49 protein-coding genes and 3 pseudogenes (1 of these 52 only partly in view) are annotated in these 57,671 nt (G+C 61.4%); 16 read left to right on the forward strand and 36 right to left on the reverse strand.

The genetic code is table 11. From position 1 onward, the window contains the following. The first annotated feature begins 268 nt into the window (after positions 1-268). The 3 genes and pseudogenes from ACCD05_RS12195 to ACCD05_RS12205 form a co-directional block, all read left to right on the forward strand. A complete protein-coding gene (locus ACCD05_RS12195; RefSeq protein ID WP_111564548.1) occupies positions 269-523 on the forward strand; it encodes a type II toxin-antitoxin system Phd/YefM family antitoxin in 255 nt (84 codons plus the stop codon). Continuing rightward, positions 523-924, forward strand: a complete 402-nt coding sequence (locus tag ACCD05_RS12200) for a type II toxin-antitoxin system VapC family toxin (RefSeq protein WP_111564547.1) — start codon at positions 523-525, stop codon at positions 922-924. The genes ACCD05_RS12195 and ACCD05_RS12200 overlap by 1 nt, the downstream gene beginning before the upstream one ends. Positions 925-969: 45 nt before the next feature. Further along, positions 970-1,230: pseudogene (locus ACCD05_RS12205) on the forward strand (tyrosine-type recombinase/integrase); the annotation flags it as partial. Between the two features lie 61 nt (positions 1,231-1,291). Here ACCD05_RS12205 and ACCD05_RS12210 read toward each other — a convergent pair. The 7 genes from ACCD05_RS12210 to ACCD05_RS12240 form a co-directional block, all read right to left on the reverse strand. Then, on the reverse strand, positions 1,292-2,026 hold the full coding sequence (locus ACCD05_RS12210) for a hypothetical protein (protein WP_413392904.1): 735 nt from the start codon (positions 2,024-2,026) through the stop codon (positions 1,292-1,294). Positions 2,027-2,467: 441 nt separating this feature from the next. Further along, a complete protein-coding gene (locus ACCD05_RS12215; RefSeq protein WP_413392906.1) occupies positions 2,468-3,412 on the reverse strand; it encodes a 2-hydroxyacid dehydrogenase in 945 nt (314 codons plus the stop codon). A 90-nt stretch (positions 3,413-3,502) separates the two neighbouring features. Then, entirely contained in the window at positions 3,503-4,291 is a 789-nt protein-coding gene (locus tag ACCD05_RS12220) for a transporter substrate-binding domain-containing protein (RefSeq protein WP_413392907.1), read from the reverse strand. 60 nt (positions 4,292-4,351) lie between these two features. Continuing rightward, a complete protein-coding gene (locus ACCD05_RS12225) occupies positions 4,352-5,311 on the reverse strand; it encodes an agmatinase (protein ID WP_413392909.1) in 960 nt (319 codons plus the stop codon). 8 nt (positions 5,312-5,319) lie between these two features. Next, on the reverse strand, positions 5,320-5,976 hold the full coding sequence (locus ACCD05_RS12230) for an amino acid ABC transporter permease (protein WP_413392911.1): 657 nt from the start codon (positions 5,974-5,976) through the stop codon (positions 5,320-5,322). Beyond that, positions 5,976-6,785: an amino acid ABC transporter ATP-binding protein gene (locus ACCD05_RS12235; protein ID WP_111564542.1), complete on the reverse strand. Its 810-nt coding sequence runs from the start codon at positions 6,783-6,785 to the stop codon at positions 5,976-5,978. The genes ACCD05_RS12230 and ACCD05_RS12235 overlap by 1 nt, the downstream gene beginning before the upstream one ends. Further along, positions 6,782-7,408: a DUF1989 domain-containing protein gene (locus tag ACCD05_RS12240; RefSeq protein ID WP_413392914.1), complete on the reverse strand. Its 627-nt coding sequence runs from the start codon at positions 7,406-7,408 to the stop codon at positions 6,782-6,784. Before ACCD05_RS12240 ends, ACCD05_RS12235 begins: the two co-directional genes overlap by 4 nt. Before the next feature lie 290 nt (positions 7,409-7,698). Here ACCD05_RS12240 and ACCD05_RS12245 point away from each other — a divergent pair, with 290 nt between their 5' ends. Further along, positions 7,699-8,874, forward strand: coding sequence for a M24 family metallopeptidase (locus ACCD05_RS12245; protein ID WP_413392916.1), 1,176 nt, complete (start codon positions 7,699-7,701; stop codon positions 8,872-8,874). A 67-nt stretch (positions 8,875-8,941) separates the two neighbouring features. Here ACCD05_RS12245 and ACCD05_RS12250 read toward each other — a convergent pair whose 3' ends face one another. From ACCD05_RS12250 to pxpB, 8 genes are read right to left on the reverse strand one after another with little or no spacing between them, the layout of a single operon-like run. Next, entirely contained in the window at positions 8,942-9,355 is a 414-nt protein-coding gene (locus ACCD05_RS12250; protein ID WP_413392918.1) for a VOC family protein, read from the reverse strand. Positions 9,356-9,389: 34 nt separating this feature from the next. After that, on the reverse strand, positions 9,390-10,580 hold the full coding sequence (locus ACCD05_RS12255; RefSeq protein WP_413392920.1) for a M24 family metallopeptidase: 1,191 nt from the start codon (positions 10,578-10,580) through the stop codon (positions 9,390-9,392). A 4-nt stretch (positions 10,581-10,584) separates the two neighbouring features. Further along, positions 10,585-11,223, reverse strand: coding sequence for a GntR family transcriptional regulator (locus ACCD05_RS12260; RefSeq protein ID WP_413392922.1), 639 nt, complete (start codon positions 11,221-11,223; stop codon positions 10,585-10,587). Further along, on the reverse strand, positions 11,220-12,473 hold the full coding sequence (locus ACCD05_RS12265; protein ID WP_413392924.1) for a hydantoinase/carbamoylase family amidase: 1,254 nt from the start codon (positions 12,471-12,473) through the stop codon (positions 11,220-11,222). The genes ACCD05_RS12260 and ACCD05_RS12265 overlap by 4 nt, the downstream gene beginning before the upstream one ends. Beyond that, a complete protein-coding gene (locus ACCD05_RS12270) occupies positions 12,470-13,417 on the reverse strand; it encodes a hydroxyacid dehydrogenase (RefSeq protein WP_413392926.1) in 948 nt (315 codons plus the stop codon). The genes ACCD05_RS12265 and ACCD05_RS12270 overlap by 4 nt, the downstream gene beginning before the upstream one ends. Further along, the gene (locus ACCD05_RS12275) at positions 13,414-14,058 is read right to left on the reverse strand and encodes a GntR family transcriptional regulator (RefSeq protein WP_413392928.1); all 645 of its coding nucleotides are present in this window, start codon (positions 14,056-14,058) and stop codon (positions 13,414-13,416) included. Before ACCD05_RS12275 ends, ACCD05_RS12270 begins: the two co-directional genes overlap by 4 nt. Next, positions 14,055-15,026, reverse strand: a complete 972-nt coding sequence (locus tag ACCD05_RS12280) for a biotin-dependent carboxyltransferase family protein (protein ID WP_413392930.1) — start codon at positions 15,024-15,026, stop codon at positions 14,055-14,057. Before ACCD05_RS12280 ends, ACCD05_RS12275 begins: the two co-directional genes overlap by 4 nt. After that, on the reverse strand, positions 15,023-15,766 hold the full coding sequence (gene pxpB / locus ACCD05_RS12285) for a 5-oxoprolinase subunit PxpB (protein ID WP_111564533.1): 744 nt from the start codon (positions 15,764-15,766) through the stop codon (positions 15,023-15,025). Before pxpB ends, ACCD05_RS12280 begins: the two co-directional genes overlap by 4 nt. Positions 15,767-16,014: 248 nt before the next feature. Here pxpB and ACCD05_RS12290 point away from each other — a divergent pair, with 248 nt between their 5' ends. Together ACCD05_RS12290 and ACCD05_RS12295 are read left to right on the forward strand one after the other, a co-directional pair. Next, entirely contained in the window at positions 16,015-16,788 is a 774-nt protein-coding gene (locus ACCD05_RS12290; protein ID WP_413392933.1) for a LamB/YcsF family protein, read from the forward strand. A 7-nt stretch (positions 16,789-16,795) separates the two neighbouring features. Then, positions 16,796-17,656: a D-amino-acid transaminase gene (locus ACCD05_RS12295; RefSeq protein WP_111564595.1), complete on the forward strand. Its 861-nt coding sequence runs from the start codon at positions 16,796-16,798 to the stop codon at positions 17,654-17,656. A 34-nt stretch (positions 17,657-17,690) separates the two neighbouring features. Here ACCD05_RS12295 and ACCD05_RS12300 read toward each other — a convergent pair. Together ACCD05_RS12300 and ACCD05_RS12305 are read right to left on the reverse strand one after the other, a co-directional pair. Continuing rightward, positions 17,691-18,296 (reverse strand): annotated as a pseudogene (locus tag ACCD05_RS12300) (alkylhydroperoxidase domain protein). Between the two features lie 65 nt (positions 18,297-18,361). After that, on the reverse strand, positions 18,362-19,726 hold the full coding sequence (locus ACCD05_RS12305; RefSeq protein WP_413392935.1) for an FAD/NAD(P)-binding protein: 1,365 nt from the start codon (positions 19,724-19,726) through the stop codon (positions 18,362-18,364). A gap of 253 nt (positions 19,727-19,979) precedes the next feature. Between ACCD05_RS12305 and ACCD05_RS12310 the strand changes: the two genes are divergently transcribed. Together ACCD05_RS12310 and ACCD05_RS12315 are read left to right on the forward strand one after the other, a co-directional pair. Further along, positions 19,980-20,213 (forward strand): hypothetical protein, encoded by a 234-nt coding sequence (locus ACCD05_RS12310; RefSeq protein WP_413392936.1) that lies wholly within the window; start codon positions 19,980-19,982, stop codon positions 20,211-20,213. A 52-nt stretch (positions 20,214-20,265) separates the two neighbouring features. Next, positions 20,266-22,263, forward strand: a complete 1,998-nt coding sequence (locus tag ACCD05_RS12315) for an ABC transporter ATP-binding protein/permease (protein WP_413392938.1) — start codon at positions 20,266-20,268, stop codon at positions 22,261-22,263. 15 nt (positions 22,264-22,278) lie between these two features. Here the strand turns inward: ACCD05_RS12315 and ACCD05_RS12320 are convergent, their stop codons facing one another. Together ACCD05_RS12320 and ACCD05_RS12325 are read right to left on the reverse strand one after the other, a co-directional pair. Further along, positions 22,279-24,231 (reverse strand): adenylate/guanylate cyclase domain-containing protein, encoded by a 1,953-nt coding sequence (locus ACCD05_RS12320; protein ID WP_413392940.1) that lies wholly within the window; start codon positions 24,229-24,231, stop codon positions 22,279-22,281. A 114-nt stretch (positions 24,232-24,345) separates the two neighbouring features. Beyond that, positions 24,346-25,371: a LacI family DNA-binding transcriptional regulator gene (locus ACCD05_RS12325; protein WP_413392942.1), complete on the reverse strand. Its 1,026-nt coding sequence runs from the start codon at positions 25,369-25,371 to the stop codon at positions 24,346-24,348. Between the two features lie 145 nt (positions 25,372-25,516). Here ACCD05_RS12325 and ACCD05_RS12330 point away from each other — a divergent pair, with 145 nt between their 5' ends. The 5 genes from ACCD05_RS12330 (at position 25,517) to ACCD05_RS12350 (ending at position 31,906) form a co-directional block, all read left to right on the forward strand. Beyond that, the gene (locus ACCD05_RS12330) at positions 25,517-27,829 is read left to right on the forward strand and encodes a family 78 glycoside hydrolase catalytic domain (protein ID WP_413393076.1); all 2,313 of its coding nucleotides are present in this window, start codon (positions 25,517-25,519) and stop codon (positions 27,827-27,829) included. A 79-nt stretch (positions 27,830-27,908) separates the two neighbouring features. Next, on the forward strand, positions 27,909-29,183 hold the full coding sequence (locus ACCD05_RS12335; RefSeq protein WP_413392944.1) for an ABC transporter substrate-binding protein: 1,275 nt from the start codon (positions 27,909-27,911) through the stop codon (positions 29,181-29,183). 54 nt (positions 29,184-29,237) lie between these two features. Then, on the forward strand, positions 29,238-30,101 hold the full coding sequence (locus ACCD05_RS12340; protein ID WP_413392946.1) for a carbohydrate ABC transporter permease: 864 nt from the start codon (positions 29,238-29,240) through the stop codon (positions 30,099-30,101). Then, entirely contained in the window at positions 30,098-30,922 is an 825-nt protein-coding gene (locus tag ACCD05_RS12345; RefSeq protein ID WP_111564526.1) for a carbohydrate ABC transporter permease, read from the forward strand. Before ACCD05_RS12340 ends, ACCD05_RS12345 begins: the two co-directional genes overlap by 4 nt. A gap of 3 nt (positions 30,923-30,925) precedes the next feature. Continuing rightward, the gene (locus tag ACCD05_RS12350) at positions 30,926-31,906 is read left to right on the forward strand and encodes an ABC transporter ATP-binding protein (RefSeq protein ID WP_413392948.1); all 981 of its coding nucleotides are present in this window, start codon (positions 30,926-30,928) and stop codon (positions 31,904-31,906) included. A 64-nt stretch (positions 31,907-31,970) separates the two neighbouring features. Here the strand turns inward: ACCD05_RS12350 and ACCD05_RS12355 are convergent. Beyond that, positions 31,971-32,366, reverse strand: a pseudogene (locus ACCD05_RS12355) (two-component sensor histidine kinase); the annotation flags it as partial. Between the two features lie 497 nt (positions 32,367-32,863). Between ACCD05_RS12355 and ACCD05_RS12360 the strand changes: the two are divergent. Further along, the gene (locus ACCD05_RS12360; RefSeq protein ID WP_413392950.1) at positions 32,864-36,067 is read left to right on the forward strand and encodes an autotransporter domain-containing protein; all 3,204 of its coding nucleotides are present in this window, start codon (positions 32,864-32,866) and stop codon (positions 36,065-36,067) included. 490 nt (positions 36,068-36,557) lie between these two features. Here ACCD05_RS12360 and ACCD05_RS12365 read toward each other — a convergent pair whose 3' ends face one another. From ACCD05_RS12365 to ACCD05_RS12400, 8 genes are all read right to left on the reverse strand, one after another. Next, positions 36,558-36,740, reverse strand: coding sequence for a hypothetical protein (locus tag ACCD05_RS12365; RefSeq protein WP_413393078.1), 183 nt, complete (start codon positions 36,738-36,740; stop codon positions 36,558-36,560). Between the two features lie 233 nt (positions 36,741-36,973). After that, positions 36,974-37,264, reverse strand: a complete 291-nt coding sequence (locus ACCD05_RS12370) for a LysR family transcriptional regulator (protein ID WP_413392952.1) — start codon at positions 37,262-37,264, stop codon at positions 36,974-36,976. Positions 37,265-38,072: 808 nt separating this feature from the next. Beyond that, positions 38,073-39,374, reverse strand: coding sequence for a replication-associated recombination protein A (locus ACCD05_RS12375; RefSeq protein ID WP_413392954.1), 1,302 nt, complete (start codon positions 39,372-39,374; stop codon positions 38,073-38,075). 238 nt (positions 39,375-39,612) lie between these two features. Beyond that, complete coding sequence (locus ACCD05_RS12380; protein WP_413392956.1) at positions 39,613-41,229, reverse strand: FGGY-family carbohydrate kinase; 1,617 nt, start codon at positions 41,227-41,229, stop codon at positions 39,613-39,615. A gap of 61 nt (positions 41,230-41,290) precedes the next feature. Further along, entirely contained in the window at positions 41,291-42,019 is a 729-nt protein-coding gene (locus tag ACCD05_RS12385; RefSeq protein WP_413392958.1) for an SDR family oxidoreductase, read from the reverse strand. Between the two features lie 22 nt (positions 42,020-42,041). Further along, complete coding sequence (locus ACCD05_RS12390; RefSeq protein WP_111564520.1) at positions 42,042-43,304, reverse strand: sugar ABC transporter permease; 1,263 nt, start codon at positions 43,302-43,304, stop codon at positions 42,042-42,044. Beyond that, positions 43,301-44,122, reverse strand: a complete 822-nt coding sequence (locus tag ACCD05_RS12395; protein ID WP_413392960.1) for an ATP-binding cassette domain-containing protein — start codon at positions 44,120-44,122, stop codon at positions 43,301-43,303. The genes ACCD05_RS12390 and ACCD05_RS12395 overlap by 4 nt, the downstream gene beginning before the upstream one ends. 69 nt (positions 44,123-44,191) lie before the next feature. Beyond that, positions 44,192-45,238, reverse strand: a complete 1,047-nt coding sequence (locus ACCD05_RS12400) for a sugar ABC transporter substrate-binding protein (RefSeq protein WP_413392962.1) — start codon at positions 45,236-45,238, stop codon at positions 44,192-44,194. A 264-nt stretch (positions 45,239-45,502) separates the two neighbouring features. On the opposite strand from ACCD05_RS12400, the gene ACCD05_RS12405 reads away from it, so the two are divergent. Next, positions 45,503-46,513 (forward strand): LacI family DNA-binding transcriptional regulator, encoded by a 1,011-nt coding sequence (locus ACCD05_RS12405; protein WP_413392964.1) that lies wholly within the window; start codon positions 45,503-45,505, stop codon positions 46,511-46,513. 3 nt (positions 46,514-46,516) lie between these two features. Here ACCD05_RS12405 and ACCD05_RS12410 read toward each other — a convergent pair whose 3' ends face one another. The 7 genes from ACCD05_RS12410 to ACCD05_RS12440 form a co-directional block, all read right to left on the reverse strand. Beyond that, positions 46,517-47,158, reverse strand: a complete 642-nt coding sequence (locus ACCD05_RS12410; RefSeq protein ID WP_413392966.1) for a ThuA domain-containing protein — start codon at positions 47,156-47,158, stop codon at positions 46,517-46,519. 90 nt (positions 47,159-47,248) lie between these two features. After that, complete coding sequence (locus ACCD05_RS12415; RefSeq protein ID WP_413392968.1) at positions 47,249-49,255, reverse strand: aldo/keto reductase; 2,007 nt, start codon at positions 49,253-49,255, stop codon at positions 47,249-47,251. 50 nt (positions 49,256-49,305) lie between these two features. After that, positions 49,306-51,444: a beta-galactosidase gene (locus tag ACCD05_RS12420; RefSeq protein WP_413392970.1), complete on the reverse strand. Its 2,139-nt coding sequence runs from the start codon at positions 51,442-51,444 to the stop codon at positions 49,306-49,308. Positions 51,445-51,463: 19 nt separating this feature from the next. After that, complete coding sequence (locus tag ACCD05_RS12425; protein ID WP_413392972.1) at positions 51,464-52,609, reverse strand: ABC transporter ATP-binding protein; 1,146 nt, start codon at positions 52,607-52,609, stop codon at positions 51,464-51,466. Positions 52,610-52,661: 52 nt separating this feature from the next. Continuing rightward, a complete protein-coding gene (locus ACCD05_RS12430) occupies positions 52,662-53,513 on the reverse strand; it encodes a carbohydrate ABC transporter permease (protein WP_413392974.1) in 852 nt (283 codons plus the stop codon). Further along, positions 53,513-54,397, reverse strand: coding sequence for a carbohydrate ABC transporter permease (locus ACCD05_RS12435; RefSeq protein WP_413392976.1), 885 nt, complete (start codon positions 54,395-54,397; stop codon positions 53,513-53,515). The genes ACCD05_RS12430 and ACCD05_RS12435 overlap by 1 nt, the downstream gene beginning before the upstream one ends. A gap of 69 nt (positions 54,398-54,466) precedes the next feature. Further along, entirely contained in the window at positions 54,467-55,741 is a 1,275-nt protein-coding gene (locus ACCD05_RS12440) for an ABC transporter substrate-binding protein (RefSeq protein ID WP_413392978.1), read from the reverse strand. A 172-nt stretch (positions 55,742-55,913) separates the two neighbouring features. Between ACCD05_RS12440 and ACCD05_RS12445 the strand changes: the two genes are divergently transcribed. Further along, a complete protein-coding gene (locus ACCD05_RS12445) occupies positions 55,914-57,089 on the forward strand; it encodes an ROK family protein (RefSeq protein ID WP_413392980.1) in 1,176 nt (391 codons plus the stop codon). A 101-nt stretch (positions 57,090-57,190) separates the two neighbouring features. Here the strand turns inward: ACCD05_RS12445 and ACCD05_RS12450 are convergent, their stop codons facing one another. Next, on the reverse strand, positions 57,191-57,671 hold the 3' portion of the coding sequence (locus ACCD05_RS12450; RefSeq protein ID WP_413392982.1) for a LysR substrate-binding domain-containing protein. 398 nt of this gene lie beyond the right edge of the window; only the last 481 of its 879 coding nucleotides appear in the window; its start codon lies beyond the right edge, outside the window; the stop codon is at positions 57,191-57,193.

The raw sequence follows: 57,671 nt of genomic DNA on the forward strand, positions 1-57,671 counted from the left end.
GTCTGCAAAACCTGCGATGCAAAGGTTAGGTGTATCGCATCCCACGTCATCGTCGGCGACACTCCGCCTCTGAACGATCGTGCGCTTCAGCGATATTCGGTCGGATTTAGGAAATCCCTCCCAAAAGCATTCTCGGACGTCGTTGATATGGTTCCCGGATAGGCCACGAACGCCAAGATTTTACTTCTAAACGTGCACTCCGGGCTTTCGGATGATTGAGAACAGTGCTATTTGTGGCTAGACAGCCTAGCTAGATTGGAGCAAATTCATGGATTGGCAGCTGCAGGACGCTAAAAACCAATTTTCAAAAGTAGTGCAAAAAGCCCGCTTTGAAGGCCCGCAAGAGATAACCGTGCGTGGCGAGCGGACGGCGGTTGTCTTGTCCGCAAAAGACTATGACGCTTTGCGCGCAGGGCGACCGACTTTGGTCGATGATCTGCTTGCCGGTCCGCCTTGGGATGACGCCTTCACCGACGCGGTCGACGCGCGGGCTAAAGTCTCAAGCCGCGACGTGGCTTTCTGATGTATCTAGTGGATACGAATATCGTCTCGGAGGCAAGGCGGGGCACCCCGCAGGCAGTGTCCTGGCTGCGCTCGGTCGATCCTCTCAGCGTCCACTTGAGTGCGCTGACGCTTGGTGAGATCATGCGCGGTATTGCCTTGAAACAAAAATCAGATCCCAAGGCTGCGGCACATCTTGCCGAATGGCTGCGCAAGCTGCGCCACGATCATTCTGACCGCATCCTCACGGTGACCGACGAGATCGCAGTCGAATGGGGCCGCATCGCCGCGATCCGTCCGCGCGGAGACATCGACGGGCTGATCGCAGCCACCGCAATCGTCCATGACCTGATCCTCGTCACTCGCAACGTCAAGGACTTTGAGGACACAGGCGCAGCCGTGATCAATCCATGGGAAGCGTGAGATGAGCGACATCCTCGGTGGAGAAGCTGTGGCGGACGAGCCTTCCAACGACTGAATGACAAGGAAGTAGCTCGGCTGGTGAAGCGGGCCGCAATGGCGGCCGGCGTTCGCGGTGATCTTAGCCAGATCGGACGCGCCATCAAATTCTCCGGACATTCCCTTCGCGCGGGCTTGGCCTCCTCCGCCGAAGTCGACGAGCGTTACGTCCAGAAACAGCTCGGTCATGCTTCAGCGGAGATCACACGCAGATATCAGCGCCGGCGGGATCGCTTCCGCGTGAATCTCACCAAGGCATCAGGGCGTTAGTTGGCCCTCCCCTACTCCGCAGCGAAATCGAAAGAGGAGATTTCAGTGCCGAATTCCTCGCTTAGCGCTTCAATTGAAATCGGGAGCTAAAAGCCACAGCCGTATCGCCGCGTGCAAGAGATGTCATGCGCTCGCGCAATCTCGCGATCGGTGCGGTAATCCCGCGCGCGGACACCAGCAGGGCCGCCGCGATACTTGCCGCGAAGATGAGGGTCAGCATCGTGAGGGAGATGAAAATCGTCGAGCGCGTCTGCTGGGTCAGCTCGTTCGCTCGTGCATTGATATTCTTCTTCATCAATGTCGTGAGATCGCGCATATCGGACAGCAGTGGCCTGATCAGGATATCCGCCTGCGCCAGAATCGCTAGCGCTTCGGCTGCACGCCCGCTTCCCAATTTGACGGCGGCATCGGTCTTGGCGATCACGTCATTCGACCTCGCGATGAAGGCATCGATCGCCTCCGCATCCTCTGGACGACCACCCTTGGACTGCTGGAGGCGAGCGATCAGGCTCCCGGCGGTGTCCTTGTAAAAGTCGCTCGCCGCCTTGAAGGCCGGGTCCTGAGCGTCGTAGGCAAGCGTCTGGTAGGCCGCGTAACCGATGGAAACCAGGCTTCGCGTGGAGGCGACGAGGTCGACCTCTGCCTGATAATCTTGCGCGATGAACTCCGAATAGGTGGAATCGACGGCTTTGAATTTATCGGACATGAAGAGCGTGGCGCCGATGCCCACGACGCAGATGGGAATGACGAGAGATAGCATTTTCGTGCGAATGCGCGCGTTTTTCAGAAACGACATGTGACCTCTGTTTGACGGGATCGAGTGTCACGAGGCCGCGAATTCCCATTCGACAGCACAACGGCACATGACGTGCCGAAGCGATGCGTATCGTCACGCCATGCAGGGATAGGTCCATGGTTTCTTGGCCGCCAATCCACTCATCGATCGGGTGGGGATATCGACATGGCAGAGATCTTGGCCATCATGGCGACTTGAGCGGCTTCTACCAGTTACAAATTCGGCTCAAGGCTAAGGTTTCCAGTATGTCTTAGAGGCAAATCGAAAGCACGGCGTAGCATGCGCCATGCCTACGCTTAAATCATCTAAGCAAATGCAATCCAGGACTATTTACTAGTTGTGAGAGCGTGGCCGCGCAATCAGTCTTTACTGGAATCAGTTTTCATAAAAATTGAACCAACATGCATCTTCCCGGCATCTCAAAACGATGCCAGGACGCGGCTAATAGCCCCGATCGAAATCGATCCCGTCGGGCGGGACGCCGGTCGCGCGGTATTCGCCGATCGTGTTGGCGACGATCTTTGCCGCGGTCGACGGGTTGGTGGGCGCCGAGATATGCGGCAGCACGGTCACGCCGGGGTGATCCCATAGAGGGCTCTGCTCATCGAGTGGTTCGGTCTCGAAGACATCAAGCACGGCATGCTTGACAGCGCCTGCATCGAGCGCCGCTATCAGATCGAGCGTCTTCACGATGTGGCCGCGCCCAAAATTGATGAAGCCGGCATTCGCCGGTAGCAGAGCAAATTCACGCGCGCCGAGGAGCCCCGTCGTTTCAGCCGTCAATGGCAGCAGGCAGACCACGATATCCGATGTCCTGAGCATGGCGTCCAAGCCGTCTGCGCCGAAATAGGTCTCGACACCGTCGACCTGCTTTTCGGTCCGGCTCCAGCCGCTGACCGCAAAACCCGCCAACCGCAGTTGTCGCGCGGCCGCGCGGCCGAGCGCCCCGAGGCCCAGCAGGCCGACCCGCGTGTCGGGTGCCGACCGATAGGGAAGCTGCCGCCAAAGGCTTTGGCGTTGCTGCATGTCATAGGCGGGCATGTCGCGGGAGAGATAGAGGGTCCAGGCGAGCACGGCCTCGGCCATGGTGCGCGCGAGATCAGGATCGACGAGGCGTACGATCGGACGTGAGAAGCCCTTGAGTTCCAAGACCAACCGCTCGACACCAGCCCAGAGGCTGTGCACCCATTTCAGGTTCGGCAGCCGCTCGAGATCGGCGGGGTCGGGATTGGCGACGATGGCGATATCGACACGGCCGAGCTCATCCGGCGAAAGCTGACGAATGGAACGGATGGTTTCTTGCGGCATGGCTGCGCTGAGCGCCATGAGCCAGTTGCTTTCGGCTGCTTCGGACAAGCGCGTGACAAGCGCGATGAGAGGCGACATCGATCTGCTCTACATGGATTGCCCGGCGTGAAGCCTGGCGGCATCAAGGAAAAAATGGCCGGGCACTTTCGGTGCCCGGCCATGCGATCATTACTGAATGGTCTTGATCGGCTCCTTCGGCGTCGGATCGAAGCCGACCAGATCGGTCGTCAGCTTGGCGTAGGTGCCGTCGGCAACCATGTCGGCCAGCGCCTTGTTCACGGCCTCGACCAGATGCGGCTTGCCCTTCTTGAAGGCGAAGCCCTTTTGAACGTGGCTGACATAATCGTCGGTCATGGTCAGCGGCATCTTCGCGGACTTGATGGCGTAGGCGGCGGCGATCGCGTCGGTGATGACGGCGTCGACGTTGCCGTTGACGAGGTCCTGCATGGCGTCGGATTCGGCCTTGTAGCCCTTGGCGGTCGCGCCCTTCTCCTCGGCGATCTTCGTCCAGCTCGATGCGACGAGCGCACCGACCGTCTTGCCCTTGAGATCGGCAGCGCTCTTGATCGCGGAATCGTTCGGGATGACCACGCGGCCGCCGGATTCAAGCCAGCCGTTCGAGAAGGTGACCTGCTGCTGACGGGCTTCGGTGATGTCCATGGCGGCGCTGATGACGTCGTACTGGTCAGCCTGGAGGCCGACGAGCAGCGAGTCCCACTTGATCAGGACGGGCGTGTATTCGAGGTTGAGGCGCTTCGCGACTTCGGTCATGACGCGGATTTCGAGACCGTCGAGCTTGCCATCAGGCGCGCGCATGCTGAACGGCGCGTAGGTGCCTTCGGTGGCGACCATCAGCTTGCCCGGCTGAAGCAGCTCGAGGTCGGCGGCGTGGACGATGGAGCTCACGGCCATGCCCGCAAGGGCGGCGGCGGTCATGATGAGAGACTTCAATTTCATGGTCAGTTCCCTTTTATGTTGGTTCGGTGCATTCACGCGGCGTCGCGGCGCCGGTTTTCGTTAACCCTTCGCCTGAGCGCGTTGGGAAGCAAGCAAGGCCATCAGTTCCGCCATCACGGTCGCGGCCATCAAGGCGGTGATCTGTCCCGGCCCATCGTAGAGCGGATTGGCCTCGACCACGTCGCAACCGACGAGGTTGATGCCGTGGAGGGCGCGCAGAATCTGCAAGGTCTCGCGCGCCGTCGGCCCACCCGCCTCTGGTGTCTGGACCGCGGGGGCCGCGGACGGATCGATGAAATCCATGTCGAAGGAAATGAAGGCCGGCCGGCCGTCGACACGATCGGCGATGCGCCGGGCGAGACGATGAGGGCCGAGATCGAGTGCGTCGTCGGTCGTCAGCACGTCGTAGCCGAGATCGATCGACTGGCTGATATCGTCCTTTTGGAACAGCGAGCCCCGCATGCCGATCTGAATAGAGTGCGCGGGATCGATGATGGCTTCCTCCGCGCCGCGGCGGAACGGGGTTCCGGCGCTATACTTCTTGCCGGCGAAATACTTGTCCCAGGTGTCGGTGTGGGAATCGAAGTGAACAAGTGAGATCGGGCCATGGACCTTGGCGAGCGCCCTGATCTCGGCCAGCGTGATCGAGTGATCGCCGCCGATCGCGAAGGGGACGATGCCGGCATTGACCAATGCCGCGACAGATTCCTCGATGCGCTCCAAGGATTCGATCTCGTATCCCGGCACGACGTTGGCGTCGCCGACGTCAGCCACGGCAAGCTCTTCGAAGACATTGATATTGCCGCGATAGGGATTGATCGGACGCAGCATCACCGACATGGCGCGCACCGCGTTCGGCGCGAAGCGCGCGCCGGTGCGGTATGGACCGCCGGAATCGGAGGGAAGTCCGATCACGGCCGCGTCCAGCCCGCTCAATGTCGTTGCCTGCGGTAGGCGCATGAAGGTCGGGACACCGCAAAACCGGGGCGTTTCAAGCGAGTCGATCGGCAGGACACTCATGGCTGACCTCAACCCAGGTTGGCATAGCGTCGCTCAAGCCAGGAAGCGACGAATGTAAGGATCGTGGTCAGGACGAGATAGATGACGGCTACCGCGATATAGAACTCGAAGGGACGGAAGGTTGCCGCGATCAGGGTCTGCGCATAAAGCGTCAGCTCGACGACGGTGATGGTCGAAAGAAGCGAGGTGTTCTTCAGGGTTGAGATCGCCTCGTTGGTGACTGCTGGCAGGATGATGCGAAAGACCTGCGGGAGGATGATCGTGCGCATGGTCTCGCTCGGGCTGAAGCCGAGTGCCAGCGCCGATTCATTCTGGCCGCGCGGGATGGCGTTCAGGCCACCGCGTACGATCTCGGCGATATAGGCGCCGCTGTTGATACCGAGCGCGATGACGCCGGCGGTAAACGGCGAAAGCCGGATGCCGATCTGCGGAAGGCCAAAATAGATGATGAACACCTGGATCAGCGTCGGCGTGCCGCGAATGAACCAGATATAGAAGCCCGCCGCCACGCGCGCGGATTTCCATTTGGAACGCTGCGCCAAGGCAGCCAGCAGCCCGCATGCCCAGCTGACGACGATCGTCAGGATCGTCAGGCCGAAGACCGTCCAGGCGGCTTCAAGAAAACCTGGACCATAAAGCTGAACTTCTTCGATAAAACCGCTCATTACGCCTGCGCTCCCTGACCTTGATCGTTCGAGAAGGAATGACCAACGTCGTCATGCAGGATGCGATGAAGGAACTGCTTCAGGCGGTCGCTTTCGGGGTGCCTCAGAATATCTGGCGGCCCCTCTTCGGCGATCACGCCCTTGTCGAAGAACAGGACACGCGAGGAGACGTCGCGCGCGAAGGCGATCTCGTGGGTAACGAGCAGCATGGTCATGCCCTCGGACGCCAGTGATGCCATCAACACGAGAACTTCGTGGACGAGCTCCGGATCGAGCGCCGAGGTGACCTCGTCAAACAGCATCAGCCGCGGCTTCATGGCGAGCGCACGGGCAATCGCCACGCGCTGCTGCTGGCCGCCCGAAAGTCGCGACGGATAGCTATGGCGCTTTTCGAACAGGCCGATCCGCGACAGTAGAGCCTCGGCCTCCTCGATCGCCCGCGCGCGGGGCAGCTTCAAGAGACGGATCGGCGCATGCGTGACGTTTTCGAGCACCGTCATGTGCGGCCAGAGATTGTAGCTCTGGAACACCATGCCGACGCGCGCTCGCAAGGACTGCAGCTGCGACGGCGTGGGAAAGAAGCGCGAGGCTGGACGGAAATCGAAAGACAGGCCCTCGAACTCCATGAAACCCGATTGCGGCATTTCCAGCGCGTTGATCGAGCGCAGGAAGGTGCTCTTGCCGGAGCCGCTGGCGCCGATGATCGAAACGACCTCGCCCGCCTTGACGTCCAGCGAGACGCCTTTCAGCACCTCGTTCTCGCCAAAGCTCTTGCGGATTTCGCGCAGTTTCAGAAGCTGCTCGCTCATGCTGACACCTCCGACGGATAGGTATCGAGGATATTGACCGCCACATCGCGCGGGGTGCGCGCGGCGCCGTTGATCGGCGTGATGTCCTGCGGACAGGCCGACAGGACCAAGATCAGATCCATCTCGGCGCGCATGACAACATAGTCGCCGGCAGCCGTATCGGGCGGAACGCGATCGACGGTGCCGTCAGCGGTGACGGGCACGTTCATGAAGAGGTTCAACGACGCGGGCGTGAACGGCATTTCGATACCTACGCCAGAAAGCGCCTCGTGGAAGTTGTCGGTGCAACTGCGATGATACTCCTCGCATCCGAGCTGCTGATAGAGCTCGCGATTGCACGGGCAAAGCAACGTGTCGTGCCTGACCTTGGCGCTGTCGGCGACCATTGTCAGCATGGGGCGGCGGCGTGAACTCATCAGCGCCATCCCCTCGGTGAAGAAGATGTTGCTGTTCATCGAACGCGTGTGATCGAGCGAAGACGTCTCGAAGTGATCGCTGTCAGCCAACGCCCAGGCATCGACAACCTGGTTGCCATGGGTGTTCGTCACGAGGGCAAATTGCCCGGCCTTCATCTTGAAGGAGCGCCCCCTGCTGGCGGGCACGATATCTGCGTCTAGGCTCATTTCAAACTCGTCTTTCTTCGATGCGATCGGCATTGAGTGAGGGTCGATCGATCAAGTCCCAGCAACCCTATTCAGTATACCAGTGGAGTTCAAGTAGCAATTTCAACAAATTACAGCCCACATAATCGGCTTCGTGCGTGTAATTTAAGCAGAGTATGATTATATCATGAGCACATTTCGTCGGCTGATGCTTTAATTAGCAGAACCGCGCATCGCTCGATTGACGTTCGGATACTCGTGGTGTACCGAAAATCAAGGCCTTACCGCGAGAGTGCATACGGAGTGACATGATGGATCGCTATTTTCCGCTGGACGAATACGAGGCGCGCTGGGATCGCGTTCAAAACGAGATGAAACGGCGTGGGTTTGCCACGACGGTCGTCTTCGGACGCGGCGGCGGAACGACCGACAATTGCGGCGACATTCTCTACCTCTCCAACCACTATGCCATCAGCAGCGGCATGGACTCGTTGATCTGGACCGCAAGATCCTTCGCGGGCGTCATCTTACAGGAAGGACTTGCGCCGCAGCTGCATATCGACGAGCCGGAAGTTCGTCGCGATCTGGTATCGATCGATGATGTGCTCAGCAGCAATCATCCATTCGAAAGCGTCGCCCGCTCGCTCGTCGAACGCGGCGTGAAGGGCCCCGTCGCGCTTGTTGGCACCAACCTGATCCCGGTGAAATACTACCGCGAGCTGGAAGCCATTGCGCCCGATATCGAATGGCTCCCGGCCGACGATCTTGTCAGATCCGTTCGGCGGATCAAGAGCAAGCGCGAACTCGACTGTTATCGCGTCGCGGGCGAGACCGCGACGGCGGGAATGACGATCCTGATGGAAAGCCTGATCAGCGGCATGTCGGAGCGTGAAGCGGCCGGCGAGGCCGCTCGCGAGGTCGTCCGCCGCGGTGGCCGCATCCAGATGATCGGCACCAACCATGGCGACACGCTAGGCTTCGATCAGCGCTTCCCGCTCACGGGCTACAGCGCCGACGTGCCTGCTGTCGGCGACATCGTCACCGGCACGCTCCATGGCCCGCTGTTTCAGGGATATTACCTTGACCCGGGCCGTACGGCTGTGCGTGGCAAGGCCAACAGCGAACAGCTGCGCCTGATCGAAGCCGCGGGCAACATCGTGCACCGCTTGTCGGATATGCTGAGACCCGGCACGAAGCTGCTTGACGTCGCGGCCGAAGGTGATCGCATGACGGCGGCATTCGGCGGCTCGATCTCGCCGATCATGAAGAACTTCCCCTTCTATGGCCACGGCATCGGTCTCGGCTTCGAGTTGCCGCGCATCTCGACGACCATGTCGATGCCTGAAGATGTCGTGGAAGAGAACATGGCATTCGGCGTCGAGGCGTTTCTATCGCTCGACGGCGTTGGTGCTGCCTTCTTCGAAGACATCATCATCATCGGCAGGGATGGCAACGAGCTCCTGACGAAGTCGCCGAGCGTCTTCTAGACTGAGCGACAACCGCGACCTGCATAAAAAAAGGACCGGGCGAGATGATCGCCCGGTCCTTTTCTTTTTAGTGCGCGAAGACGCTGTCGAAGTCCTTGAAGCCCTTGACTTCGATCGGGTTGCCGCTCGGGTCGAAGAAGAACATCGTCCGCTGCTCGCCCGGCTCACCCTCGAAACGGACGACTGGCGGAATATCGAAGGCGACGTTGCCCTTTTGCAGGCGTTCGGCGAGCGCGAACCAATCATCGAGCGGCAGCACGACGCCGAGATGCGGCATCATCACCATGTGATCGCCGACCTTGCCGGTGCGCGTGACCTCGAACGGCTTGCCGAGGTGCAGCGAGATCTGGTGGCCGAAGAAGTCGAAATCGACCCAGGTATCGGTCGAACGGCCTTCGGCGCAACCGAGGACGTCGCCGTAGAAGCGTCTCGACGCGTCGAGATCGGTGACGTGGTAGGCGAGATGGAAGAGTGAGCGCACGGTGGTCTCCTTTGTGATGGCGATATGATCTTGATCAGCGAATGGTGAGGGTTCTGGGCAGGCTCGATAGCGGCTCGGCGCCGTGTTCGGTAACGATCACCGTCTCCGACGCACCGACCGTCCAATGGCCGTAGCTGCGAAGCGTGGCAGGCAGGTGGAACACCATGCCGGGCTCGATTACGCGCGAGACGCCGGTAAACAGGCTGAGGATCCCCCCCTCGCCCCAGTCGGGCGCGAAGGCGACGCCCATCGAGTAGCCGATACGCTTGCGAAACGCGACGGTGTAGCCGGCCTCGTCGATGACGCTCTGTGCGGCCTCATGCGGCGCCGAACACGGCGCGCCCGGGCGGATCGCCGATAGCGCGGCATCAAGGGCGCGCAGCGAGCAATCCATCATCCGCTGTGCGTCATCCGGCGGGCCGCCGATCCAGACGCTGCGCATGAGCGCGGAATGATAACGGGCATGGCTGCCCGCGAGTTCGAGGAAAACGGGATCGCCCGCTTCCAACAGGCGCCGGCGCCAGGTCATGTGCGGCAGGCCGCTGCGTGGTCCCGACGAGACGAGCGGCTCCATTGCCATGGCCTCGGAACCGGCCTGCGTTGCGGCCCGCAGCATGGCCGCGGCGATGTCGTTTTCGTTGGCGCCACCACGGCAGGCGTCGATGGCCGCGATCATGCCCGCTTCGGCATAACGCGCGGCAGCACGGATCGCGGCGAGTTCATCGGCTGATTTGACCATGCGCAACGGCGGCAGGATGTCCGAGCCATCCGCAAGACGCTGCTGTCCAAGCTCCCTGGCGATCTCATCCGCGAGCCTGGGCGGCAGGAACCAGCCACCGAGCTCGATCGCCGGCCGCGTGATCTCGCGGTCTCGAAGCAGTGCCACCAGCGCCGAGACAGGGCTCTCGCCATCCTGGTAGACGACGATGTCGGAAAGCCAGGTATTGGCCACCGTTCCGTAGAGTTCCAGCTGCCGCACCAGCAGCGTGAGCTCGCCCGATGCCGTGAGGATCAGCGCCTGAAACGCGAAGTATCCGGCGGTTTGGCGCCCTGTCAGCCAATAGATCGTCTCAGGCCCGGTGACGACAAGCGCCTCGTGGCCGCTGGCCACCAGCGCCGACACTGCCCGCGCCTGACGCCTGGCGAATTCGTCTCGCGAGAACGAAGCCTCGCTTCCGCGAAGATCGTCCAGGCCGTCATTGGGTATCTTGGATTGCATTTTCATTGCCTCAGCTCCGCGCCAGCCAGCCCAGGAAGCGGGCGCGCACGCTGTCGAAGTGGGCCTCCATCGCTAGTCTTGCAGCGACGCCGTCTCCGGCTTCGATCGCATCGATGACCGCGATGTGCTCGAGCGCCTGCTGGTCGAAGCGGTCGTGTGTGCGGGTGATCGTGCAGCGGCGGGCGATGCCGCGCATCTCGGTCAGCATGGTCGCGAGCAGAGGAAGCTCGGCGGCATGGGCGACGGCATTGTGAAATGCATCGTCGTCGAGCCAGAAGTGATCGAAAGCGATGTCGCCGCCATTGGCGTAGGCACGCATGCGTTCGCGCGACTGGATGAGATCGGGCGTGAGCGGTCGCGTGGCCGCTGTCTCGGCTGCTGCTCCTTCGAGCAAGCGTCTGAGCTGGACGATCTCCAGCAGCTGCTCCACGGTCACCTGGCGCACCATGAGCGCGCCGTTCGGCAGCCTTGAGATCACGTCCTCTTTTTCCAGCCGGGAAATCGCCGCGCGCAGTGGCGTGCGGGAAATACCGGAGTCCTGCGCGAGCGAACGCTCCGTCAGCATATCGCCGGAGGAAAACTGCCCTTCCAGGATACGCTGCTTCAGATCGCGATAGACCTGTTGTGTCAGGTTTTCCTTTTCACTCATCGTGAACCGCCCGTCTCGCCGGCAATCGCGGCGTACAAGGTTTCGACTGCCGCGGCCAAATCCGCGTTGTCCATGGCTTCATCGGGATTGTGGCTGCCGTTCCAGTTGCGCAGGAACACCATGACGGAGTCCCAGCCCGCCTGCGCGAAGGCTGCCGCATCATGGCCGCCCCCCGACAGCATCCGGCGCGGGGAGTGGCCGAGCCGTTTCGCCGCATCGGCAAGCATGTTGCCGAGATCAGTCGACAGCCGGGTCGGCTGGCTGCGCGACTGTTGCCCGAAGTCGAAGCGCACGCCACGCGAGGCCGCGATCGATGCCGCCTCGGCCCGCAGCAGCGCATCGGCGCGTTCGAGAACCGCGACATCGTCACTGCGCAGATCAACGCAGAAATCGACGCGGCCCGGCACCTTGGCGAAGGCGTGTTCGGAGCTCGCCGCATCGACCCGACCGAAGGTGACGGCGAGATCGTCGCCACCATCGAGGATCTCACCCCAGTGCTTGTCCATTGCGACAATCAGATCGGCCAGCGCGAAGACCGCGTCCGAGCGAGCGGCGCGCGGCGCTCCGCCTGAATGCGCCCATGTTCCGTCGATGCGCGCCTCGCGATATCGCAATCCGCCGCGTACGCCATCGACGATGCCGAACGCTTCCTTCGCGTCGTCGAGCACCGGCCCCTGCTCGATATGCAGCTCGATGAAGCGCGCCGGCAAAAGGCCCGGGCCATTCAAAATCGCATTAGGATCTCCGCCTTCAGCGCGGATATGGTCGCCGAGGGTCCGGCCGTTATCGGCTCGCTTCGCCTGCAGTTCAGGCGCGGTCAGGCGTCCCAGCGCTGCCCGCGAGCCGGCGTAGGAGACAGGAAACCACACGCTTTCCTCCGCGCGCGTCACGGTAACGACAAGATCGACCGGCGGCGCCTGCCCGCTGTCCACGAAGGCAGCCGCAAGCGCAACGGCGCCGGCGACGCCGGCCGCGCCGTCATAAGCGCCGCCCATGGAAACCGTATCGACGTGCGAGCCGATGTAGATCGGCGGGGCGTCGCGATCACGTCCCGACAGGCGCGCGAAGAGATTGAGCGCGGCGTCCCGGGTCACGGTCATGCCCAGGCGCTCTACTTCCTGGGCGACCACTTCATGCGCGCGGCTTTCGAGTGGGCTGTAGGATGGGCGGGTGAAGCCCGGGCCGGGATCGGAGATGGTGTTGATGCGATCGAGCAGTCTATCGATCGTGTCCCTGATGATTTTGCTCACGCGACTACCTCCGGCAGAAATTCAATGGTCGTGGCCGGCTTCTCGCCGGAAAGCGCCAGGAGCACATTGCGGGCGGCGCCGACCGCGACCCGCTGCAACGCCTCGGGCGTCGTGCCGCCGAGATGCGGGGTGAAGATGACGCGCTCGGTGGCGCCCAGTGGACCGCTCGGTGCTTCTGGCGAATAGACGTCCAGCGCGGCAGCGGCGACAATCCCGCTCGCGAGCGCCTCGGCAAGTGCCGGTTCGTCGATCAAGCCGGCACGCGCCGTGTTGACGAGAATGGCGCCCGGCTTCATGGCCGCGAAAGCACTTGTGCCGATCATTCCGCGTGTTTCCTCACGCATGGGGGTGTGGAGCGAGACGACATCGGCCTGTGCGAGGCCCTCGGCAAGCGTGGTTACCCGCTGGAACGAACCGGTATCCGAGCTTCTCGGCGAAAAGACGAGAACCCGCATGCCGAGCGCCGCGTGAAGCATCCGCCCCAATCCGGCGCCCGTCGCGCCCCAGCCGACGACGAGCGCGGTCTTGCCGGACAATTCATGAAACGTATGGGCCTCGCGAAAGCCGCGCTCGCCGGAACGAACAGCGCGATCGGCGGCCGGCACCAGCCGGGCCGCGGCGAGCATAAGCCCCAATCCGAGTTCCGAAACCGATTGCGCGTTGGCGCCGGGTGTATTGCAGACCAGCACGCCCTTCTCATGCGCCGCGCGCTTGTCGACCGCATCGTGGCCGGCGCCGTGGACGACGATAACCTTCAGACGATCGCTCGCGAGAATGGGCGCGGCCGGCAGGCCCGCATCGCGGGTGATGGCGGCGTCGCACCCGACGATCAGTCTCGATACGGTTTCCTCGTCCAGCGATGGGCACGGGATCGGTTCGACGCCGGCTTGCCGCAAGAGGTCAAGGCCATCCTTGTGAATGGGCTGAACGATCAGGCACTTCATCGCGCTGCTTTCCGCTCATTGTGTTCAAGCCGCCCAACGATTGCATCGCGGGCATTGAGAACATGCTGGCTCATCAGCTTTCCAGCCTGCTCGCCATCCTTGGCGCGCAGCGCCGCGATGATTTCGAGGTGCTCCTCGCAGCCCTTCAGATAGCGTGCGGGAACGAGGCTGTGGTCGAACATGCAGGTCCGGCGCCTGAGATCGCTGATGGTGCGCACCATCATCTCGTTGGATGTGGAGCGGGCCAGCGTCAGATGGAAATCGTCGTCGACCCGGCGCTGCTCGTCCTCCTCACCAGGCCCTTCCGTCATCAGGGCGGCCACGCGCCGTTCGAGATTGTCGAGGATAGCGGGCGCGACCGCCGTCGCATGGCGGGCGCAATAGCCTTCGATGACACTTCTGAGAAAGAAGATCTCGTTCACCTCGCCCGGGGTCAGCGTGCGAACCTTGAGAAAGCGCCCGTCCTGAACGGCAAGTCCTTCGGCCTCGATACGCTTGATCGCTTCGCGAACCGGCGTGCGCGACATGGCAAGTTCCTCGCCGAGCTTCGCCTCCTGCAAGACGTCTCCAGGCTTCAGCCCGCCGGCGAGGATCATCTCAATGATTTTCGCATAGGCCTGCTTGGCAAGCGGTTGGCTCATGTTTGTCGGTCCTCCACCTTTGCCGCGTCCCCTGGTTTTTCCTCGAGAGAAGCAAGGATATTCGCGAGCGCGTTATAGCGCGCGATCAGCAAATCTTCCGCCTCTTCCTGGGATATGGATTTGAAGCGAATGGTGCTGCCCGTCGCCGTCTGCGCCAATCTTGGCATGTCGACCGAGGCAACGGTCGCGATCTTCGGGTAGCCGCCCGTGGTCTGGCGCTCCGCCATCAGCACGATCGGCCGCCCGGACGACGGCACCTGGATCGAGCCCGCCACCGTCCCATCAGAGACGATATCGTGACCGGCGAAGGCACGGATGGCGGGACCATCGAGAACCTGCGCCATCCGGTCCCGGCTTGGGGTGACACTAAAGGGTTCCCGCAGGAAATTCTTCCAGGCGGCCGCGTCGAAATGATCCGCCTGCGGCCCCGGAACGACGCGCACCGGACCGTTCGATCGCGAGAAGGGCTTGCGCAATGCGAGGAGCGAAGACTTCTTGGTCTCGCCAAGCGGCAGCGCATCGCCGATCGCAAGACGCCGTCCCTCCATACCGCCGAGACCGGAGCGAAGATGCGTCGAGCGCGCCTCCAAAACCTTCGGCGTGTCGATGCCACCCGAGATGGCGAGATAACCCCAGACGGCCCGCCGCAGGGCGCCGATCTTCAGCACCTCGCCCGGCATGAGCCAGTGGCTTTCCCAACCATGCCTGACCTGACCGTCGACGGTGATATCGACGGCGCCGCCGGTTACCGCGAAACGTACCGGTTTTTCGGCCACGAACGCCCCGCCGACATGCGCGAACTCCAGCGCCGCGTCACTATCCGCGTTGCCGACCAACCGGTTGGCGATCAGCATCGACGTCCGGTCCATCGCACCGGCGCCGGAGACGCCGAGGTGCATGAGCCCGGTGCGTCCGAGATCCTGGACCGTCAGCATGGGGCCGGCTTGCTTGATATGGAGCATGGTCATGGTGCCTCCCACTCCTCCACCGCCTCGCCTCGGCTGATGGCGGCATCGAGGCTTTCGGCCTCGTCGGCGCCGACAGGACGAAAGCGCACGCGATCGCCCGCGCGCAAAAGGAATGGCTGAGGTCGCGAGGGATCGAACAGCTTGAGCGGCGTGCGGCCGATGAAGCGCCAACCGCTTGGTCCGGGAACGGAATTGATGCTGGCCTGCTTGCCTCCAATGCCGATCGCGCTCGCGTCGATCCGCTGGCGCGGAACGGCCAGGCGCGGTGTATGCAATTGCCGAGGCAGGCCGCCGAGATAGGAAAAGCCCGGCGCGAAGCCGATCATATAGACGCGATAATCGGCGGACGCATGCAACGCGATCAGCTCCTCGCGCGACATCTGCTTCATATCCGCGAGTTCATCGAGATCGATCCCGACCTCCTCGCCATAAAGAACGGGTACGGTGATCCGGCGCGCGGTTGCGCCGCCCACCGACAGCTGGCCAAGCAATGTTTGGAGCGAAGAGGAAAGCGTCTTCCCGCGTATGATGACGGGATCATAAGCGACAAGGAGCGAACGGTAGGTTGGAACGGTTTCGATGACGCCTGTTATCGGCCGCGTCGCCAGCATGTCCGCCAAGGCAATGACACGCTCATTCGTATATTCATCGATCTGGTCGGAGAATTCGACCACCAGCGCACTGTCGCCGCACGCGATAATGCGCGGATAGTTGGGATGGACCGACTGCATCATGGCCATGGGCGCGACTTTACCTGCAAGAGGGGCGCGGACGCGGTAACATGCCGCTCCAGATGCCTAGGTGCCGAGCGCAAACGGAAAGCGAGAGATATTTCCACCATCACCATCAAACACGTCTCGACAAGCGAGATCCTCAATCGACAATGCCCTTGTCATTTCAGTACACCAACTGTATGTCAAGCACTATCACACGCTCAGCGGCGATTGACGAATGGCCGGCGGCGCCCTCGCGAACAAGGAGTTCAGCCATGGTATCAGTAGATTTGAACTGCGACATGGGCGAGAGCTTCGGCGCCTACAAGATCGGCGACGACGCGGCCATGATGAAGATCATTACCACGGCGAACGTGGCCTGCGGTTTCCATGCCGGCGATCCTATTGTCATGCGCGACACGATCCTGAACGCCAAGAAGCATGGCGTCGCCGTCGGCGCCCATCCATCCTTCATGGACCTCTACGGTTTCGGCCGACGCAGAATTTCGGGCGAGCGGCCTGAGGATATAGAGGCGCAGATCATCTATCAGATCGCCGCGATCCAGGGGATGGCGTCGGCGCTCGGCTGGCCGATCACCCATGTGAAGACACATGGCTCGCTTGGCAACATGGCGGCCGAGGATGCGGAACTGGCGGCGGTTTGCGTGCGCGCCATCCGCGCCGTCGATCCGAACCTCGTCTTCATCACCCTCCCCTATTCGCGGACCATGCGGGCCGCCGAGGCCGCCGGCCTCAGCGTCGCCTGCGAGGTCTATGCCGATCGCAGTTATCTCGAAAATGGCATGCTGGCGCCACGGCAAATGGAGGGCGCGGTCATTCATGATGTCGACCAAAGCGTCGACCAGGTGCTCTCGATGGTCTGCAACAACAAGATTCCGACGGTCGGTGGCGCAAGCCTCGACGTCACCGCGGCCACCGTCTGCATTCACGGCGATACGCCGGGTGCGGCGGTAACGGCGCGCGCCCTGCGTGACAAACTTATCGCCGCTGGCGTGGATATCGCGCCCTTTTCCAAGCCTGAAATCTGAACGAGGACTGATCTTGACCCGTACCGTATATCTGAATGGCAGCTGGCTCGCCGAAGCTGACGCGAAAGTCTCCATTTTCGACCGCGGCTTCCTGTTCGCCGACGCGATCTACGAAGTCACCGGCGTGATCGGCGGCAAGCTGCTGGAGTATGCCGGTCACGCGGCACGCCTGCAGCGCTCCACGGCCGAACTGGGCATCGCCTGCCCGCTGACGGAAGAGGAACTACTTGAAGTTCATCGCGAGATCGTCCGCAGGAACGATCTTCGGGAGGGGCTTATCTATCTGCAGATTTCCCGCGGCGCCGCCGACCGAGACTTCGCCTTCCCTGAGAACGCAACCCCGACGCTGGTTCTGTTCACCCAGGCCAAGTCCGTGCTCGACAACCCGAAGGTCAAGACGGGGATTTCCGTTGCGCTCGTTCCCGACCAGCGCTGGGCTCGGCGCGACATCAAGACGGTCCAGCTGCTCTATCCCTCGATGGCGAAGATGCAGGCCGCATCCGTCGGCGCCGATGACGCCTGGCTGGTCGAGGACGGCTTCGTAACCGAAGCAAGCGCGGCAACGGCACACATTATCAGCAAGGATGGGACGCTGATCACGCGGGGCCTGTCAAACGCGATCCTGCATGGCATCACGCGCCTGAGCGTTCTCGACATCGCTCGCAACGCCGGCCTTCCCGTCGAGGAACGCGCGTTCACGCCAGAGGAAGCGAAGGATGCCGCCGAAGCCTTCATCACCTCGGCGACCAACTTCGTTCTACCCGTGACCTCGATCGACGGACAGGCGGTCGGCGACGGAAAGCCTGGACCCCAGACGCTGAAGCTCCGCCAGCTCTATATCGAAGACAAGCTGGCAAACGCCATCTGACCCATCGTTGTCGCCCGTTTAAGGGCGACAACCGCTATTTCGCCGGTGTCGGCTCGCCGAGCGAGAGCATGAGGCGGTTCGCCCAGTTGAAGAAGGCGGCGCCGTGAATGACGTCGGCGATTTCGAGATCGTCGAGACCCTCGTCATGCAGCTGGTCGACCTGCTCCGCGCCGAATGCTGGCGGTGTCGCGGTCAAAGCCACCGAGGCCGCGACCACGGCCTTCCAACGGGGGCTGGCGAGATCGGCGCCGGTGCCTTCGTCAAGCAGCCTCTGAACCTCTTCAGTGCGCTTCGAATGATGCGACGCAAAGCGCGAATGTACCGAGGCGCAGAAGATGCACCCGTTGCTGCGCGAAGCGGCCGTGGCGGAAAGCTCACGCTCGGCACGCGGCAAACCTGCCTCGGTATTGTAGAAAATGTCCTTGTCGGTCTTGGTGCGGGCTTCGAGGATCCCCGGATCGCGCGCAAGGAGCATGAAGTACGGAGACTTCGACCGAGAGGCGTCAACGAGGCCGGCCCAGTGCCGTTCGGTGAGCTCCCCCTACGAAAGCGGCTCGAGCCAGGGCGTCCAGCCGATTTCTTCCTGGGTAAAGCTATTCGGGCGATTTTCAATCCGCGGATGAATGACGATATCGGTCATGACGAGCTCCTTATTCCGCGGCCGCGCGTGGAGCTCCGACGCGCTCCACACAAGCCATTGGAATTTTACCCCGCGATGCTATCGCTGATCCGCCGCGCGACAGCGCGCGCCTGTGCCCGGATATCGGGAACAGCCGTGACCTCCCAGAACTGACCGGCCGTCAGCGCGCCTACCGCATGCATCTGTACTGAACCGGGATTACCGCCCAAAACCCTGGAAGCCTCGTCCACTCCAATACCGAGCTGAAGCCGGTCGGCTTTGATCAAATCCTGCCGCATCATCTCCCGCAGCAAGGGTGAATGAGCGATGCCGGCGCGTTCCACGCCCGTACAGTTAACCAGCCAGTCGCAGGCAATCTCGCTTGCATCATGCGTTCCTCGCCCGCGGTAGTGGAGTATCAGCTGATTTCCTGCCTGCTCGACGCTTTGAAGATATCCGGCATGAACCGACACCTGACCGCTCGCCATCATGCCGCGAAACCTGTCGTAAACATCCGGCGCCACGCGATGGCGATGAATGTTCCACCATGCAAGACCGTGACGCAGGAATCTGGAGCGCTCCGACGGCGGCAGCCGCTGCCACAATGCCTGCGTCTTCGGACGCAAGGTGTCCATGACGCTGCGCCAGTCTTCGGAGCGGCGGCTCTCGCGGCGCAATTCGCGCAGAAGCGCGCTCATGCTGCTCGGCAGGCTGGCCGGATCAAAATCCGCCGGTGGTTTTGGTTCTCTTGCGTGCCCGTGCGGCAAAAGGCCCCTTCGCGACAACACGTCGATCTTGCCGCGGAACCCTTGGGCAAACAAGGCAAGGACCTGATCAATCATCGTGAGTCCCGAGCCGAGGATGCAGACACTGTCATGTGCCTCAACCCGACGAAGCCAAGAGAGGCGCCAGGGATTTTCGACAGTCCTGTCGCGCGCCTGCGCGGAAAGTCCGGAGAGCTTAACGGGCATCGGCGCGTTGCCGACGCCGAGACATAGCACCACGTTTCGTCCGACGATCTCGTCGCCATTGTCGAGCAGGAAGCCAAGCGTGGCGCTATAGCGCTCCACGCAGCCGGTGGCCTTTGCGCGGATGAAATCGACCTTGCAGCGTGATCGCTTATCCCGCAGCAGGGCTGCGAGCGTATCTCGAACGTAGAGCCCATAATCTTGGCGCGAGGCGAAATCGCCATCACGCAGCGGACGCTTGCGCTCGGCAAGCCACGTCACGAACGCATCCGGCCTGTCGGGAAAGAGGCTCATCCTGCCGGCCGGCACATTCAATCTGTGCAGATAGAGCTCCGAGCGATAAGCGGTTCCGCGTCCAAAGCCCGGATCATCGCCAACAACGGCAACCTTGGCCGAAGCGGGAAGATGCTCGATCAGATTGCAGACAGTGGCGATTGCCGAAAAGCCCGCCCCTACCACCACCACGTCATAGCTCATGCGCATCTCCCTCGCGGCCCGCATAAAGACGTGGTTTCTCCGGCGGGAGTTTCAAGACCGCTACAGCGAGCGGTTAACGCCACGCCAGTCGGCGACCGCTTCGGACTGTCGTTCCCAACCCAAACGCTGGCCGGGAACAACCGGTCAGAAAATTCGTTGTGTCAGCATCTCGGAATAAACCCCATCCGAGACTCTCCCGTGGCGAAGCGCGTGCAGCGTCGGGTGCTTCGCCATCGGGATCCGTGGAAAGGAGACTAAGATGATGAACCGCGCCAAGCAGACAGCCGACGAGTATCGCCACCTTGGAGGACGGCGGTTGGCGGCCTTTGACGACAACAAGGCCTCAACGCGAGCCTGGGACAAGGATACGCCGGAAGCCGAGCGTTTTTGGCAGACGAGGATTGCGACCCTCCCGGATAAGGAGCGCGCTGAGGTCCAGTCGTTCTTGCCATCAATCGTTGACGAGACCGACGAGCCACGCGGCGCACACTAACATCCTGTCAGCGGTTTTGAAACTTTCTGATTTTCAGAACGTTTGGCTGGTCATGAGGGACGATGATATTGATCCGACCAACGCTGGCGGCACCCAACCGGGTGAAAGAGAAGATCCGGCCCAGGAGAACACGCCAACGCCTGACATCGCCCCTCCACCAGAGGTCCTAAAACCCGAGGAAGACGTGACGCCCGAGGAATTCGAGGCGGCACGAAGGGCTTATCTTCTCAAGCGGTTCTGGATCAGCGCGCGCGGTTACTGGACGCGGCGCGGTGACAAGCTGGCTTGGCCGCTATCCATCGGCCTGCTGGCGCTGATCGGACTGAACGTCTGCTTCCAATACGGCATAAACGTCTGGAACCGCGGCCTTTTCGATGCCATCGAAAAGCGCGATGCGCCCACGGTCTACTTCCTTGGCGCGCTCTTTCCGCCGCTAGTGCTGGGAAGCGTTGCCCTCGTCACCATTCAGGTCTACATGCGCATGAAGATGCAGCGGCGTTGGCGATCATGGCTGACGAAAGCGCTCATCGGGCGCTGGCTGGCAAGCGGTCGCTACTATCAGCTTAATCTCATCGGCGGTGACCACAAGAATCCGGAGGCGCGCATTTCCGAGGATATGCGCATCGCCACCGAATCCCCCGTCGACTTCGTCGCCGGCGTCATCGCGGCCTTCGTTTCGGCTTCGACCTTCATCGTGGTGCTCTGGATGATCGGTGGAGCATTGTCTTTGCCGATCCTTGGAACCGTGATCACCATTCCCGGCTTTCTGGTCGTCACGGCCGTTCTCTACGCCATCATCACATCGACCTCGATCGCCTTCATCGGCCGCCATTTCGTCAAGGTCTCGGAAGCCAAGAACCAGGTGGAGGCCGAATTTCGTTACACGCTGACGCGTGTGCGCGAAAATGGCGAGAGCATCGCCCTGCTCGGTGGCGAGGACGAAGAGCGCAACGACCTGGAAAAGACCTTCGGCAACGTTCTGCATCAATGGGCCCTGCTGGCGCGTCAGTACATGCGAACGACCCTGGTTTCGCACGGTTCAATGCTGATCGCGCCGGTCGTGCCTGTTCTGCTCTGCGCGCCCAAATTCCTCGACGGCAGCATGAGTTTGGGTCAGGTCATGCAGGCCGCATCCGCGTTCACCATTGTCCAAAGCGCGTTCGGATGGCTGGTCGACAACTATCCGCGGCTCGCCGACTGGAACGCATGCGCAAGGCGCGTCGCGTCCCTGATGATGTCGATCGACGGGCTGGAGCGGGCTGAACAGAGCAATGCGCTTGGACGTATCAAACGCGGCGAAACCGAAGGCGATGCGATCCTCAGTTTGAACGATCTCTCTGTCTCGCTGGGCGACGGCACGGCAGTGGTCAAGGAGACGGAGGTGGAGATCCAGCCAGGGGAGCGGGTGCTTGTGGCAGGCGAATCCGGATCTGGCAAGAGCACCTTGGTCCGGGCGATCGCCGGCCTCTGGCCATGGGGCGATGGCGCCGTCAATTTCCGCCCCGACAAACGCCTCTTCATGCTGCCGCAGCGACCTTACATCCCATCGGGGTCGCTCCGCAGGGCGGTGACTTATCCGGCGGGCGCCGACACATGGACGGTCGAGGAGATTGGCGGTGGCCTTGAGCAGGTCGGCCTCGGTCATCTGAAGGACAGGATCGAAGACGAGGCGCCTTGGGACCAGACATTATCAGGTGGCGAAAAGCAGCGGTTGGCGTTTGCAAGGCTGCTGTTGCACGATCCCGATATCATCGTTCTCGATGAGGCGACCTCGGCCCTCGACGAAAAGAGCCAGGATCGGCTGATGGAGATGCTGATCGGCGAATTGCCGAAGGCCACTATCTTGAGCGTCGGGCATCGCGTCGAACTGGAAGCGTTTCATAGCCGCAAGATCACATTGGAAAAGCGCGATGGCGGTGCGAGGCTTGTGAGCGACGTCGACCTTATCCCGAGGAAGATGAAAAAGCGCAACGTCCTGTCACGGCTTGTACGAAATCGGCGCCGGCGCCGTGATGGCGGAACGCCCGTGTCCGGCGGAGCTGAGCAATGAACCACCCAGAGCTCATCAGCCCGGGCCGGTCGAGCGCGCGCCGACAAGCTCCAACACATCCACCTTGCCCGCCCGCCCCTTGAGCCGCGCCAGGCCGAGCGGTCGAAAATCGAACCCACCGCCGACCGCATCCCTCACCGCCGCGCTGACCAGGATCGACGTGTTGAACTCCTTGTTCAGCCCTTCGAGCCGTGACGCCACGTTGATCGTATCACCCATTGCCGTGTACTGCTGTCGCGAAGCGGCACCGAAACTGCCGACAACGGCCGGCCCGGTGTGCAGTCCAAATCGCGTCAACAGCAGCGGACGTCCATCCCTCTCATTGGCATCGTTCAACGCATCCACGGCTGCCTTCATCGCAAGGGCGCACCGGCAGCCCTCTTCGACATGGGTTGCGGTCTCGACGGGCGCGTTCCACATGACGAAGATGGAATCGCCGAGATATTGGACAACCGTCCCGCCATGGCGCTCGGCAATGCTGTTCAGCAGTTCGAAATAGGTGGAGAGCGTTTCGACGACGTCTTCCGGCGAGTGCTGCTCGGAGATGGTGGTGAAGTCGCGGATGTCGGTGAACAGCGCGGTTATTTCCTGCCGCTTGGCGGTGACGATGGCCGGCCCGCCCGGCCCCACGATCCGCCGAACCACCTCACGTGGCACATAGAGCGCGAACTGGCCGATGGCCCGGCGGCTTGCCGCGAGAGCGGTCGCGAGCGTATTGATCTCGGTGATCAAGGAATGCGAGGTGGTCTTTTCGTGAACGTCGAGGTTGCCGATCTCCCGTGCCTCCTCCGCCAGCTGGTTAAGCGAGCGGCTGACCATGCGTGACAGAAGCACCGACGCGACGACACCCGCGATGACAAAGCCAGCAGCGATAATGAGATTGTGCATCAGCGATCGGTTTGCTTGCTCCACGAGGTCCGCCAATGGCACGACGATCGCCGCCTCGCTTCCCGCGAACAAACCGGACACGCTGATCGGCGCGACCTGGATCAGATAGCGCTCGTCATCGAGGTCCAGCCGCGCGAGCCCTCCGGCGCCGAGGGCCGAATCTCGCCGCAGGTTGGCCACGGTGGCCAGGCTGGTGTCGAAACCGCTTGCCGTCGCGCCGATGCCGCCGGCGCTTCGAGACCACAGATCCATCAGTCTATTCATGATGTCGGGGTCTGAATGAGCGACCAGCTGATCTTCATCGTCGATAATGTAGGCACGGGCGCGTGACGAAATTTGGCTGGCATCCAGGAGACGACTGATCGTCCTCAGGTGGATGTTGATACCGACCACGACGTTGCCGTCGTCGCGCATGGGTGCCGCGATCGTCAGCGTCGGCGTCTTGAGGGTTCCAGCGACATAGGGCCCGACCGAAACCGCCTTTCCATCCTGGACGACCGCCTGGTACCAAGCCCGCTGCCGCGGATCGAAGGATGCGTACTCGACCGATCTCTCCTCGATCACGCGGGCGTTGGCATCGAGAAAACGCAGCGTTGACACGGCGTCCGGCCGGTCCCTGCCGGCGATCGTCCGGATCGCGAAAGCCGTTCCATCGGGCGCCGACAGCGTCTGCCTGACGTCATCGCGGATGGCGGCGATCACCTGCAGGTACGAGCCATCAGGATATCCGGTGTAGACGCTTGTCGCATTGGGGACGTTGCGCAGAACCTCGAGAAAGAAGCCCTCTTTCGCGCTGATATCCGCCGGCGGCGCGGAGGCGAGCTGCCGCATGGTCGAGGCCAGCGCCACCGCTTCGGTGCCTTCCTGCAATGTGTTTCGGTATCCCTCGATGAGCCGCAGGCTCATCTCGCGCATCTGTTGCGCCCCCGCGGTGACTGCCGCGCTCGTTCCCTGGCTGAAGGCCATCCAGATGATTGGTACCGATGTGCAGAGAAGCGATCCAACGACCAGCACGCCAAGATGCAGCCTAAGCGGCCGGGACCAGTCCACAAGCCCCTTGGACGTGCCATGCCGCTTCATGCCGACCCCCTCATCCGCGCTCCCTTAACACCAGCTAAGCGTGTTTTAAGCCGGCGCACAAGATGGGCAAAGGACGGACGGTGCGGAGGTCAGGAAGTGTTTGCCGGCGTCATGTCACGAACTACCGCGATGTTCGACATGGGGCTCGACCAAGACATGTCTGGCTTCGCGTCTGCCATCGATCCGCTCAAGCAACATTTGCGTCGCCGTTCGTGCCAACTGGACGGGGTTCTGGTCGACGCTTGTCAGCCCGACCAGCGGCAGCGCCGAGACGGGCGAGTTGTCGTAGCCGATGATGGCCAGGTCCGAGGGCACGCCGATATCTCGCATCCGCGCGATGTTGATCAGCGGCACGGCATCGAGATCCGACCAGACGAACACGGCTCTCGGGCGATCGAGAGCGGATAGAAAATCGTTCAGGGCGGCGGTTCTGTCGGCATCAACAGGCGGAAGCCGCAGCACGCGCGCCTCCAAGCCGGCCGCCCTCATGGCGTCCAGATAACCGAGCTCTCTTTGCACGGCGACGATGGTGGCCGGTGAGCCCTCTATGTCGTAGCCGAGCATCGCGATATCGCGATAGCCTTTCGAAAGAGCAGCCTCGACAGCGAGGTAGGCGCCCTTCCGGTCGTCGGAATTGGCGGTGTCGTAGGTCTGAGCGTCCGGCTCGTGATGCGTGATGACCACGATCGGAATCTGCTTGGCGTAGCGCTCGAGAACCTTGCCGGAAATACGGGGAGCGATGATCAGAACGCCATCCATGCGGTTGTCGATCATCGACTCGATCATTGACGCCTCGATCGGCTGAGCAGATCGCCCGAGCCCGACCAGCGCCTTGAAGCCGCTGTCGGCGAGCGTGTTGCTGGCCGCCTCGATCAGGCCGGGCAGGAACGGGTTAGAGAGCTCGATCGCCAGCACGCCAATGGTGTTCGTCCGCCCCCGCATGGCGCGGGCGGCAACGGATGGGCGATAGTTGAGCTTCTCGATCGACGTCTCGACTTTCGTGCGCAGAAGCGCGCTGACGCCATATGCGTTGCGAAGGACTTTCGATACCGCGGCGACCGAGACGCCGGCGTCTTCCGCGACATGGCGGATGGTGACCCGCGCTCGCGCTCCGTCGTTATCCTTCTGAAAGGTCTGCATAATTTTCCGTTCATATCAATCTTGCCCGGAGTATAGGCATTTTTCTGTTGCACATCAAACAGGAATGTAGAATGATATACATATAACGATACACACTTTGTTTGATGGGTCCGCCTCAAGCGGATCGGGAGGGGACATGGATATTATGCAAGGGCGCGCGAGCGCTGCCGCTGGCTCGTCATTTCAATTCACCGCCGCGATGGTGGCGCCACTATGCGATGAAGGCCAAGGCACCGCCGGCACATTCGTGTCCCGCGACTTCCAGCTTGAGCAGGCCCCTCGCGACGCCGTGCTCACCATTTCAGCGCTCGGGCTCTACCGCGCCTTTATCAATGGCCGCCGCGTCGGCTCGGACCTGCTGACGCCGGGCTGGACCTGCTACGACGATCGCATCGCCTATCAGACCTATGACGTCGCCAGCCTGCTTCAGCCGGGCGAGAACAGGATCGAGATTTGGCTCGGCGACGGCTGGTATCGCGGCCAGCTCATGTGGGCGTCGAACCCGATCTTCAATTGCTGGGGCGATCGCACAGCCGCCATTGCCGAACTCAGCGTCGATGGCGCCTTGGCGCTGAAGACAGATTCCACCTGGAAAAGTGGACTGACCCCCGTCACCAGGAACGGCATCTATTACGGCGAGGACTACGACGCCCGCTTGAGGGCGGAAGACGCGTTCGGCGTTGAAGAACTCGCCTTCGACAAAACCTTGCTTGTGCCCCATGAGACGGCCGCCGTTGTCGAGCTCGCCCCGTTCGAGCCGATCGACAGCTGGACGGAAGAGGATGGCCGGCTGGTCCATGATTTCGGCCAGAACGCCGGGGCGTATATTCGCCTCGAGGCCCAAGGCGAGGCTGGCGCGAGCGTCCGCGTCGAGCATTCCGAAGTCCTCGGGCCAAACCGGTTCTTCGACAACCGCAACTACCGCAGCGCCAGGGCCGAACTGGTCTACACGTTGTCGGGAGATGGCGTCGAAACCTATGCGCCGCTGTTCACCTTCATGGGTTTCCGCTACGCCCGCGTGACCGTCACCGGCGATGCGAAGTTGCTCTCCATCAAAATGGTCCCGATCACCTCGGTGCCGGTCGCGACAGGCGGCATCACGACCGGCGTGCCCGCCGTCAACCGGCTTGTCGAGAACACGATTTGGTCTCAGCGATCGAACTTCATCGAGATACCGACCGATTGCCCGCAGCGCGACGAAAGGCTGGGGTGGACGGGCGACGCCCAGGTCTTTGCCGGCACCGCATGCTGGCTTGCCGACAGCCAGTCGTTTCTCCGGAAATTTCTTCGCGATGTGATGCACGATCAGAGAGAGAATGGGGCAGTGCCGCACTTCTCGCCGGATCCGACGCGTCTGCATCCGATCAGCAATCGCGGCGATTGGGCCGGATCGACCGGCTGGGGCGATGCGATCGTCATCATCCCATGGCAGCTTTATCTGCATTATGGCGACAAGGCAGTCCTGCGGGAGTGCTTTCCGGCGATGTTGCACTGGCTGGATTACCTCTGGGGTATTTCCAACGGCCCGATCATCCGCCCTCCGGCGGTTTGGGGTGAGCACGGCTTCACCTTTGGCGACTGGCTGCAGCCGGTCGGCGACAATCGAAAGCCGCGCCCGACCGTCGCCGACGATTGCGCCGCAACACTCTATCACTTCGTCGCAACGCAGCTGACGGCGAAGATCGCGCGGGTCCTCGGCGATACGAGCGAGGCACAGCGCCTCGACAGCAAGCTCGAGGACATCCGCGCGGCATTCAAGAACGAGTTCTTTTCCCCATCAGGGCGCATTGCCCATAACGACCAGACATCGTGGGCGATCGCCTTCCTCCATGGTCTCGTTCCGCTGGAATATGAAGAGGCAGGTCGCGGCTATTTCCGCCGCGTCGCGGAAGAGACCGATGGCGTGATCGGCACCGGGTTTATCGGCACCCCTGCGTTGCTGCCGGCCCTCACCCGGCTCGGCATGCTCGATCTCGCCGAAAAGATGTTCCTCAATCGCAAGGTTCCCGGCTGGCTCTACCAGGTGGAGCGCGGAGCAACATCGATCTGGGAGCGTTGGGATGCGCTTGCCGAAGACGGAACGATCTACGATCCCGATATGAACAGCTACAATCACTATGCATATGGCGCCGTTTGCCAATGGCTGTTCGAGGATGTGGCTGGCATCAGGCCGCTTGAAGACAAGCCCGGTTTCGAGGAAATCGAGTTCGATCCGGCTATCCTTCCGGCGCTATCGCCCGTTGCGGCCTGGCACGACACGCGCTTCGGCCGCATCGAGGCCGGATGGGATATCGACGGGGGGAAAGTCACGTGCCATCTTGAAATCCCAGATGGCATAACCGTGCATATACGCGGTAATCGTGCAAGGAAGAACCTGACGGTGAACGGCGCCAACGTAGTGGATGACGAGCGTGTCCAGATCGGACATGGGAGCCATTCGATCACCTTCGACATCTGATCAAGACGGCGCGGCGAGCCGCGCACGACGTGACTGATCTTAACGGTAAATCGCAAGTCCTTTGGAGGAGGAGAAGACCATGCGGATGACCAAGTGCAGTATCATCGCGGCGGCCACTTTGGCGCTGGCGAGTAGCGTCGCCCACGCAGACGTGACATTGAGCGTATTGATCGACACGAACCCGGAAACCATCGCTTCCTTCGATGCCGTTTCCAAAGCCTATAGCGAGAAGCGTCCGGATGTGACCTTCGACGTGGAGCAGCGAGCGGGCGGTTCCGAGGGCGACAACATCGTCAAGACGCGGCTGGCGACCGGCGAGATGCCTGACATTTTCCAGTATAACAGCGGCTCTCTGTTCCAGGCCTTGAAGCCCGAGCAGACGATGGCTGATCTCTCCGATCTCCCATCCGCCGCCGGTATTCTCGAAAGTTTCAAGAAGGTGGTCAGCGGATCCGATGGTCATGTGCGCGGGATACCCTTCGGCCCGGCGATGGGCGGCGGGATTTTCTACAACAGGAAGATCTACGCGGAGCTCCGCCTGCAGCCGCCGAAAACCTGGGCCGAATTCATGTCCAACAACGAGAAGATCAAGGCAGCCGGCAAGGTCGCCATCGCCCAGACATACGGCACGACCTGGACATCGCAGATCTTCGTCCTGGCGGACTTCTTCAACGTCCAGACCGAAGTTCCGACCTTTGCTGACGATTACACCGCCAACAAGGTCAAGTACGCCACGACACCCGCGGCACTTCGCGGTTTCGAGCATCAGGAAGAGGTCGCAAAGGCGGGATTCTTTAACGAGGATTTCGGCGCGGCGAGTTTCGATGACGGTATGCGCATGGTCTCGACCGGTGAGGCAGCGCACTACCCTAGCCTGACCTTCGGGATTGGTAACATCCAGCAGAACTTTCCCGACAACGTTAAAGACGTCGGCTTTTTCGCGGAACCCGGGACCGATGCGGCGAAGAACGGTTTGACGATCTGGATGCCGGCGGCACTCTATCTGTCAGCCAAGGCCGAGCATCTCGACGAAGCCAAGAAGTTCCTCGATTTCGTGGCCTCCAAGGAAGGTTGCGAGCTGATGGCGAAGGCCGTTCCGTCGGGTCCTTATCTGATCAAGGGCTGCGAACTGCCGAAGGACGTGCCGCAAGCCGTCACGGACATGCTGCCGTATTTCCAGACGGAAGGCCGTGCCGGCCCGGCGCTGGAATTCCTGTCGCCCGTGAAAGGACCGGCGCTCGAGCAGATCACCGTCGAGGTTGGAACAGGTATCCGTTCGGCCAAGGACGCTGCCGCGCTTTACGACCAGGACGTCGCCAAGCAGGCCAAGCAGCTCGGCCTCCCGAACTGGTAACATCCAGACGCACCTTGCCCGGCAAATATCCGGGCAAGGTGCCTAGGAGCCGCCATGGTTATACGCAAGTCACCCTACCCCTATTGGTTCATCCTGCCGGCGGCGGTCATCTTCACCGTCCTGTTCCTGGCACCCACGATCGCATCCTTCTGGTTCAGCCTGACACGTTGGGATCTGTTTACGACAGAGTTCATCGGGCTTGAGAACTACAAGCAGTTCTTTCGCGAGCCTTTCCTCATCCAGGGGCTGACCAACACTGTCATCTATGCGGTGGCGACGTCGGCCGCGAAGACGGTTCTCGGCCTGCTTCTGGCTGTGCTGCTGACATCCGGCCTCTGGGCTCAGGGTCTTCTTCGAACGGTAATCTTCTTTCCCGTGCTGGTGTCGACCATCGGCGTCGGTATTACCTTCTCCGTTCTCATGCATCCGACGCGTGGCATCATCAATGTCGCGCTGGCCGCCATCGGCGTACACGGACCGGGCTGGCTGACGGATCCGGCGCTGGCGCTCTATTCGATCGTGCTCGTCGATCTCTGGAAGGGCATCGGGCTTGCGACGGTAATCTACATCGCCGGACTGGCATCCATCAGCGCCGACTACTACGAAGCCGCGCGCATCGACGGCGCAACCAGAACGCAGATGCTCTTTCGCGTCACCATACCGCTGGTCAAGCCGGCGACGATTACCGTCATCACCCTGTCGCTGATCGGCGGGCTGCGCAGCTTCGATCTGATCTGGGCGATGACAAAGGGTGGCCCCGGATTTTCCTCGGATGTGCTCGCGAGTGTGATCTACAAGCAATATCAGGCGGGTTTTTACGGCCTCTCGACGGCCGGGAACGTCATACTGTTCGTGCTGATCGCGGTGATCGTTCTGCCGCTCACCTTTTGGCTTAATCGCAGGGAGGTCGATGTATGACCCGGCGCCAGTTTTACACCGGAGCCTCGGCGCTCGCCGCATGCTGCGTGATCTTCGTCATGCCGTTCCTGTTCATCTTTCTGACGGCCGCGAAAACCAAGCAGGATGCCGCGGCGCTTAAATTCACATTGCCGAGCGAATGGCAACTCTGGACGAATTTCGTGGATGTGATCCAGGCCCGCAATTACATGCTGCTGCTGGCGTACTTCAACTCGACGGTCATCACGGTTGTTGCCGTCACGTTGCTCGTGCTGTTCGGCGCGATGGTGGGCTATGTGCTGCAGCGCCGGCCATCGCGATGGAACGCGGTGATCTATGCCTTTGTGCTCGCCGGTTTGATGATCCCGCCAGCCGTGGTACCGACGATCTGGGTGTTGCAGGCGCTTGGCTTGTTCAAGACGATTTCCGGCATGGTCCTGATCCAGGTCGCCTACGGCCTGTCGTTCACCGTGCTGCTTTTTCGAAGCTTCATCGCGACGATCCCGCGCGATCTGGACGAGGCGGCGATCATCGACGGCGCAAAGCCGCTGCAGATCTTCTTCCGCGTTGTGCTTCCCTTGCTGAAGCCGGTGACCGTGACCGTCATCGTCGTCCAGTCGATTGCGATCTTCAACGATTTCACCAACCCGCTCTACTATTTGCCCGGCCGGGAAAACGTGACCGTGCAGCTCACCCTCTATAATTTCCAGGGACAGTTCCAGACGCAGTTCAACCTGCTGTTCATGAACATCCTGCTTGTGACCATTCCGCCGCTGATCGTGTTCATCTTCTTCAATCGACAGATCGTGGCGGGCATGACGGCCGGCGCAGTGAAAGGATAAGCCATGACCAGCGTTGTTCTCGATGGCGTCAAGAAGAGCTTTGGCAGCCTCGAAGTCATCAAGGGCGTCGATCTCAACATCGGCGCCGGAGAATTTTGTGTGTTCGTCGGACCTTCGGGCTGCGGAAAGTCGACGTTGCTGAGGATGATCTCGGGCCTGGAAACATCAAGCGCCGGAAAGATCGTCATCGACAACAAGGATGTGACCGACGCCGAACCCTCCGAGCGTGGCATCGCGATGGTGTTTCAATCCTATGCTCTCTACCCGCACCTCACGGTCGCCGAGAATATCGGCTTCGGTCTCTCGCTCGCGAGACGCCCGAAGGCGGAAATCGCCGAGAAGGTGAAGCAGACCGCGGACATTTTGCAGCTCTCGCATCTGCTCGATCGTAAGCCGAAAGCACTTTCCGGCGGCCAGCGGCAGCGCGTGGCGATCGGGCGAGCGATCATCCGCAATCCGAAGGTGTTTCTGTTCGACGAGCCGCTTTCCAACCTCGACGCTTCGCTGCGCTCTCAGATGCGCATGGAGCTCACCGAGCTGCATGCCCGCCTTGGCGCGACGATGATCTACGTGACCCACGACCAGGTGGAAGCTATGACCATGGCCGACAAGATCGTGGTGTTGAACGGCGGTCACATCGAGCAGGTCGGCTCTCCGATGGCGCTCTACAACGGTCCGCGGACCGCCTTTGTCGCGGGCTTCATCGGATCCCCCAAGATGAACCTGTTCGACGGAGCCCTGGCCAAGGCCGAGGGGTGCCGGGTGTACGGAATCCGGCCTGAGCACCTGGCGCTTTCCTCGACCGATGGTAAATGGCGGGGCACAGTCCGGCATATCGAGCGGCTGGGAGCGGATTCGATCATTCATCTCGATGTCGACACCCTCGGAGCCGTGCTCGTAAGGGCTGATGGCGACAGCACCATCAGCGTTGGCGACACGGCATTTGCCTCGCCCTTGCCAAACAAGGAACATCGTTTTTCTTGAGACAGGTTCGGAAGCAAGCGCCGGCCATCGCGGATGGCATCGGAAGCTATTCGTCTTTTCGGGCTTAAGCCACGCGATCCCGCGCCGGCCGCACTCTCGGGACCGTTCGTGTCAACGACACTTTCCTTCCCTTGATCGCGGTGTCGGTGCGTCCTTCCTTCGGAAGAGCTATGATCGCCCTCAAGCCAGGATCATTGGAGCGGAGAATGATGTCGCCGCCGTGCTGGCGCGCGATCGCCCGTGCGATGGACAAGCCAGGGCCGACACCACCCGCAAGCGACTGCACAATATGCACGCGCGCTTTCCCACCGTAGCGCACGGCGTTTTCAGCGCGATTGCGCACAGCGCGCCGCAATCCATCCGGGCGGCATCGATAGGTCATCGTGGGGCCCTCGACATATTCGACGGCCTGGCCGAGATCGGAAAGATCGTCGCAGATGCTCTCGAGTAGGGTTTCAAGGAGGCGGCGACTTGACGCGCAACCGGCTCGTCCGACAGTTCGCTCTGGCTTGCACCTGCTCTAGCTGTAGGCGAACGAGGAACTCATGCGGCGACGACAACGTCTTTGAGACCTTTCCGATCACCTTGGAGCCCAGGATTTACAGATCGGGTGTCGCAGCTGCCGACGCCGTTTGGCCGATCGTTGGTGCTTTTTGCCGAAAGCGGACGGCACAAGCGGCGTCGCTCCATGCATTAGCAATTCGTTAACCGGGCTTGGATAGAAATTGTTAACCATCCCGTCGATGCATGGCGGGTGCCAGTTAGCCTCGACCGAACCAGATGAAATCACCGCTCTCGGCATTCTCCCGCCGCCTAGGCTTGTTCACGGCACTTGCATCGGTCACGCTGCCGGCGCACTGCCTTGCCCAGTCCGCGTGGTCCGGTACCGCGGACAATGAGTTCAGCAATTCATCCAACTGGACCCCATCCGCGCCCGGGTCCAGCGACAGCGCGCGCGTGGATACAGGTTCCCCGCAGGTCACGACGGACGTCACGATCGGCCATCTCGATGTGGGTGGTGGCAACGTTACCGTCACCTCTGACGGTACGCTCAATGCGGCGAGCGGCATTACGATCAGCGCGGGCAGCCTTGGCATCAACCAGGGGGGCGTCGTCAACTCGAATGTCAGGCTGGACGGCGGCAGCCTCTCTCTTGATGGCAACCTCAATGGCCAGCTAACCCTCAATAACGGCAATGTCACCGTAACCGGCACCGGCACGCTCACCAGCGCCGAGGTCAATGCCGGGACGGCCCTTACCAATAATGGCGCCACCGGCGCTGCGAACATCTCCGCTGGCGGAACATTGGTCAACAACAGCGGCGCGACGATCGCGACGGTCACCAATGCCGGTATGGCGTCGAACGCCGGTGCGGTAGGCAGCCTGACCAATACGGCGGGGACCTTCACCAATAACGTCGGCGGAACGGTTAGCGGAAAGACGACCATCACGGGTGGGACCGTCACGAACAACTTCGTCATCACCGATGCGGATGTGGCCGCCACCGCTGCCTTCATCAACAACGCCGGAGCTTCAGCCGGCGCGATCAGGAATTCCGGCACCGTTACAAACGCGGGAACGATCGCCTCCATCCAGAACGAGGCTGGATCATTCACCAACAATACGGGCGGCATCGTCACCGGTACTACCAACGTCGACGGCGGGAATGTGACGAACAACGCCACGCTCAATGGGGTTGAGGTCGGCACGGCGGGCATCCTCACCAACACCAGCGGCGCCATCGCGGGTGCGGTCACGAACGCCGGCACCACATCCAACGCCGGCACGATTGCGAGCCTGACCAATACGGCGGGCACCTTCATCAACAACGCCGGCGGAACGGTGACCGGAAAGACCACCGTCACTGGCGGAACCGTCACGAACAACTTCGTCATCACCGATGCCGACGTCGCCGCCACCGCCGCCTTTATCAACAATACGGGAGCCACGGCCGGTGCAATCAGGACCTCCGGCACCGTTACAAACGCCGGCACGGTCGCCTCCCTGCAAAGCGATGCCGGAACCTTCGTCAATAATGCAGGTGGGGTCGTTAGTGGCAATACCAGCGTCAATGGCGGCATCGTTACGAACAACGCCACGCTCAACGGCGTCGAGGTCGGCACGGCGGGCATCTTCACCAACGCCACTGGCGCGACCGCCGGGGATGTCACGAATGCCGGCACCACATCCAATGCCGGCACGGTTGCCAGCCTGACCAATAGGGCTGGCACTTTCACCAACAACGCCGGCGGCACGATTGCAGGGCAAACCGTGGTCGCGGGCGGAACCGTGATCAACAATTTCGTCGTGACCGACGCCGACGTCGCGGCCGTGGCCTCGTTCGTGAACAACAGTGGGGCCACGGCGGGCGCGATCAGGAACTCCGGCAGCGTCACAAATGCCGGAACGATCGCCTCCGTTCAAAACGACGGTGGGAGTTTCGTCAACAACGCGGGTGGATCGGTAACCGGCAACACGACAGTGAGCGGAGGTGAGGTCGTCAACAATGCGACATTGGCCAACGTCGATGTCGGCGCGCGGGGCACCCTCATCAACAACAATGGCGCAGTGGCGGGAACGATTACAAATGCCGGCAGCACCGCAAACGACGGGACTGTCGCCGCATTGGTGAACAATGGCGGCACGTTCTCAAACACCGGAACGATAGCGGGAACGGCAACGGTTTCGGGCGGCGCGCTGATCAACGACGGCCTTATCTCGGGCGCGGTCGACGTCAATGACGGCGGTCTGCTATCCGGTAGCGGCGCCGTCGGCGAGCTCCTCGTGAATGTCGGCGGCTCGTTGTCACCAGGACCGGGTATCGCGACGCTCACCGTCAACGGCGATCTGACGTTTGGCGCCGGCTCGACCTATCAGGTGGACATCCAGGCCGACGGCCGTTCCGACAGTGTCAATGCGACAGGCGCGGTTGCCATCCAGGGAGGCACGCTCGACATCAGAGCGGCTGGCGGCAATTATGCGACGACAAGCAGCTACACAATCCTGACCGCCGGAAGCGTTACTGGCGCCTTCGATACGATCTCAAGCGATTTTGCCTTTTTGTCTCCGACACTCACCTATGATGTCACCGGCATAGACATGACGCTCGATCGCAACAATGTGCGCTTTGCCGACGTCGCCGATACGGCGAATGGTCGGGCAACCGCTACGGCCGTGGAAGCATCAGGGTCGGGCAACGCGGTCTATGATGCAGTGTTGTCACTGGATGACATCACCGCGAAAAGCGCATTCTCGCAACTGAGCGGCGAGGTTCATGCCTCGCTCAAGAGCGCCCTCCTGTGGGAGAGCCGCTTCACACGCGAGGCGATCCTCAATGACATCGCTTCACGCGAGGACGACGCGGTTTTCTGGACCTCCGGCTACGCGTCGTCCAACCGTTGGTCGAACAATGGAAATGCGGCGGGAATCGATACCGGCCTTTCCGGTGTCGTGTTTGGAGCCGATGCGCCGATCTCCGATCAATGGCGCGTTGGCGCGATAGCGGGTTACAGCAGAGGCTCCTTGGACCAGGCGGACGCGGATTCCTACCACGCCGGCCTTTATGCCACGGGCGACTTCGGGCCGATAACCCTCACAAGCGGCGCGGTTTACTCCCATAACGAAGCTTCAATACACAGGGACGTCTCGTTTGGAACATTTTCGAATGAACTGAACGCCGAGTATGCGAGCGCCACCAGCCAGCTGTTCGCCGATGTCTCGTGGACGCAACAATGGAATGCCGTCACGTTCCAGCCATTTGCCAACCTCGCTTACGTCAACCTCAAGACCGACGCATTTCAGGAAAGTGGCGGTGCTGCAGCTCTGTCATCGGCGGGCGGTAACGATGCAATCGCCACATCGACGGTTGGGTTGCGTTGGTCCATGGATTGGTCGCAAGGCGACGTGCCTATCCTGTTCTCCGGCATGTTGGGATGGCGACATGTCGCGGGTGATGTGACGCCATATTCCAGCCTCGCCTTCGCCGGCGGTTCGCCATTCCTCATCGGTGGCGTCGATATTCCGGAAAACTCGGTCGTGACACAGTTTGGTATTTCGGCGAAGCTTTCCAAGTCGGCGCGCCTGACACTCGCCTATACCGGTGAGTTTGGCAAAGATCTGCGCTCCAGTGCGGCACAGATCAATTTTGTCACACGTTTCTAGAGGCCGAGCCCTCAAGGGCATCAGGCGTAGCCCTTGGCAAGAGCCGGTGCAATCTGGAGCGTGCCATCGCCTCGATAACATGAGTTGCCGGAATTGTCAGAGTTGACGATCGCTGTAAATGCCACCCTTGATGGATACGGCTTATTCCCAGGATCTGCTTACGATTTTTCTAAGTCGACGTAAGCGTTTGCATCTTACGATAGCCCGGCACGTGCGATCTCGGTCGACAGCCGAGGAAGTCGTGCGGGACACGTTTTTGCAACTTTGGGAGCGCCGATCCCCCTGCCGCAACGGTCGATGCTATCCGGCTACGTAGTTCGCACAGGGCGTAATCTTGCGATCGATTTCAATCGACGCGCGCGCATCGTTCCTTGGTTTTGATGTTGTTCTGCTGGAAACCCGTCACGTGAAGGCCGCGCTGTCGGCGATGATTATCAAGACGGACTTTGCCGCTCCGCCGGTAGCATTTAAAAAAATGACGGCTCCGCCATCAGTGCTTCGCATGATGATCGCCGCGGTCGCCTTCGCCGCGCTTCGCTTCGGTCTGCGACTTGTGGCGTTTGTCCGCGCAGAGCGAACGACCGATGTCGGTCGATTTATTGAACTTGCCGTCCTTGGCGCGACGGACGTATCGCTTATCCGTCCCTGTATCGACGAGTTCGCGTTTTGACATCATTTTCTCCTCGGTTGAGGATATGAAACGCGCAAGATTCCACAATGTTGCGGACTGCTCAGCGGGCTACGCTAAACCAGCTGGATGCGCCACTGGAGCTCCGCCATGCGCACGAGCGCTAAAGGACCGGGCCATCCGCTACGTCTGTGATACGGTGTCACCCGCGCCGCTCTGTTTCAAGAACAATGTGCGCCTTTGCAAAGTCCCGCATATCGCCGTGCCATTAGAGATCATCATTGCTGAGGGAGTTCATCGGGACAAAAGGGCATATTGCCGATCGCCTCTTCCGCGGCGGCCACTTCGTCCAAGATGCGGCACGCATGGGCGTAGAACATCTCACCCGTCTCGGTCAGGCGAAGACACCTCGTCGAGCGCTCTATTAAGACCCGGCCGACTTCGGCCTCTAACCTCGCCAGAGCCCTGCTCACAGACGACTTAGGCATTTTGAGTGACCGCGCAGCACCCGAAATGCTTTTAACATCGGCGATCAACGCAAAGACGGCGAGGTCTGTAAGGTGGAACATTCAACAAGGCTCACATGTTTAGGCACGGATGTCCACAGCTCGTTGTGTTGTTCATCGATGCAGAAACAATGAAAGGCTAGAGGATGAGAAACGTTTTCATCGCAATCGGCATAGCTCTTTTGACCACAGGCTCGGTCCACGCGTTCGATGCTAAGGGTAAGGGCGGGTACGACAGCTTGCTCGGAGGTGACGCGAATGTGTGTCACCGCGAACCGTGGCGCTGTACAAAACACCCTGAGCGCGCCGAGCGACGCTATTACCGCGACCGAGATTTCAGAGAAAGCAACCGTCACTACGATCGACGTGATCGCGACTGGCGACGTCGCCATGACAGCGACTGGTACGACTAGCTTAGGGCACTGTGTCCGTTTTCTGTCAGCGGTTGATCGTCCACGACCGATGAGTTCCAGACCGGCAAGCTCGAAGGCCTGAGGCTGGGCACCGGTATCACCGCCATAGGCGAACGCCCCGGCGACCTGGAAAACCGCTTCTTCGTCGATGGCTACTACACCCTGGATGCGTCACTCGCCTACAAGATCAACGAGCATCTGGATTTCTCGCTTATCGGTCGTAACCTGACCGACCAACACTACATCGAAACCACAAAGGGCAGAACAGACAACTACGCGGGGAGGCCGATCAACGTCATGGCATCCCTCAAGGCGAGTTTCTGACAGCTTAAAGGGAGCCGTTCCTCCCCTCCCAACGGCTCCCTTTTATACGCCAACATCCCGTGATCTGCCCGTTCAACCCAGGCGTTCTCAGTCCGCCGTGCGCGGGCACGCAGCGATCTGCGGAACGAACGACCTCAGCGACGAACGGGCGGCATCCCGGTGACACGTTCCCAGAACTCATCGGCCCGTTTTTCAAATGTCGATGCGCCGCGCGCGTCGCTCTGGTAGAAGGCTCCCCGGGGGATCCCTTCCGCATAGGTCTGCTCGACCCAGCCTCGAGCATCATCATGCGGAAACTGGTATCCGACATGGCCGAGCGAAGCAGCCCCCTTGTAATGCGCATCACGCAAATGCAGCGGGACGCTTTCCGGGGGCTGCGAGGCGACGTACTGAAGAGCAAGCCCTAGGCCTCGGGAAGCCGAACTCGACTTCGGCGCACGCGCCAGATGAAGGGCGGCATGTGCCAGGATCGTCTGCGCTTCCGGATATCCGATTTTCTCGACCGCCTGTGAAGCCGCCACCGCGGTTTGGAGCACCGAGTTATCGGCCAATCCGATATCTTCCGACGCATGAATCATGATGCGCCGGGCGATGTAGCGCGGATCCTCGCCGCCGTGGATCAGCCGTGCGAGCCAATAGAGCGTCGCGTCCGGATCCGAACCGCGCATGGATTTGATGAAGGCCGAGACGATGTCGTAATGGGCATCACCCGAACGATCGTGATTGATGGGGGCAGACGCGTAGGCTTCGTCGATCATGTCATCTGTGATGACGATGTCTTCATCGCCAGCGTGACCGACGGCCAGGCTCTCCAATGTGGTGAGAGCTCGGCGGGCGTCTCCACCCGACCGGCCGGCAATCAGCCGGACCATATCGGGCGTCAGGACAATCGGAATGTCGGTCGCGTGCAGATGATCGATGCCGCGCCGAACGACCTGTTCCATTTCACCAAGCGTCAAGGGCTCGAGCCGAATGATCGTCGAGCGAGACACAAGAGCGGGTGTCAGGACATGGAACGGATTGCCAGTCGTGGCGCCGATGAAGTCGACGAGCCCCTCTTCGCAAAGTGCCAGAAGATCGTCGGTCTGGGTCGCCGAGAAGCGCTGAACCTCATCGACGAAAATCAGGGTTGGATGGATGCGGGCGTCGTCCGCGATCCGGCGGATATCGGCAACGCCCGCCCGTGTCGCATTGAGAGGTCGGAACGTCTTGCCAAGCATGTTGCCGACGGCGCGGGCGATCGACGTCTTGCCGAGGCCGGGAGGACCGTAAAGTATGATGCTTCCCAGCCGGCCTGCCGCGATACGCCGGCGCAGGATGGAGCCAGGAGCAACAACAGCTTCCTGGCCAATGATGTCGTCGAGCGTCGCTGGCCTCAGCGCCGCGGCAAGAGGTTGCGGATTCATCCGTCCAGCAGTGTCAAACAGGTCGCTCATCAGGTCATCCGGCGGATCGGCAATCACTCATCCGTGGCTCGTCAGCCATTTTGCCGCTCACAACGCGCCGTGATCGGCAGATGCCCGGTTTAAGATGAAGATACCGGATCCGCAAGACATCTGGCGCAAGGCCATATCGCGCAGCACCTGCCCGACATGCTTTTGCCTGCGATCCGGTCCGTGGACTTCCAGCACTTCCAGCAAAAGCGCGACGGATGGGGCAAAGGCCTATCCTTGATCAGCAATCACGCACTTGCTGCCCCAACTGCTGCAACAGCTTGAAAGCGTCATATCTCCGCAGGTGAATATCGGCGGCCGGGCCCGCGGATGGCGTGAACGTTCCGTCGACCATCGTCAGCATGCTCATCGCGTCGCGAACATCGCGGTAACTGCCACTGGCGACCGCGCCAAGAATGGCCGCGCCCAGCAACACCGGTTCATCGGCTGACGTCGCGACGATGGGCTTACCACAGGCATCCGCCAAAAGCTGACGAACGAAAGCCTGCTGCCCGGCCCCGCCGCTGATGACGACCGTATCGATCTCGACACCCGCCTGCGCTTGTGCGTCGATGATCTGCCTGAGCCCATAACCGATGCCATAGAGCCCCGCCACGTAGAGCCGGACGAGGCTGTCGATATCGCGCTCCATGCCGAGACCCGCGATCAGCGCGCGGGCGTGCGGATCGGCCAGCGGTGCGCGGTTACCCAGGAATTCGGGAACGACGTGAAGACCTGTCACGAGCGAGGTGGCATCAGCGCCTGCCGCGCTGGCGGCGAGGTCGGCAAGCATGACGGGGAGCGGTTGGCCTTTGTCTTTTGCAATTTGCGTCGCTTCCGCCGCGGCAGGATGAAAGGAGAGAAGCTGTTCGATCGCAGCACCCGCGGCACTCTGGCCGCCTTCATTGAGCCAAAGCCCAGGAACCATCGCGGAATAATAGGGCCCCCAAACGCCCTGGACGAAGGCCGGTTCGACTGTTGATGTCATCGTGCAGGATGAGGTGCCGAAGACATAGCCGAGGTTCGCCGTCGGTCCGTCCCCGAAGCCGACCGTACCGATCCCGCCGGCATGGGCATCGATCAGTCCGGCGGCAACCGCCGTCCCCGGCAAAAGCCCGAGCTCCGCCGCCGCAGCCGGCGTCAGGCCGCCACCAAGCGCCGAGCCCGGTTCGACAATCGTCTGGCCGATGCGGGCAAAGCCTTCATCCGCCAGCGCGCCGAGGCCGATCTCCTCGAAATATGTCGGGTCCCAGCGTTTCTCGTGCGCGAGATAGGTCCACTTGCAGGTCACCGTGCAGGTGGATCGCGAGAGATCGCCGGTGGCGCGCCAGGTCAGGTAATCGGCGAGATCGAGGAACTGCCACGCCGCGTCGAACACGTCAGGCCGGTTCTCCTTCAGCCACAGCAGCTTTGGCGTTTCCATCTCGGGAGAGATGCGCCCGCCGACATAGCGCAGGACCTCATGGCCGAGCGCATTGATCCGCTCCGCCTGCGAAACCGCCCGGTGATCCATCCAGACGATGATGTTGCGCTCGGGATCCTCCGATGGGCCGACCGGCAAGGGCTTGCCCTGGTCACCGAGGACGACGAGCGAGCATGTCGCGTCGAAGCCCAGTCCGACGACGGTCTCCGGGCTTACGCCTGCATCTTGAACGGACTGACGCACGGCGTCGCGGACCGCCCGCCAGATCTCGTTGCTCGACTGTTCGACGATCGATCCCGCCTCGCGGTAAAGCGTGATGTCGCGCTTGGCCGAAGCCAGCATCCGTCCGCCGAGATCGAACACCCCCGCGCGAGCGCTTCCGGTGCCGACGTCAACGCCGATCACGTAGCGCGGTGTTTGGACTTCGTCGCTCATGGTCTCTCATCTTTCTGGCATGAATGGCTGATGCCCGCGCATCGCGCGGAGATCACGGTCTCTAGAGGTCGACGCTGTTGGGGAGGATCACGAGGTCACGAATGGTCACGTTGCGCGGCCGCGATAGCATGAAGAGCACGCAGTCGGCGACCTCCCTTGGCTGCATCAGGCTGCCATTGGCAAGCGCTTCCTCCATCTTCGCCTTCGGCCAGTCATCAAGCAGCGCGGTCACGACCGGACCCGGCAGGACAGCGCCGACGCGTACGCCGTGTTGCGCGACCTGGCGGCGTGTCGAATGCACGAATGCCTGCACCGCGAATTTCGAGGCGGTGTAGATCGGTTCCCAGACAACCGGCACGACACCGGCGATCGAGCTGGTGAACAGGATGTCGCCCGACTTCTGGGCGATCATGTGCGGCAACACGGCATGAACGGAGCGGAAGGCTGCGTTGACGTTGAGGTTCAGCATCCTGTCCCAGGCATCGGGATCGCCTTCGGCGACCTGCCCGCCGATATAGGCGCCGGCATTGGCGTGGAAAATGTCGAGCCCACCAGCGATCTCCAAAATCCTGGGAAGGATGCCAGAGAGTTGCTTGCCGTCGAGAAGATCGACGACGAGAGGGAATGCGCGCTCGCCGAACTCCGCGCAGATTTCATCCAGTCTGTCCTTGGCGCGGTCGATGAGAACGACGGTCGCGCCTTCGGCGTGCAATGTGCGGGCGCATTCGAGGCCGATGCCGGAAGCCGAGCCGGTGATGGCGGCGACTTTGCCTTTCATGAGGTCGGTCATGAATTTACTCCTAGAAGTTTGATCAGGCGCGTCCGTGGCTGACGCGGGAACGACGGGCGAGCGAGTCGACGATGACGGCAATGGCGAGAACGCCGCCCGTGATCATGTAGCGCAACGACGAGCTGAGGTTGAGCAGGGTCAGGCCGTTGGAGATCGCCTGGATGACGATGATCCCGAGCAGCGCGGAATAGGCGCTGCCACGGCCGCCGAAGAGGCTCGTCCCACCGATCACGGCGGCGGCGATGGCGTTGAGGTTGACGTCACCAGTGCCGGCCTGCTGGCTCGATGAGGCAAGACGCGAGGCTGACAAAATGCCGCCGATGGTGGCAAGCGTCGAGCAAAGCACGAAGGCGCTCAGATAGATGCGGCGAACATTGATGCCGGCGCGCCGCGCGGCTTCGCGATTGCCGCCGACCGCGAACATCGAGCGTCCCCATTGGGTACGCGTCAGGCCGTAGTTCAAGACCACCGCGATGGCGACGAACAGGCCGAACATCCACGGAATGCCGCGACCGAGGTTGAGATAGTAGACCGCGAATTCGAGTGCCGCGGTCAGCACGACGGCCTTGATGGCTGTCGCCGCGAAGGGCTGCGACGATAGGTTGACGGCAGCGCGTTGCTGGCGTGTCCGCAGGCCCTTGGCGATGATCACGGCGCCTGGAATGAGAGCGAGCAGATAAGACAGCCAATCGGGCATCACCAGGATCTGGCCGAAGCGGACGAGCGGGGAAGCATAGGGAAGGTTGATGCTGCCACTCGGGCCTAGGATGTAAAGCTGCATGCCGAGCAGCGCCAGCAGGCCGGCAAGCGTCGCCACGAAGCTTGGCATTCCCAGCCGATTGTAAAGCACGGCGTAGACGGTCCCGATGACCGCGCCGGCCGCGATGGCCGCGATGATCGCGACGACAAACGGGAGGCCGTTGTTCACCCAGAGAACGCCGAGAATGGCGGATGACAGGCCGCTCATCGAGCCAACGGAGAGATCGATCTCGCCGAGCATCAGCACGCAGACGATGCCGAGTGAAATGATGCCGACGGTCGCGCAGTCGAAGAGCAGGTTGACGAGGTTGTTGGGCGCGAGGAACACCGGATTGAGAAGCGAGAAGACCGTCGAGATGACGATCAACCCGACCGCGACGGGAAGCATGCCCAAATCGCCGGATTTGACGCGATCGATAAAAGCGCCGACCATCGCCATCATGCTGTCGTCATGGCGGACGCGTTCGTCGCTGCGATCGAGCGTCGTGGCGGGTGCGAGTGTTGTATCGGATGGTTTCTGGCTCATGCCGGTCTCCCGCTGTTTTCCTGCGCCGTGCCTGTCTTGCGCTCGATGCGGCGCGAGACGGAATTTTCCGTGGCACCCGTGATCGAGGCCACGAGTTCCTGGTTGGAGGCATCTGGCGTGAAGACGCCGTTGTTTCGGCCCAGCCGCAATACGACGATGCGATCGGCGACGGCGCGGACGTCTTCCATGTTGTGGCTGATGATGATGACGCCCAGGCCGCGATCACGGACCCGCTCGATCAGATTGAGCACCTCGGCGGTCTGCGCGACGCCGAGTGCGGCCGTCGGCTCGTCGAGCATGATGATCCTCGGATTGAGGAGGAGCGACCTTGCAATCGCTACCGTCTGGCGTTGACCGCCGGACAGAGAGGCGATCGGCTCCCTGACGGATGGGATGCGCGCGGCCAGCTCCCGAAGCAGTGTCCAGGCTCGGACCTCCATCGCCACCTCGTCGAGCGACCACGGCGAGAGCTCATGCCCGAGGAACAGGTTGGCGACGACGTCGAGGTTCTCGCAGAGCGCCAGATCCTGGAAGACGGTGGCGATGCCGAGTTCCAGCGCCTTGCCGGGGCTGTCTAGCGATACACTCTGACCGCAGAACTCGATCGAGCCGGACGATGGCTGGTGAACGCCCGCCAGGACCTTTACCAGGGTCGACTTGCCGGCGCCGTTATCTCCCACCAGGGCCACGACTTCGCCCGCCTTGACGTCCAGTTCGATATCGGTCAGCGCCGAGACGGCACCGAAATTCTTCGACACGTTTCGTAGTCGCAGGATGGGCTGCCCGCGCTCCGGTACATTGCTTGCTGTGGTGCTCATGGCTGAGGGCCTTTGTACGTCCTTGAGAAACCGGCCGCACGCGGTGCGGCCGGAATGGCGGATCGGCTCTTAGTCGCCGATACCGAGCTTCTTGCAGCCCTCGGCATATTCGCCGGTGCAGATCTGCTCAGCCGTCTGGATCTTCTTGTCGAAGATTTCCGCCTTTATGTTTTCGGCGGTGACGACGGCCGGGATGAAGAGCTGCGACGGCGTGTTGTAGAGCGTCGTCTTGGCTTCCGGCTTCTCGCCCTTGATGAGCTGGACAGCGACCTGTGCGGCCGCCGCCGCTACGATCTCGGAAGGCTTGGAGATCGTGTTGTACTGGTCGCCCGAGATGATGAGCTGCAGTGCCGCGATCGTCGCGTCGTTGCCGGTGACCGGCGGAACGGGGTTGACGCCCGCCGCCTTGAACGCGGCGATCGCACCACCGCCGGTGCCGTCATTGGCGGCGACCACGCCCTTGATATCGGCGCCGAAGCGCGTGATCTGGCCGGCGGCCCATTCCTGCGCCTTCGGCGGCGCCCATTCCGGCGTGTCGAATTCGGCAAGCGTCTTGTACTGGGATTCCTTAAGCCCGCGATGGATGCCGTCGCGAATAAGGCCGGCGGCCGCATCGGTCGGGGAGCCGTTGATCTCAAGCACGCCGGCACCATCAGGCACACCGGCCTTCTTCAGATGCTCGACAAGCGACTTGGCAATCGCGTAGCCGATACCTTCATTGTCGAAGGACACGTAGAAATCAGCCGGCTTGTCCGGGATCGGACGGTCATAGGCGATAACCTTGACGTCCTGGGACTGCGCGAGCTCCACGAGGCCCGCGGCCGCGGCCGAGTCGACCGGATCGAGGACCACGACCTTGGCTCCCTGGGCAATCACCGAGTTGAACTGTTGCTGCTGCAGCGACGCGTCGCCATTGGCGTTCTGGTAGACGACAGTGCACTTGGCGCACAGTTTTTCCATTTCCGCCTTGAAGCCCGGAAAATCGTGCTGCTCGTAGCGGGTCGACGCCTGATCGGGCATCAGGAACGCCACCGTGGACGCTTCCTGGGCGAATGCTGCTCCGCCGAGCGCCATCAGGATGGTCGCCGACATCAGGGAAAGTTTGCAATAGGTCATGTTCTCCTCCTTAATTGACCAACGGCAAGGTTCGGCCATTGCCGCAACATCGGCCTGACGCGCGATGCGTCATCGCCTCAAGCCGCGGCTCGACGAGAGCCGCACGGCAAAGAGGACCACCAATAGCTGCGAAATCACCTCCCGGTGCCAGCCTCCTAGCTGACACGCATCATCGATTGAGCGCACTTGCTCAATCGATGAAGCAAGATTTGCCACTTCTCTGGTTTGATGTCAAGTTAGCGCCCGATACAGGAGATGAGAATTTTGAGTCTGGACAGGCAGCAGAAGCGAACAACGATCTACGACCTTGCGGAACTCGCGGGCACATCCGCGAGCGCGGTCAGCGCTGTCTTGAACGGAAACTGGAAGAAGCGGCGCATCAGCAAGCAGCTTGCCGAGAAGATAACGCGCATAGCCGAAGAGCAGGGTTACGCGCTCAACATGCAGGCAAGTCTCCTGCGTCGCGAGAAGTCGCACATCATTGGGATGATCGTTCCCAAGTACGACAACCGGTATTTCGGTTCGATCGTCGAGCTCTTCGAGACGATGGCGCGTGACAAGGGCCTCTTCCCGCTCATCACCTGCACGCGACGCGACCCCGCGCTTGAGATCGAGGCCGCTCGAACGATGCTTTCGTATCAGGTGGACTGCGTGATCGCGACAGGTGCGACCGACCCAGACAGGATCACCGAGCTCTGCGCCGCCGCCGGCGTACGCACGATCAACCTCGACCTACCGGGCAAACTCGCGCCTTCAGTCATTTCCGACAATTTCGCCGGCGCCCGCGAGCTGACGCGAAGAATTCTCGTCAGTTGCCAACAACGATTTGGCGCCATGGAGCCGCTGATGTTCGTTGGTGGACGCGGTGGCGATCACAACACGATGGAACGCTTGAGGGGCTTTCGCCAGGCACATGCGGATCACGGCATCGACCTTGAGGACCACAGGGTCATCGCCTGTGGCTACGCCCCCGAAAAGGCGCAAAGCGCGCTCCAAGAGCGTGCCGCAAGCGGTTTGCCGTTTTCGAGAGGCATGTTCGTCAATTCGACGATTACACTCGAAGGTGTGCTGCGCTGGGTGCGGCTCGCCGGACCTGTCAGCGAACAGGAATTCGCCCTCGGCTGCTTCGACTACGACCCTCTCGTCGCCCTCCTCGGCGACAACATCGAGATGGTCCGCCAGGATGTGCCGGCAATGCTGACCCGGATGTTCGAGCTCATTGAGCTCGGAAACTTCGAGCCCACCGTGTCCGAAATCCCGCCCGTTCTGAGGTAAGTGTTACCGTGCGGCCCAGAGAGCACCGCGCCTGAAGATTTCATACATCTGCGGCACATCGAATTCCTTGGCAGCATGGCCAAGCGATGAGTAGAAAACGCGGCCTTTGCCATACATACGCTTCCAGACAACAGGCATGGTGACGCCATCGATCCAATAAGCATGTTCACCGGTAAAGGTCGTCGTCGCCAGCACATCGTTCGACGGGTCGACATGCATGTAATACTGCTCGGAACTGTAGCGAAAATCCGCAATCCCCGCCATCAGCGGATCGTCCGGGCGGGTGATATTGACGGTGTAGTCGATAATGTTGCCGGGATGGGCGACCCACTGCCCTCCCACGATAAACTGGTAATCGGTTGAATCGCGAAAGCTGTCGCCGGCGCCTCCATGATAGCCGGCAAAACCAACGCCACTTTCGATCGCCTGCGTCAGACCTTTGACTTCCTCCTTCTCGATCTTCGACATTGTCACGATCGGCACGATGAGGCTGAAGTTCTTCAGGTCAGGGCTCGCAAACACGCTTGTCGTCTGCTCCACCAGAACGTCAAACCCCTCCTTCTCAAGGAGATCCCTGACGATGACCGAGCATTGCTCGGGCTCGTGGCCTGCCCAGCCACCCCAGACGATCAGCGCTTTACGCATCGTGTTTTCCTCCTGAATGTTACCTGCCAAGCATCCCGTCGACGAGAGATTGAGAAAGGGCAGCGGATCGATCCATCTGTCCGCTCCGGATCAACCGCGCTCAAGCCACTGAACCTCCGCCGGCGTCAGGCTTATCTGCGCGGCGTTGAGGCTGTGACGCAGCTCGGAAAGAGTGGCAGGACCGATCAACGGGATCACCGGCCACGGCTGGTTGAGCACATAGGCAAGCGCGATCTGGATCGGGTCTTTGCCAAGGCGCCGGCCGAGCTCCTCAGCTCTCGCCTTGCGCTCGAAGTTGAGATCGGAGTACCAGGCGCGGGCGAGCTCCGGGTCCGACATATTCCCCGGTGCGGATCGATCGGTGAAAAAGCCTCTGGCCTGGCTGGACCATGCGAAGTTGATGACCTTCTTCTCTTTTAGCCAGCCCTTCCAATCGGCATCGGACGAAGCAATGCATCCGGACCACACCGGATTGACCATCTCGGCGAGCGAGAAATTGTTGGAGAGCACGCTCGGTCTCGTTTTTCCCGTGCGCTCGGCATATTCAATCGCCTGGTCCATGCGCTCGCGCGTCCAGTTTGACCCGCCGATCGGGCCACGGATGCGCCCTGCCCGCACCTCCTCATCCATGGCATCGACGAATTCGCCGACCGGGATGTCGGGATTGTCGCGGTGCATGAAGTAGACGTCGACATAATCCGTCTGCATGCGTTCGAGGCTGGTGGTCAGCTGCTTGGCGATCACGTCGGGATAGCATAGCGGCGAATGCGCGCCCTTTTCGATGATCACCACATCGTCTCGCACGCCGCGACTGCGCACCCACTCACCAATCAGCCGGTCCTGCGTCCCCCCGCCATACTGGAACGCGGAATCGATGAGGTTGCCACCCGCCTCGTAGAATTCGTCGAGAGCGATCGATGCGCCAGGAAAGGTCGAAAACAGCATCATGCCGAGTGCCAGCATTGACGTTTCCTTTTCGACACCTGGGATGTGTGCTCTCGGCACCATCAGCTGCTTGCGGGTGAGCGCTTCGCCGGTCAACGTCCGGGTGCGGACAGCAGGCGTTTCCAGTCTGTATTCCAGGCCGATCGCCGCACGCCACTTGTCCATGACCTTGAGGTTGCCGAGCGTGTCGGCGGATGTCATGCCGGGATAGGCAAACTCGCGCCGTTCTTCCCGGATCGCAGCCGTGGCCGCATCGACCTCGAAACTGTAGACATGGCGTGGTTCGTCAACCGCGATGTCTTGCCGCTTGCCTGTGGCATCGAACAGCCGGATGATCGCGGTCCCACCCTGCTTGCCGGCGGCGAACCAGAACTGGTCGATCTCGATCGAACCTTCCGTACCGAAGATGCGCAGCACATTGTCCTGCGCCAGCGACACCGAGCAGGCGACTTCGGCGATCATGCCGTTCGGGAAGCGCAGGATGGCGGCGCTCCATTCGTCGACACCGGTCGAGCCGAGATGACCGACGGCGAAAACCTGGTCCGGCTCGATGATGCCGTGCGGTTCGGCAATGCCGGCGACGAGCCGTGCCATGGAAACCGGATAGCCGCCGACATCGAGAATGCCACCGCCGGCAAGATCATTGGCAAACAGCCGGTGGTCCTTCTCGAATGGCTTTGCGAAACCGAAACTCGACTTGATCATGAGGACGTCGCCGATCGCCTTGTCCTTCAAGAGCGCGATCAGCTTCAGCGTCAGCGGGTGGAGCCGATACATATAGGCTTCGCCGAGAAAGGTGCCGGCTTCGCGGGCGGCGGTCTGCATGGCCTCCGCTTCGGCTGCGGAAAGGCCGAGCGGCTTTTCGCACAGCACATGCTTGCCGGCCTTCGCCGCCTTGATCGCCCATTCGGCATGGGTCGGATGCGGCGTTGCAATGTAGATCGCATCAACATCGGGATCGGCAAGCAACGCCTCGTAGCCCTTGATGACACGCGCGCCGGGGAAGCGTTCGGCAAGGCCCGGCCGTGATGGATCGCGTGTTGCGATCGCTTCGACGCGTCCGGTTTTCGATTGGGCGACGCCTGCAAAGAAGTCAGCCGCGATCCGGCCGGGGCCAAGGATGCCCCAGCGAAGTCTATCCGTATCGGTCATGTCCTGTTCCTAATCTGTCAGGCCGCCGGCCTTCCCGGCGCCCGGTCGTTTCAAGAAAGTCGCACGACGGCGCAGCCGTAGCCGTCGAGCGTAAGCGTGCCGTCCACTGGGCTGTTCGCGTCGAGCAGATTGGTGCCAACAGGAACGCGCTCGATCCGGGCGGGCTTGTCCAGATAGTTCTGGATGAAGAGCAGGCGGCGATCGTCATTCATGCGCATCGTCACCTCGACCCCCTCGGGCAGATCCGCCACCAGCGGCGTGACACCAGCATCGGTAAGCAGCCGCTCGGAAAGCGCCTCCGTCAGATCCGGCGTGAGGTAGGTGCCGAGATAGACCACGCGGCCCTTTCCCACCGCACGGGATGTCGCCATCGGCGTTCCCTCGGCGTAACGGTTGGACCAGATGGCGATGGGCTCGACATCGGCAGCGATCGCAAGGTTCTCGTAGAAATGGCCGGCCGCCAGTTCGCGGTTGCCGATCTTGAAACGGCGTTCGCGCCGGTGCGATTCCGCCGGACGATTTGGCGGCACGACGAGACCGCCGGAGCGTTCCATCACCTCGAAAAGCCCCTTGGCGCCAAGCGCTGTCAGCCGGCCGAAATCCTCGACACGCACGCCGGTCAGCCGCGAGAGCGAGGATCCCGGTGCCGTCTCGCGGATGACGTGGTTGTTCTCATCGCGCGTTCCCGTGCGGGCGCCGATCACCACCGTGCCACCCTGCTCAGCAAAGGCTTTCAGCCGCTCGGTCCATTCATCCTTCCACATGACCCAATGCGGGATGTAGAGAAGCTTCAGCTTCGAAAGATCGTCCTCGGGATGAATGAAGCCGCAGGCAATGCCACGATCATAGCAATATTGATGCAGCAGCACCGCATCGTCCTGCGGGCTCGGAAGGCCGATCGAATAGGTCTTATGCGCCTCCTGATTATCGAAATCGGAACCGGCGATGCCGACATCCATGCGCACATAGGTGCCGAGGATCGTGTCTTTCAGCGCCGTCATCTCGGTGGCGAATTGTTTCGCCTCCTCGTAGCGATGGCGGCCGATGTCATCGTGATCGATGATGCCCATCCAGTAGATCTCGGCGCCGAAATGGGCCGGGCGCCAACGGAAGAACATCAGCCCGTCGGCACCACGCGCGACCGACGACATGGCCATGCGCCGCATCTCGCCTGGTTCCGGCGTCAGAGTGCAGAAGCCCGGCTGGCTGCCGAAGCCGGATTGCTGTTCCGGTACGATGTAGTTGCCGGAGAACCCACGGCAGATGTCGAGATGCAGCGCCTGAACCTTGGCGTGGTTGCCGATGCGCTGGAACTCGTCGTAGAGCATCGGATAGAGGTCGTAGCCGACGAAATCGAGATCGGTGGTGAACTGACCACGAAAGTCGATGTCGCGCAGGCCGCCGAGATTGTGAAAGACGAACCATCGGGCGTTGACGCCGCGCAGGATTTCGACCTGATCGTGCTGGAAGCGCGCCGTCGAGAAGGCTAGGAAACGGTGATAATCCTGCAGATGTCCGGGGCTCGGGAAGGTCGGTCCAAAATCGATGGGCAGCACGACCTGATCGAAACTCTGATAGGCCGTCGCCCAGAAGTCTCCGCCCCAGGCATGATTAAGCTTGCCGATCTCCCCGAATCTGTCGGCGAGATAAAGCTGGAATTCGCTGAGCGTCGTGTCTGAAAAACTCTCCGGCATGCTCGTATTGAGCTCGTTGTCCGTCTGCCAGCCGATGACGCTTTCATTGTCGCGGTAATGCTCGGCCATGGCCTTGGTAATGCGCCGGCTATGCTCGCGAAAGACGGGGCTTGCGGTGTCGCAATGCTGGCGCGAGCCGTGGCTCATCGGCCTGCCCTTGCCATCGACCCGCAGGATCTCTGGATGGGCGACCGTCAGCCATCGCGGCGGCGTGGCCGTCGGCGTGCACATGATCGTGTCGATGCCGTGCCTGGCGAGAACGGCGATTGCCCTGTCGAAGAGATCGAAATCGAAGCGACCGAGTTCCGGCTCGAGGATGTGCCAGGCGAATTCCGCCATACGCACGACATTGAAGCCGGCCTTGGCCATGCGCTCGGCATCGCGCTCCCAGTAGCTCTCGTCGACATGCTCGGGATAATGCGGTGCGCCCACGAGGAAGCGATCGGTCTTCACCGGATTCCAGACGGAGATTTTTGCTAATTTCTGTTCAGACACGATCGTCGATCCCAATCTTTTACTTGTCGAGGATTGTCTTGCGGGCGCTGATCGTGCGTCCGCCATCCGATGCGAAGAGATAGAGTTCGTTAGGGTCGAGCTTCAGCGTCACCGTCTGGTCCGCCTTGAAGGGCGCGACATAGCTGAGCTGGACGGTGATATTGCCGGTGCCGCTTTCCGAGGCGACGGTGCGAAGGTTGCCGGCGTCGACATAGAGGATCGTCTCCCGGCCGAGATGCTCGACGAGACGGATGGTGCCGCCGACGACACCGCTCGACGATCCGTCCTGCACCACCGAGATGTTTTCCGGGCGAACGCCAAGCGTCAGGCTGGCCCCCTTCTGCGGCGCCGCCGGATTGGCGAGCGTGACCGTCACCGGCGCGAGGCCCGGAGCCGAAACGCGGACCTCATGTCCCGAGACGTCATCCACAGTGACCGAGAGGAAGTTCATCCGCGGCGCTCCAAGGAAGCCCGCCACGAAGAGATTGTCGGGATTTCGGTAAAGCTCGAGCGGCGAACCGACCTGCTCGATATTGCCCTGATTGAGAACGACGATGCGACTTGCCATGGTCATGGCTTCCACCTGGTCGTGCGTCACATAGACCATGGTCGCGCCGAGCTCGGCATGCAGGCTGGAGAGTTCGACGCGCATCTGCGTGCGCAGCGCCGCATCGAGGTTCGACAACGGTTCGTCGAACAGGAAGACATCGGGTGAGCGGGTGATCGCCCGGCCGATCGCCACGCGCTGGCGCTGGCCGCCGGAGAGCTGCTTCGGTCGTTTTTCCAGCTGGTCGGTAATGCGCAGGATCCTGGCTGCGCGGGCAACGGCCGCGTCTATCTCGGCCTTCGGGCGCTTGGCCATGCGCAGGCCGAACCCCATGTTCTCGGCGACCGTCATGTGCGGGTAAAGCGCATAGGACTGGAAAACCATGGCGATACCGCGGTCACCAGGCTCCTCGCGACTGACATCGCGCCCGTTGATGAGGATCTGCCCGGAGCTGATCCCTTCAAGACCGGCAATGGTTTTCAGGAGCGTGGACTTGCCGCAGCCGGACGGGCCGACCATGACGATGAACTCGCCTTCGGCCACCGAGAGATCGATCCCTCTCAGCGCGTGATAGGCACCATAGCTCTTGTTAATCTGTCGCAGTTCGAGGCTGGTCATGCTTCCTGGCTCCCTGCTTTGAAAAATCGAATAGTCGGCTGGTTGCGCGTGATCATCCCTTCACCGCTCCCATCGTCAGGCCGGCGATGAAGTGGCGTTGCATCAGGAAGAACATCACGACGGGCGGGACGGCGACGACGATCGTGCCGGCCGAGATCAGGTTCCATGCGGACACCCATTCGCCGCGCAGGTTGGCAAGGCCGGCCGTGACCGGCTTGACGGAATCGCTCACCGTCAGCACCACCGCCCAGAAATAGTCGTTCCAGATGAAGGTGAAGAGAAGGATCGCGAGCGCGGCGAGTGCCGGACGAACAAGCGGAACGGCAACATGGATCAACGTCTGAAATGGCGTCGCTCCCTCGGCTCGCGCCGCCTGGAACAGCTCATCGGGCAAGGCCGCGATGAAGTTGCGCATGAAGAGCGTGGCAAAGCCGGTCTGGAAGGCGATATGAAAGATGATCAGCGCTGTCGTCGTATCGATGAGATCAAGCCGGACCATCAGGTCGCGGACCGGGATCATCATGATCTGGTGTGGCAGGAAATTGCCGCCGACGAAGAGCGCGAAGATCAGCATGTTGCCGGGAAAGCGGTATCGCGAAAGGACGTAGCCGGACAGAGTGCTCAACACCAAGACACCGATCACCGATGGAATGGTGATCGTCAGGCTGTTGATGAAATATTGGCCCATCGGCGTCTGCGTGAAGACCGCCTTGTAGTTGTCGATCAGGCCAAACTCGGTCGGCCAGCCCCAGAGGTTCCCGCCCATGACGTCAGCCGTCGAACGGAAGGAGGTCAATATGATCGCGAAAAGCGGGCAGAGCCAAAGAAGCAGGACGACCACCACCAGAAGAAAATAAAACCGGCGATGCCAGACGGCCGTCTCGGGAATTGGACGAGGATACATCAGCCACCCCTCTCTTCGGTGCGGATGATCCGCGACAGGTACCAGACGATGAACGCCGCCATGATCAGGAACAGGATCGATGCGATGGCCGCGCCATATCCGAACCGGTAAGAGAAGATCGACTGTTCGAACATCTGGTAGGCAAGCACAGAGGAGGAACCGAACGGACCGCCGCGCGTCATCACCGACACCATGTCGAAGGAGCGAAGCGCGCCGACGACGGTGACCGCGATCGCGATGAACGAGACCTGCGTGAGCTGCGGAAGGACGATGTGCCAGAGCATGCTCCATCCCCGCGCGCCATCGACACGTCCCGCCCCGATCAGCTCCTCGCTTAGATTGTTGAGGCCGGCGAGATAGAGGACCATGCAGAAGGTGACCTGTGGCCAGAGTGCCGCGATCACGATCGCGAAGGTTACGAAGTGCTCATCCGAAAGCACCGCGGGAGCGACGGCTCCGAATGCCTTGAATATCAACGCCAGAAGTCCGAACTCCGGTGTGTAGACCCAGGTGAAGACCACACCGACGGTGACGGATGCGAGCACCAGCGGGATGAAGAACAGCGACTTCAGGAAGCGCATGCCGCGGATCTTCTGATTGACGAGCAGCGCGATGGCGAGCCCGAGCGGCGGTGCCGCCATGAACATGACGAGCCAGATCAGATTGTTCTTCAGCGACGTGTAGAACTGCGGATCGTTGTGGAGCTCCAGATAGTTGCCGAAGCCGATCCAGGTCATCGGCCCCATTCCGTCCCAGTCGTGCAGGCTGATCCACAGACTGCGGACGGCCGACAGAAGAATGACCGTGAAGAACAGGATGATCGCGGGAGCGATCAGCAAAGTGGGGGTGAGCCACCATCGCTGGCGGCGCCATAACATCAACATTGGTCAGAACCTCTGGAGGAAGTGAGGGAGCGGAACCGCAACTCCGCCCCCTGGTCGTCGGGAGGAGAACTAGATCTTGTAAATACGCTTGCGGGTGCCTTCGAGGCGCTGCAGGATCGCCTGGCGACGATCGGGCTTGGCCATGAATTCCTGGCAGCCGACGAGACCAGCCTGCGCCATATCGGGATCGCTGTCGCGGTCGTAATATTGAGAGGTTCCCTTGACCTGCTTCAAGGATTCCACCGCCGCGTTGACAAGCGGATCCTTGCTTGGCGGCAGGTCGTTGCGCGGCGGAACGTTACCGCCGGGCTCAAGATAGGTGGCAAGGTTTTCCGGCTGGTAGAAATAAGCTAGGAATTCGCGCGCGCCCTGCTTGTTCTTGCCATTCGTCGGAATGTGGACCGAATTGAGCGAGAACTCCTCGAAGCGAGGGACGTTGGTATCCAGCGTCGGGAACGGCGCGAAGGTAAGCTGAGGCAAATCGGCCTCGGTGAAGGCCGCCCGCAGGAAGGCGCCGAGATTCATCATCCCGGCCTTCTTCTGGGCGAGCAAGGCCGCGGCCTCCTGCCAGCCGAACGAGGTGTGGTTCTGCGTGAACACCTCGTTCTTGATCATGGCTTCCCACTGATCGAAGACAGGGGTCAGCGACGGATCGAGATAGCTCATCTGGCCGTCCATCAAGGCCATGTGCTTGTCGAGACCGTTGATACGAAGGTTCATCTGATCGAACCAGCCGGCAGCGGGCCAAAGTTCCTTGGTCCCCATTGCAACAGGTGTCAGGCCGGCAGCCTTCGCCTTGTCGCAATAGGCCGAGAACTCCTCGGCCGAGGTCGGCATCGTCAGACCATTCTGTTCGAACACGTCCTTGCGATAGAACATGCCCCAGAGCGTGCCGCCGGTCGGCAAGCCGTATTGCTTGTTGTCGACGGTAACGGCGCCCGCGCTCGCACCGAGCACATCCTTGTACTTTTCCTTCTCGAACAGATCCGAGATGTCGTCGAAAAGGCCGCGCTTGACGAAGGCGCGCATGCGGTTTCCGGAAAACCAGAAGCAGACGTCGGGGGCGCCGGCGGTCAGGTAATTGCGGATCGCGGTCTTGTGGGCCTCGTGGTCCATGTTGTTGACCACGACCTTGGTGCCTGCCTGCTTGCCGAAGTCCTCGGCGATCTTCTTCAGCGCTTCGAGCGCCTTGCCGTTGCTTTCAGCGGAAATCACATTGACTTCCTGAGCCTGCGCAATCGCGGGGATCGGGAAGCTGCCTGCCATCGCTGCCACGGACGCCAGTCCTGTTCCCTTCAGAAAGGTTCGGCGCGTGGTCGATGAAAAATGTTTGGAAAATGCCATTGAATTCCTCCCAGTTGAACTGATCAACACGCCCCGGCGGCCGTCCTCCACAACGAGACACCGGGTATTCAACGTGCCGACCACATCATTCCGAGTTGATCGACGGGGCAAATTTATGCATAGATCATCCAGCGTCGCAATAGTTAATTTACAAAATTAAGGAACTCGCATCGTGAAGCTCAAGGGCGACCCGACAACAACCAGAGCCCTCAATCGCCGCCTGATCCTCAATCTTTTGCGGCAGGAGGGACCGAGAAGCCGCGCCGAATTGGCGACCTTGTCGGGTCTCAGCCCCGCTGCCGTGACCTTCGTGGTCGCCGATCTTGTCGAGGAAGGCATAGTCAAGGAAGGCGAGGCGATCTCGGGCATGACCGGGCGACGGCCGATTCCCGTCCAGATCGACTATGACCACGGCATCGCGATCGGGTTCAAACTGATGCTGGGGGCCGTGGAGTGTGTGGCGACGGATCTCGCAACGAACCCGATCGCGACCATGCGACTGGGGCTCGGAGACCATGCTCCCGACGCTATCGCGGATGTCCTGGCCCGAGCCGTGCCCAGGCTTGTCGCACTTGCCCAGCGTCCCGAGGCGACACTTGCCGGTATTGGCATCTCGATGCCTGGGGTCATCAGCAATGATCAGACGTCGTGCGTCCGAAGCAATCGTTTCGACTGGAACGATGTGCCGCTCGCCCAGATGCTTGCACAGCGCGTCAGCGTGCCGGTCTGGCTCGAGGACGACACCAATGCCTACGCGATCGCGCAACAATTGTTCGGTCTGGGTCGTCAACACAGGAATATGGCGGTGCTGGCGGTCGGTGTCGGCATCGCCTGCGCGCAGATCATTGAAGGCAAGCTGTATCGTGGAGCAAATGGCGCGGCCGGCAAAATGGGTCATACCCTTTTCGAGCCGAATGGCAGACCATGCGAATGCGGCAAGCGCGGATGCCTTATGGCCTACCACTCCGAAGCGGCGGTCGTGCAGCGTTGGCGCGAGGCGACTGGAGGGCGCGACAAAGGGCCGACGGAGTTGCGCAGCGCGCTCGCCGCGGAAGACCCGGTGGTCGTGGGCCTGGTCGAGGAGGCTGGCCGGTGCATCGGAACCGCATTGGCCAATATCACAAACGTCACGGATCCGGAGGTGGTTGTTGCTGGTGGAGAGGCCGTCTCGCTAGGGGAGCATTTTCTGCGTCCCCTTCGAAGAGCGCTCGCCGACGGCGCTTTCCGAGCACCGCCTCCCCTTCTACTGGATTGGAAGGATAATTCCTGGGCGCGGGGCGCTGCGGCCCTCGTCACTCAACGCATGTTCGATTTTGAACTGTCCGGAGGGGTGACGGGCAGACATTGAGGCTCTCGCAGCGAATTGATAAGGATAGGGCTGCAACGCACCCACGCTGCACAGAACTCGACGAATGAATACCAGCTTCCCGCGACTAAAGCTGCCTAGCGCTAAGCTTCACTCACCGCAGCCAGCAGCCAATCGCGAAATGCGCGTACCACGGGCCTTGCCTCGTTGCGCTGGGGGTAGACGAGGAAGTGGTTTGCCTCGGTCAGCGCCACCGTCCGACCGGCGAATGGCTGCACGAGCCGGCCGCTCGACAGTTCGCGCTCGGCGAGTTTGACAGCCTCGAGGCATACGCCCATGCCATCAGCCGCTGCCGCGATCGCCATGAAGCTACGATCGAAGCGAAGCGCGGGCTGTCGCGGCATCGCGGATCCGTTGGCGTGAAACCAGTCCGACCAGCTTACATTCTTGATCATGCTGCGGATCAACGGCACACGATGCAGATCCTCGACCGTCTGAAGCTGCAGTGCCATTTCAGGCGTGCACATCGGCTGCACCTCCACCGGGCCAAGCGAATGGATGACCAGCCCCTCGTGGTGATCGTTCAGGCCATAGACGATATCGACGTCGAACTGGTCCTGGGCG

This window comes from Rhizobium sp. Rhizsp42 (assembly GCF_047304155.1).
Lineage (GTDB): Bacteria > Pseudomonadota > Alphaproteobacteria > Rhizobiales > Rhizobiaceae > Rhizobium.

What these genes read in the sequence shown, in the direction of transcription:
- ACCD05_RS12415 (WP_413392968.1), bottom strand. Translation starts at nt 49,255, where the DNA reads ATGACCGATACGGATAGACTTCGCTGGGGCATCCTTGGCCCCGGCCGG.
- ACCD05_RS12410 (WP_413392966.1), bottom strand. Translation starts at nt 47,158, where the DNA reads ATGCGTAAAGCGCTGATCGTCTGGGGTGGCTGGGCAGGCCACGAGCCC.
- ACCD05_RS12430 (WP_413392974.1), bottom strand. Translation starts at nt 53,513, where the DNA reads ATGTATCCTCGTCCAATTCCCGAGACGGCCGTCTGGCATCGCCGGTTT.
- ACCD05_RS12235 (WP_111564542.1), bottom strand. Translation starts at nt 6,785, where the DNA reads ATGAGCGAGCAGCTTCTGAAACTGCGCGAAATCCGCAAGAGCTTTGGC.
- ACCD05_RS12425 (WP_413392972.1), bottom strand. Translation starts at nt 52,609, where the DNA reads ATGACCAGCCTCGAACTGCGACAGATTAACAAGAGCTATGGTGCCTAT.
- ACCD05_RS12280 (WP_413392930.1), bottom strand. Translation starts at nt 15,026, where the DNA reads ATGACCATGCTCCATATCAAGCAAGCCGGCCCCATGCTGACGGTCCAG.
- ACCD05_RS12350 (WP_413392948.1), top strand. Translation starts at nt 30,926, where the DNA reads ATGACCAGCGTTGTTCTCGATGGCGTCAAGAAGAGCTTTGGCAGCCTC.
- ACCD05_RS12195 (WP_111564548.1), top strand. Translation starts at nt 269, where the DNA reads ATGGATTGGCAGCTGCAGGACGCTAAAAACCAATTTTCAAAAGTAGTG.
- ACCD05_RS12260 (WP_413392922.1), bottom strand. Translation starts at nt 11,223, where the DNA reads ATGAGTGAAAAGGAAAACCTGACACAACAGGTCTATCGCGATCTGAAG.
- ACCD05_RS12210 (WP_413392904.1), bottom strand. Translation starts at nt 2,026, where the DNA reads ATGTCGTTTCTGAAAAACGCGCGCATTCGCACGAAAATGCTATCTCTC.
- ACCD05_RS12370 (WP_413392952.1), bottom strand. Translation starts at nt 37,264, where the DNA reads ATGTTCCACCTTACAGACCTCGCCGTCTTTGCGTTGATCGCCGATGTT.
- ACCD05_RS12270 (WP_413392926.1), bottom strand. Translation starts at nt 13,417, where the DNA reads ATGAAGTGCCTGATCGTTCAGCCCATTCACAAGGATGGCCTTGACCTC.
- ACCD05_RS12385 (WP_413392958.1), bottom strand. Translation starts at nt 42,019, where the DNA reads ATGACCGACCTCATGAAAGGCAAAGTCGCCGCCATCACCGGCTCGGCT.
- ACCD05_RS12440 (WP_413392978.1), bottom strand. Translation starts at nt 55,741, where the DNA reads ATGGCATTTTCCAAACATTTTTCATCGACCACGCGCCGAACCTTTCTG.
- ACCD05_RS12215 (WP_413392906.1), bottom strand. Translation starts at nt 3,412, where the DNA reads ATGTCGCCTCTCATCGCGCTTGTCACGCGCTTGTCCGAAGCAGCCGAA.
- ACCD05_RS12375 (WP_413392954.1), bottom strand. Translation starts at nt 39,374, where the DNA reads ATGAGCGACCTGTTTGACACTGCTGGACGGATGAATCCGCAACCTCTT.
- ACCD05_RS12305 (WP_413392935.1), bottom strand. Translation starts at nt 19,726, where the DNA reads ATGCGCATGAGCTATGACGTGGTGGTGGTAGGGGCGGGCTTTTCGGCA.
- ACCD05_RS12315 (WP_413392938.1), top strand. Translation starts at nt 20,266, where the DNA reads ATGAGGGACGATGATATTGATCCGACCAACGCTGGCGGCACCCAACCG.
- ACCD05_RS12245 (WP_413392916.1), top strand. Translation starts at nt 7,699, where the DNA reads ATGGATCGCTATTTTCCGCTGGACGAATACGAGGCGCGCTGGGATCGC.
- ACCD05_RS12290 (WP_413392933.1), top strand. Translation starts at nt 16,015, where the DNA reads ATGGTATCAGTAGATTTGAACTGCGACATGGGCGAGAGCTTCGGCGCC.
- ACCD05_RS12230 (WP_413392911.1), bottom strand. Translation starts at nt 5,976, where the DNA reads ATGAGCGGTTTTATCGAAGAAGTTCAGCTTTATGGTCCAGGTTTTCTT.
- ACCD05_RS12200 (WP_111564547.1), top strand. Translation starts at nt 523, where the DNA reads ATGTATCTAGTGGATACGAATATCGTCTCGGAGGCAAGGCGGGGCACC.
- ACCD05_RS12390 (WP_111564520.1), bottom strand. Translation starts at nt 43,304, where the DNA reads ATGAGCCAGAAACCATCCGATACAACACTCGCACCCGCCACGACGCTC.
- ACCD05_RS12220 (WP_413392907.1), bottom strand. Translation starts at nt 4,291, where the DNA reads ATGAAATTGAAGTCTCTCATCATGACCGCCGCCGCCCTTGCGGGCATG.
- ACCD05_RS12275 (WP_413392928.1), bottom strand. Translation starts at nt 14,058, where the DNA reads ATGAGCCAACCGCTTGCCAAGCAGGCCTATGCGAAAATCATTGAGATG.
- ACCD05_RS12330 (WP_413393076.1), top strand. Translation starts at nt 25,517, where the DNA reads ATGCAAGGGCGCGCGAGCGCTGCCGCTGGCTCGTCATTTCAATTCACC.
- ACCD05_RS12320 (WP_413392940.1), bottom strand. Translation starts at nt 24,231, where the DNA reads ATGAAGCGGCATGGCACGTCCAAGGGGCTTGTGGACTGGTCCCGGCCG.
- ACCD05_RS12225 (WP_413392909.1), bottom strand. Translation starts at nt 5,311, where the DNA reads ATGAGTGTCCTGCCGATCGACTCGCTTGAAACGCCCCGGTTTTGCGGT.
- ACCD05_RS12325 (WP_413392942.1), bottom strand. Translation starts at nt 25,371, where the DNA reads ATGCAGACCTTTCAGAAGGATAACGACGGAGCGCGAGCGCGGGTCACC.
- ACCD05_RS12335 (WP_413392944.1), top strand. Translation starts at nt 27,909, where the DNA reads ATGCGGATGACCAAGTGCAGTATCATCGCGGCGGCCACTTTGGCGCTG.
- ACCD05_RS12395 (WP_413392960.1), bottom strand. Translation starts at nt 44,122, where the DNA reads ATGAGCACCACAGCAAGCAATGTACCGGAGCGCGGGCAGCCCATCCTG.
- ACCD05_RS12340 (WP_413392946.1), top strand. Translation starts at nt 29,238, where the DNA reads ATGGTTATACGCAAGTCACCCTACCCCTATTGGTTCATCCTGCCGGCG.
- pxpB (WP_111564533.1), bottom strand. Translation starts at nt 15,766, where the DNA reads ATGGCCATGATGCAGTCGGTCCATCCCAACTATCCGCGCATTATCGCG.
- ACCD05_RS12435 (WP_413392976.1), bottom strand. Translation starts at nt 54,397, where the DNA reads ATGTTGATGTTATGGCGCCGCCAGCGATGGTGGCTCACCCCCACTTTG.
- ACCD05_RS12240 (WP_413392914.1), bottom strand. Translation starts at nt 7,408, where the DNA reads ATGAGCCTAGACGCAGATATCGTGCCCGCCAGCAGGGGGCGCTCCTTC.
- ACCD05_RS12365 (WP_413393078.1), bottom strand. Translation starts at nt 36,740, where the DNA reads ATGTCAAAACGCGAACTCGTCGATACAGGGACGGATAAGCGATACGTC.
- ACCD05_RS12400 (WP_413392962.1), bottom strand. Translation starts at nt 45,238, where the DNA reads ATGACCTATTGCAAACTTTCCCTGATGTCGGCGACCATCCTGATGGCG.
- ACCD05_RS12310 (WP_413392936.1), top strand. Translation starts at nt 19,980, where the DNA reads ATGATGAACCGCGCCAAGCAGACAGCCGACGAGTATCGCCACCTTGGA.
- ACCD05_RS12345 (WP_111564526.1), top strand. Translation starts at nt 30,098, where the DNA reads ATGACCCGGCGCCAGTTTTACACCGGAGCCTCGGCGCTCGCCGCATGC.
- ACCD05_RS12380 (WP_413392956.1), bottom strand. Translation starts at nt 41,229, where the DNA reads ATGAGCGACGAAGTCCAAACACCGCGCTACGTGATCGGCGTTGACGTC.
- ACCD05_RS12255 (WP_413392920.1), bottom strand. Translation starts at nt 10,580, where the DNA reads ATGAAAATGCAATCCAAGATACCCAATGACGGCCTGGACGATCTTCGC.